The 56233-nt window shown below is 71.6% G+C and carries 56 protein-coding genes (1 of these 56 cut by a window edge); 24 read left to right on the top strand and 32 right to left on the bottom strand.

All coding sequences use genetic code 11. The features are described 5' to 3' along the window. Positions 1 to 245: the 5' end (the start) of a M18 family aminopeptidase gene (locus tag RR3_RS05910; RefSeq protein ID WP_010593846.1), read on the bottom strand. Its footprint begins 1054 nt before the window's first position; the window shows 245 of its 1299 coding nt (coding positions 1-245); it begins with the start codon at positions 243 to 245; its stop codon lies off the left edge, out of view. Between the two features lie 120 nt (positions 246 to 365). Here RR3_RS05910 and RR3_RS05905 point away from each other — a divergent pair, with 120 nt between their 5' ends. After that, complete coding sequence (locus tag RR3_RS05905; RefSeq protein ID WP_228287179.1) at positions 366 to 1463, top strand: ATP-binding protein; 1098 nt, start codon at positions 366 to 368, stop codon at positions 1461 to 1463. A 46-nt stretch (positions 1464 to 1509) separates the two neighbouring features. Here the strand turns inward: RR3_RS05905 and RR3_RS05900 are convergent, their stop codons facing one another. From RR3_RS05900 to RR3_RS05885, 4 genes are all read right to left on the bottom strand, one after another. After that, a complete protein-coding gene (locus RR3_RS05900) occupies positions 1510 to 1860 on the bottom strand; it encodes a VOC family protein (protein WP_017680640.1) in 351 nt (116 codons plus the stop codon). 60 nt (positions 1861 to 1920) lie between these two features. Beyond that, the gene (locus RR3_RS05895) at positions 1921 to 2286 is read right to left on the bottom strand and encodes a hypothetical protein (RefSeq protein ID WP_010593842.1); all 366 of its coding nucleotides are present in this window, start codon (positions 2284 to 2286) and stop codon (positions 1921 to 1923) included. Positions 2287 to 2633: 347 nt separating this feature from the next. After that, positions 2634 to 4703 carry a copper-translocating P-type ATPase gene (locus tag RR3_RS05890; RefSeq protein WP_017680639.1) on the bottom strand — a complete coding sequence of 690 codons (2070 nt, stop codon included), beginning with the start codon at positions 4701 to 4703 and terminating at the stop codon, positions 2634 to 2636. A gap of 107 nt (positions 4704 to 4810) precedes the next feature. After that, complete coding sequence (locus RR3_RS05885) at positions 4811 to 5392, bottom strand: DUF305 domain-containing protein (protein ID WP_010593840.1); 582 nt, start codon at positions 5390 to 5392, stop codon at positions 4811 to 4813. Positions 5393 to 5566: 174 nt separating this feature from the next. Here RR3_RS05885 and RR3_RS05880 point away from each other — a divergent pair, with 174 nt between their 5' ends. Genes RR3_RS05880 through RR3_RS05870 form a run of 3 tightly spaced genes read left to right on the top strand, consistent with a single transcriptional unit; the run spans position 5567 to position 7733 of the window. After that, complete coding sequence (locus RR3_RS05880; protein WP_010593839.1) at positions 5567 to 5806, top strand: SHOCT domain-containing protein; 240 nt, start codon at positions 5567 to 5569, stop codon at positions 5804 to 5806. After that, entirely contained in the window at positions 5803 to 6615 is an 813-nt protein-coding gene (locus RR3_RS05875) for a response regulator (RefSeq protein ID WP_017680638.1), read from the top strand. Before RR3_RS05880 ends, RR3_RS05875 begins: the two co-directional genes overlap by 4 nt. After that, positions 6612 to 7733, top strand: a complete 1122-nt coding sequence (locus tag RR3_RS05870; RefSeq protein WP_010593837.1) for a sensor histidine kinase — start codon at positions 6612 to 6614, stop codon at positions 7731 to 7733. The genes RR3_RS05875 and RR3_RS05870 overlap by 4 nt, the downstream gene beginning before the upstream one ends. Here RR3_RS05870 and purQ read toward each other — a convergent pair. From purQ to RR3_RS05855, 3 genes are all read right to left on the bottom strand, one after another. After that, positions 7700 to 8377: a phosphoribosylformylglycinamidine synthase subunit PurQ gene (gene purQ, locus RR3_RS05865; protein WP_003936545.1), complete on the bottom strand. Its 678-nt coding sequence runs from the start codon at positions 8375 to 8377 to the stop codon at positions 7700 to 7702. The genes RR3_RS05870 and purQ overlap by 34 nt on opposite strands. Continuing rightward, on the bottom strand, positions 8374 to 8619 hold the full coding sequence (purS, locus tag RR3_RS05860; protein ID WP_003936546.1) for a phosphoribosylformylglycinamidine synthase subunit PurS: 246 nt from the start codon (positions 8617 to 8619) through the stop codon (positions 8374 to 8376). The genes purQ and purS overlap by 4 nt, the downstream gene beginning before the upstream one ends. Positions 8620 to 8733: 114 nt before the next feature. Beyond that, positions 8734 to 11115, bottom strand: a complete 2382-nt coding sequence (locus RR3_RS05855; RefSeq protein WP_017680637.1) for a response regulator — start codon at positions 11113 to 11115, stop codon at positions 8734 to 8736. A 181-nt stretch (positions 11116 to 11296) separates the two neighbouring features. On the opposite strand from RR3_RS05855, the gene RR3_RS05850 reads away from it, so the two are divergent. From RR3_RS05850 to RR3_RS05840, 3 genes are all read left to right on the top strand, one after another. Beyond that, positions 11297 to 11605, top strand: coding sequence for a heavy-metal-associated domain-containing protein (locus RR3_RS05850; protein WP_017680636.1), 309 nt, complete (start codon positions 11297 to 11299; stop codon positions 11603 to 11605). Between the two features lie 67 nt (positions 11606 to 11672). Beyond that, positions 11673 to 13913, top strand: coding sequence for a heavy metal translocating P-type ATPase (locus RR3_RS05845; protein WP_017680635.1), 2241 nt, complete (start codon positions 11673 to 11675; stop codon positions 13911 to 13913). Positions 13914 to 13998: 85 nt separating this feature from the next. Then, on the top strand, positions 13999 to 14715 hold the full coding sequence (locus RR3_RS05840) for a hypothetical protein (protein ID WP_010593832.1): 717 nt from the start codon (positions 13999 to 14001) through the stop codon (positions 14713 to 14715). Positions 14716 to 14845: 130 nt separating this feature from the next. Here RR3_RS05840 and RR3_RS05835 read toward each other — a convergent pair whose 3' ends face one another. Next, positions 14846 to 16324 carry a carboxylesterase/lipase family protein gene (locus tag RR3_RS05835; RefSeq protein ID WP_017680634.1) on the bottom strand — a complete coding sequence of 493 codons (1479 nt, stop codon included), beginning with the start codon at positions 16322 to 16324 and terminating at the stop codon, positions 14846 to 14848. Positions 16325 to 16476: 152 nt separating this feature from the next. Here RR3_RS05835 and RR3_RS05830 point away from each other — a divergent pair, with 152 nt between their 5' ends. Beyond that, complete coding sequence (locus RR3_RS05830; protein ID WP_010593830.1) at positions 16477 to 17013, top strand: flavodoxin family protein; 537 nt, start codon at positions 16477 to 16479, stop codon at positions 17011 to 17013. A 102-nt stretch (positions 17014 to 17115) separates the two neighbouring features. Further along, positions 17116 to 17760 (top strand): MBL fold metallo-hydrolase, encoded by a 645-nt coding sequence (locus RR3_RS05825; RefSeq protein ID WP_064065869.1) that lies wholly within the window; start codon positions 17116 to 17118, stop codon positions 17758 to 17760. A gap of 54 nt (positions 17761 to 17814) precedes the next feature. Here RR3_RS05825 and RR3_RS05820 read toward each other — a convergent pair whose 3' ends face one another. From RR3_RS05820 to RR3_RS05765, 12 genes are all read right to left on the bottom strand, one after another. Continuing rightward, positions 17815 to 19458: an FAD-binding dehydrogenase gene (locus tag RR3_RS05820; RefSeq protein ID WP_017680633.1), complete on the bottom strand. Its 1644-nt coding sequence runs from the start codon at positions 19456 to 19458 to the stop codon at positions 17815 to 17817. A gap of 48 nt (positions 19459 to 19506) precedes the next feature. Beyond that, entirely contained in the window at positions 19507 to 20211 is a 705-nt protein-coding gene (locus RR3_RS05815) for a DUF2334 domain-containing protein (RefSeq protein WP_010593827.1), read from the bottom strand. Between the two features lie 30 nt (positions 20212 to 20241). Further along, the gene (bluB, locus tag RR3_RS05810) at positions 20242 to 20895 is read right to left on the bottom strand and encodes a 5,6-dimethylbenzimidazole synthase (RefSeq protein WP_010593826.1); all 654 of its coding nucleotides are present in this window, start codon (positions 20893 to 20895) and stop codon (positions 20242 to 20244) included. A gap of 5 nt (positions 20896 to 20900) precedes the next feature. After that, positions 20901 to 21395: a glutathione peroxidase gene (locus RR3_RS05805; RefSeq protein WP_010593825.1), complete on the bottom strand. Its 495-nt coding sequence runs from the start codon at positions 21393 to 21395 to the stop codon at positions 20901 to 20903. Positions 21396 to 21464: 69 nt separating this feature from the next. Then, positions 21465 to 22301 (bottom strand): hypothetical protein, encoded by an 837-nt coding sequence (locus RR3_RS05800; protein WP_010593824.1) that lies wholly within the window; start codon positions 22299 to 22301, stop codon positions 21465 to 21467. A gap of 45 nt (positions 22302 to 22346) precedes the next feature. Continuing rightward, complete coding sequence (locus RR3_RS05795; RefSeq protein WP_010593823.1) at positions 22347 to 22679, bottom strand: cupredoxin domain-containing protein; 333 nt, start codon at positions 22677 to 22679, stop codon at positions 22347 to 22349. After that, on the bottom strand, positions 22676 to 23020 hold the full coding sequence (locus tag RR3_RS05790) for a cupredoxin domain-containing protein (protein ID WP_010593822.1): 345 nt from the start codon (positions 23018 to 23020) through the stop codon (positions 22676 to 22678). Before RR3_RS05790 ends, RR3_RS05795 begins: the two co-directional genes overlap by 4 nt. Before the next feature lie 11 nt (positions 23021 to 23031). Continuing rightward, positions 23032 to 24642, bottom strand: coding sequence for a multicopper oxidase family protein (locus RR3_RS05785; RefSeq protein WP_064065870.1), 1611 nt, complete (start codon positions 24640 to 24642; stop codon positions 23032 to 23034). Next, entirely contained in the window at positions 24639 to 25952 is a 1314-nt protein-coding gene (locus tag RR3_RS05780) for a hypothetical protein (protein WP_064065871.1), read from the bottom strand. The genes RR3_RS05785 and RR3_RS05780 overlap by 4 nt, the downstream gene beginning before the upstream one ends. Next, a complete protein-coding gene (locus RR3_RS05775) occupies positions 25949 to 26611 on the bottom strand; it encodes a methylamine dehydrogenase light chain (RefSeq protein WP_010593819.1) in 663 nt (220 codons plus the stop codon). Before RR3_RS05775 ends, RR3_RS05780 begins: the two co-directional genes overlap by 4 nt. 36 nt (positions 26612 to 26647) lie before the next feature. Beyond that, complete coding sequence (locus RR3_RS05770; RefSeq protein ID WP_010593818.1) at positions 26648 to 27262, bottom strand: redoxin domain-containing protein; 615 nt, start codon at positions 27260 to 27262, stop codon at positions 26648 to 26650. Between the two features lie 41 nt (positions 27263 to 27303). Next, complete coding sequence (locus RR3_RS05765) at positions 27304 to 27894, bottom strand: MauE/DoxX family redox-associated membrane protein (protein WP_029539987.1); 591 nt, start codon at positions 27892 to 27894, stop codon at positions 27304 to 27306. Positions 27895 to 28330: 436 nt separating this feature from the next. Between RR3_RS05765 and RR3_RS05760 the strand changes: the two genes are divergently transcribed. Together RR3_RS05760 and RR3_RS05755 are read left to right on the top strand one after the other, a co-directional pair. Then, the gene (locus RR3_RS05760; protein WP_082061334.1) at positions 28331 to 29794 is read left to right on the top strand and encodes an APC family permease; all 1464 of its coding nucleotides are present in this window, start codon (positions 28331 to 28333) and stop codon (positions 29792 to 29794) included. Continuing rightward, complete coding sequence (locus tag RR3_RS05755) at positions 29791 to 30552, top strand: IclR family transcriptional regulator (RefSeq protein WP_017680627.1); 762 nt, start codon at positions 29791 to 29793, stop codon at positions 30550 to 30552. Before RR3_RS05760 ends, RR3_RS05755 begins: the two co-directional genes overlap by 4 nt. Positions 30553 to 30665: 113 nt before the next feature. Here the strand turns inward: RR3_RS05755 and RR3_RS05750 are convergent, their stop codons facing one another. Beyond that, positions 30666 to 31931, bottom strand: a complete 1266-nt coding sequence (locus RR3_RS05750; RefSeq protein ID WP_017680626.1) for a serine hydrolase domain-containing protein — start codon at positions 31929 to 31931, stop codon at positions 30666 to 30668. A gap of 34 nt (positions 31932 to 31965) precedes the next feature. Then, positions 31966 to 33033 carry a helix-turn-helix transcriptional regulator gene (locus tag RR3_RS05745; protein ID WP_064066465.1) on the bottom strand — a complete coding sequence of 356 codons (1068 nt, stop codon included), beginning with the start codon at positions 33031 to 33033 and terminating at the stop codon, positions 31966 to 31968. Between the two features lie 87 nt (positions 33034 to 33120). On the opposite strand from RR3_RS05745, the gene RR3_RS05740 reads away from it, so the two are divergent. Together RR3_RS05740 and RR3_RS05735 are read left to right on the top strand one after the other, a co-directional pair. Beyond that, entirely contained in the window at positions 33121 to 33582 is a 462-nt protein-coding gene (locus RR3_RS05740) for a cupin domain-containing protein (protein ID WP_040274003.1), read from the top strand. Continuing rightward, complete coding sequence (locus RR3_RS05735; protein ID WP_017680623.1) at positions 33579 to 33983, top strand: DUF1304 domain-containing protein; 405 nt, start codon at positions 33579 to 33581, stop codon at positions 33981 to 33983. The genes RR3_RS05740 and RR3_RS05735 overlap by 4 nt, the downstream gene beginning before the upstream one ends. A 6-nt stretch (positions 33984 to 33989) precedes the next feature. Here RR3_RS05735 and RR3_RS05730 read toward each other — a convergent pair whose 3' ends face one another. From RR3_RS05730 to RR3_RS05715, 4 genes are read right to left on the bottom strand one after another with little or no spacing between them, the layout of a single operon-like run. Beyond that, on the bottom strand, positions 33990 to 34754 hold the full coding sequence (locus tag RR3_RS05730; protein ID WP_234420164.1) for a (2Fe-2S)-binding protein: 765 nt from the start codon (positions 34752 to 34754) through the stop codon (positions 33990 to 33992). Next, positions 34747 to 35529 (bottom strand): ABC transporter ATP-binding protein, encoded by a 783-nt coding sequence (locus RR3_RS05725; RefSeq protein ID WP_026137726.1) that lies wholly within the window; start codon positions 35527 to 35529, stop codon positions 34747 to 34749. Before RR3_RS05725 ends, RR3_RS05730 begins: the two co-directional genes overlap by 8 nt. Then, on the bottom strand, positions 35526 to 36635 hold the full coding sequence (locus RR3_RS05720) for a FecCD family ABC transporter permease (RefSeq protein WP_064066464.1): 1110 nt from the start codon (positions 36633 to 36635) through the stop codon (positions 35526 to 35528). The genes RR3_RS05725 and RR3_RS05720 overlap by 4 nt, the downstream gene beginning before the upstream one ends. Further along, positions 36632 to 37639: an ABC transporter substrate-binding protein gene (locus tag RR3_RS05715; protein WP_017680619.1), complete on the bottom strand. Its 1008-nt coding sequence runs from the start codon at positions 37637 to 37639 to the stop codon at positions 36632 to 36634. Before RR3_RS05715 ends, RR3_RS05720 begins: the two co-directional genes overlap by 4 nt. Positions 37640 to 38303: 664 nt before the next feature. Here RR3_RS05715 and RR3_RS05710 point away from each other — a divergent pair. Beyond that, positions 38304 to 38552, top strand: a complete 249-nt coding sequence (locus tag RR3_RS05710) for a hypothetical protein (protein ID WP_017680618.1) — start codon at positions 38304 to 38306, stop codon at positions 38550 to 38552. A gap of 18 nt (positions 38553 to 38570) precedes the next feature. Here RR3_RS05710 and RR3_RS05705 read toward each other — a convergent pair whose 3' ends face one another. After that, the gene (locus RR3_RS05705) at positions 38571 to 38906 is read right to left on the bottom strand and encodes a hypothetical protein (RefSeq protein WP_225222236.1); all 336 of its coding nucleotides are present in this window, start codon (positions 38904 to 38906) and stop codon (positions 38571 to 38573) included. Positions 38907 to 39031: 125 nt separating this feature from the next. Further along, positions 39032 to 40009, bottom strand: a complete 978-nt coding sequence (locus tag RR3_RS05700) for an LLM class F420-dependent oxidoreductase (protein WP_017680617.1) — start codon at positions 40007 to 40009, stop codon at positions 39032 to 39034. 326 nt (positions 40010 to 40335) lie between these two features. Between RR3_RS05700 and RR3_RS05695 the strand changes: the two genes are divergently transcribed. Next, positions 40336 to 40929, top strand: a complete 594-nt coding sequence (locus RR3_RS05695) for a maleylpyruvate isomerase family mycothiol-dependent enzyme (protein WP_010593803.1) — start codon at positions 40336 to 40338, stop codon at positions 40927 to 40929. A 163-nt stretch (positions 40930 to 41092) separates the two neighbouring features. Then, positions 41093 to 42370: a MalY/PatB family protein gene (locus RR3_RS05690; RefSeq protein ID WP_017680616.1), complete on the top strand. Its 1278-nt coding sequence runs from the start codon at positions 41093 to 41095 to the stop codon at positions 42368 to 42370. Here the strand turns inward: RR3_RS05690 and RR3_RS05685 are convergent. Next, entirely contained in the window at positions 42341 to 44482 is a 2142-nt protein-coding gene (locus RR3_RS05685) for an NAD(+) synthase (RefSeq protein ID WP_010593801.1), read from the bottom strand. The genes RR3_RS05690 and RR3_RS05685 overlap by 30 nt on opposite strands. 190 nt (positions 44483 to 44672) lie before the next feature. Here RR3_RS05685 and RR3_RS05680 point away from each other — a divergent pair, with 190 nt between their 5' ends. Further along, on the top strand, positions 44673 to 45377 hold the full coding sequence (locus RR3_RS05680; RefSeq protein ID WP_225222235.1) for a GAF and ANTAR domain-containing protein: 705 nt from the start codon (positions 44673 to 44675) through the stop codon (positions 45375 to 45377). 5 nt (positions 45378 to 45382) lie between these two features. Here the strand turns inward: RR3_RS05680 and RR3_RS05675 are convergent, their stop codons facing one another. Then, a complete protein-coding gene (locus tag RR3_RS05675; protein ID WP_026137725.1) occupies positions 45383 to 46129 on the bottom strand; it encodes a Mut7-C RNAse domain-containing protein in 747 nt (248 codons plus the stop codon). Between the two features lie 307 nt (positions 46130 to 46436). On the opposite strand from RR3_RS05675, the gene RR3_RS05670 reads away from it, so the two are divergent. The 5 genes from RR3_RS05670 to RR3_RS05650 all read left to right on the top strand — a co-directional run bounded on the left by RR3_RS05670 (position 46437) and on the right by RR3_RS05650 (position 52272). Next, complete coding sequence (locus tag RR3_RS05670; RefSeq protein WP_017680613.1) at positions 46437 to 47759, top strand: nitroreductase/quinone reductase family protein; 1323 nt, start codon at positions 46437 to 46439, stop codon at positions 47757 to 47759. 193 nt (positions 47760 to 47952) lie between these two features. Next, positions 47953 to 48516, top strand: a complete 564-nt coding sequence (gene ahpC / locus RR3_RS05665) for an alkyl hydroperoxide reductase subunit C (RefSeq protein WP_003936729.1) — start codon at positions 47953 to 47955, stop codon at positions 48514 to 48516. Positions 48517 to 48649: 133 nt separating this feature from the next. Continuing rightward, positions 48650 to 50242 (top strand): alkyl hydroperoxide reductase subunit F, encoded by a 1593-nt coding sequence (gene ahpF, locus RR3_RS05660; RefSeq protein WP_010593796.1) that lies wholly within the window; start codon positions 48650 to 48652, stop codon positions 50240 to 50242. A 10-nt stretch (positions 50243 to 50252) separates the two neighbouring features. Beyond that, entirely contained in the window at positions 50253 to 51170 is a 918-nt protein-coding gene (locus RR3_RS05655) for a LysR substrate-binding domain-containing protein (RefSeq protein WP_010593795.1), read from the top strand. Between the two features lie 58 nt (positions 51171 to 51228). Next, positions 51229 to 52272, top strand: coding sequence for a nucleoside hydrolase (locus RR3_RS05650; protein WP_064066463.1), 1044 nt, complete (start codon positions 51229 to 51231; stop codon positions 52270 to 52272). Positions 52273 to 52371: 99 nt separating this feature from the next. Here the strand turns inward: RR3_RS05650 and RR3_RS05645 are convergent, their stop codons facing one another. Next, positions 52372 to 53772, bottom strand: coding sequence for a cation:dicarboxylate symporter family transporter (locus tag RR3_RS05645; RefSeq protein ID WP_026137724.1), 1401 nt, complete (start codon positions 53770 to 53772; stop codon positions 52372 to 52374). A gap of 191 nt (positions 53773 to 53963) precedes the next feature. Between RR3_RS05645 and RR3_RS05640 the strand changes: the two genes are divergently transcribed. Further along, positions 53964 to 55520, top strand: coding sequence for a sensor histidine kinase (locus RR3_RS05640; RefSeq protein ID WP_064066467.1), 1557 nt, complete (start codon positions 53964 to 53966; stop codon positions 55518 to 55520). Then, a complete protein-coding gene (locus tag RR3_RS05635; RefSeq protein WP_017680607.1) occupies positions 55517 to 56206 on the top strand; it encodes a response regulator in 690 nt (229 codons plus the stop codon). Before RR3_RS05640 ends, RR3_RS05635 begins: the two co-directional genes overlap by 4 nt. The last annotated feature ends 27 nt before the right edge of the window (positions 56207 to 56233 follow it).

The raw sequence follows: 56233 nt of genomic DNA, 5'->3' as shown, positions 1-56233 counted from the left end.
CCCACGATCCGGAACGGGCGGGCGGGGTCGCCGTCGGCGCCTTCGGTGCTCCACGCGATCAGCGAACCGCCCCGCAGCAGGTAGTAGCGGCCGGGCTCGCTCGGCCACACCTCGGTCTCGGTGAGCTGCGTGAAGCCCGCGTCGGCGAGAGCGGCGGCGACGGTTGCGCACACGTGGAACGGCGACGGCGACAGATCCACGAAGTTGCACAGGCCCTGGGCGTCGGCGGCGGTGGTCGTAGGCATGGGTGCATCCTCGCACCGCCCGCACCGCTATACACCGCTAAAAGCACCAAAAGAACTAAAAGGAGCTAAAAATCCGGCTACGCTGGCCGGGTGCGGAACCCGTTCAGACCGTCGTTCGGGGTGACGCCGCCCCTGCTCGTGGGGCGCGGCGACCTGGTGGAGGACTTCGGCGCCTCGCTCGACGACGGTCCGGGCGCGCCCGGACGCGCCACCCTCTACACCGGTGCACGCGGGGTCGGGAAGACCGTGATGCTCAACCAGGCCGAGGAGCAGGCCCGCCGCCGGGGCTGGCTGGTGATCTCCGAGACCGCCACCCCCGGGCTCGTCGACCGGCTCACCCGCGAGCACCTGCCCCGGCTGCTGCACGAGCATCGCGACCCACCGGCCCGGCGCCGGCTGACCGGCGGGTCCGTCGCCGGGGTCTCGGTGAGCTGGACCGACGTCGCGGAGGGCCGGCCCGAGGCCGGCTTGCGCCGGCAGCTCGAGGAGCTGACCGGCATCCTGGCCGGCCACGGCACCGGGCTGCTGATCAGCGTCGACGAGATGCACCGCCGGCGCAGTGGCGACCTGCGCGAGCTCGGCGCCGTCGTCCAGCACGCGTTCCGGGAGGAGCGGGAGCTGGCGTTCGTCGGCGCCGGCCTCCCGGCCGCGGTGAGCGACCTGCTGAGCGACGACGTCGTCACGTTCCTGCGCCGCGCCGACCGGCACGTCCTCGGCCCCGTGTCCCTCGACGACGTCGCCGAGGCGATCCGCGTCCCCGTCGAGGAGTCGGGACGTTCGATCGCGGACGAGCAGTGCCGCACGGCCGCGGCCGCCACCGGCGGATATCCCTTCCTGATCCAGCTGGTGGGCCACAACGTGTGGCGCCGCCGTCCGGACCGGGAACACATCACCGCCGAGGATGTCGCCGACGGCATCGCGGCCGCCCGCCGGCGGATCGGCTCGCTCGTGCTCGAGCCGAGCCTGGCCGATCTGTCGCAGATCGACCGCAGCTTCCTCGTCGCCATGGCGGTCGACGACGGTCCCAGCCGGATCGGCGACGTCGCACGACGCCTCGGAGTGAACGGCACCTACGCCAGCCAGTACCGGCTCCGGTTGATCAACGCCGAACTCGTCGAACCCGCCGGCTACGGCCGGCTCGACTTCACCATGCCCTACCTGCGCGAGTACCTGCGCGAGCATGCCGCCTCGATGGGCGTGCCGCCCCGAGAAGGGTGAGACGTCAACGCTCTTCCGGAGAACCTCGACGCTCTTCCGACAGACCTCAGGGGGTGCTCGCCACGCAGAACTGGTTGCCGTCCGGGTCGGCGAGCGTCACCCACCGGAACCCGCCCATGTCCTGGCGGTGCACCTCGCTCGCACCCGCCTCGACGAGCCGGCTCACCTCGGCGTCGAGGTCGGGCGCCACCAGGTCCAGGTGGATCCGGTTCTTGCCCGGCATCGGATCCGGAACCTTCTGGAACCCGAGTTTCTGTGGAGTGCCGGGCATTCCGACGACGAAGAACCAGCCCTCGTTGTCCTGTTCGATCCGGCCGCCGGTCTGTTCGGCCCACCACGTGGCGAGCGGACCGGGGTCGGCGCTGTCGAAGGTGATCATGCCGATGTTCAGTGCCATGGCCGGGACGGTAACGGACGGGGCCGACAACGTTGCGCCGCAACGGCACCGGGTACGCCGTCAGCAGGCGGCGCGAACGAGTTGGGTGATGCGGTCCACCTGCTGATCGGTGGGGGCGACCGCACCGTTGGTGGACAGTTCGGCGACGTTGTCGCGGATCTCCTCGTCGCTCGCACCGTCGTCGATCAACGGACAGGTTTCGGTGACGATCGCCTCGATGGAGGCATCGTCCCTGCCGTCGGCCAGGTTCGGGTATCCCGTCCGGAACGTCGCGACGAACGTCCCCAGCTTCGCCGCGTCGACGGCACGTTCGACGACGCTGGAGGCGACGCTGCCGGCCGGGCGGGTCGTGCTCGCCGGCGCCGACGTCTCGTCGTCGGATCCACAGGAGGTGAGGAGGAAGAGGGCGGCGACCGCCGCCACCACAGCAGTCCGAGTCTTCATGGTTCGAGCGTGACACGCCGGGACGTTCCCGTGCCCCGGAAAGGCGGAATTCGCGGCGGACCGCTGCGCTCGGGCACGTTCCGCCCCGGCGGCCGGACAGCCCCGAGGCCGGACAGCCCCGGGGAAAGATGCGTAATGCTACTCGAGACACGGACCGCGACATGCGGCATAGTGGTGCCCGGCACGGCCGATCGGGGGATTCGGCAGTGCCGGCCGGAGCCGGTTGGGGGCCGCTCCGGACCGGAGAAGAAGGGGCCCCGCCGCCGATCGGGACGGCGACGGGGTCCCTTTCTCGTCATGTTCTCTCGCCACGCCGGACGACGATCGGGTCAGCTCCCGGCTGCGATCTTCGCCGGATCCAGCTCCAACCGGCGCAGCAACTGCGCGTTGAGCGCCACGACGATCGTGGACACCGACATGAGCACCGCGGCGACCGCGGGCGGCAGCACCACCCCGGCGAAGGCCAGCACACCGGCCGCGAGCGGCACCGCGACGATATTGTACCCGGTGGCCCAGACCAGGTTCTGCCACATCTTGCGGAAACTCGCCTGCGACAGGGCGATCACCGACAGCACGGCACGCGGGTCGTCGGCGGCCAGGACCACCCCGGCCGACTCGACGGCGACGTCGGTGCCCGCGCCGATGGCGATGCCGACGTCGGCGCGGGCCAGGGCCGGCGCGTCGTTGACGCCGTCGCCGACCATCGCGACGCGGTGCCCGCGGGCCTGCAGCTCGGCGACCTTCGCGTCCTTGTGTTCGGGCAGCACGTTCGCGAACACCTCGTCGATACCGAGGTCGGCGGCGACGGCGTCGGCCACCTGGAGCGCGTCCCCGGTGATCATGGCGACCTTCACTCCGCGTGCGTGCAGGGCGTCGATCGCCTGCCGCGACTCCTCGCGCACCGCGTCCTCGAGCGCGACGGCCCCGAGCACAGCACCGTCGCGCACGACGTGCAGCACCGACGCCCCGCGCGCGATCCAGGGTCCGGTCGCGGCCTCGACGTCGGCGGGAACGTGCGCCCCCAGGTCCGCGAGGACGGCCGGACCTCCGACGAACACGGTGGCCCCGTCCACCACGGCTCGCACCCCGCGTCCGGGCAGGGACCGGAAGTCCTTCGCCGGCACCGCGGCCCGGCCTCCGGCGGCGGCAACGACGGCGCGGGCGACGGGGTGCTCGCTGTCGGATTCGACGGCGGCCGCCAGGGCCAGCAGGTCGTCCTCGGTGGTGCCGGCGGTGGCGACGACGTCGGTGACGACGTGCCGGCCCTGGGTGAGGGTCCCGGTCTTGTCGAACAGGACGACGTCCACGCCGCGCATCCGCTCGAGCGACAGCCGGTCCTTGACGAGTACGCCGGCGCGGGCGGCGCGCTCGGTCGAGATCGCGATGACGAGCGGAATGGCCAGGCCCAGCGCGTGCGGGCACGCGATGACCAGGACCGTGACGGTACGGACGACGGCCTCGTCGAGGTTGCCGAGCAGCGTCCACACGGCGAAGGTGAGGACACCGGCGAGGGTGGCGAAGTAGAAGAGGAAGGCGGCGGCCCGGTCCGCGAGCGCCTGGGCTCGGGAGGACGAGGCCTGCGCGTCGGCGACCATGCGCTGGATGCCGGCGAGCGCGGTGTCCTCCCCCACCGCGGTGATGCGCACGCGCAGTGCACTGTCGGTGGCGATCGTGCCGGCGACGACGGTGTCGCCGACGGCGCGGGGCACGGCGCGGGACTCACCGGTGATCATCGACTCGTCCACCTCGGCGCGGCCGTCGACGACCGTCCCGTCGGCCGGGACGCGCGCACCGGCCCGCACCAGGGCGACATCGCCGACGGTGAGGTCGCCGAGCGGGACCGGCACCACGCCGTCCGCGGTCACCTTCTCGGCCGTGTCGGGCAGCATCGCGGCCAGGGCGTCCAGCGCGCGCGACGCCGAGCCCAGCGCCCGCATCTCGAGCCAGTGCCCGAGCAGCATGATCACGATCAGCAGCGCCAGTTCCCACCAGAAGTCGAGGTCGAACCCGCCCAGCCCGAGCGTGGTCACCCAGGACGCCGCGAACGCGACGCTGATGGCCATGGCGATGAGCAGCATCATTCCGGGCCGGCGGTCGCGCAGCTCGTTCCACCCGCCGACGAGGAAAGGGCTGCCGCCGTAGACGAAGACGACCGTGCCCAGGACGGGCGAGACCCATCCGGCCCACGCGGCGTCAGGCAGCGGGTAGCCGAGCAGGTCGGCGAACATGGCGCTGAAGACCACGATCGGAACCGCGAGGACCAGGCTCACCCAGAATCTGCGCCGGAAGATCTCACCGTGCGGCCCGTGACCGGCGTGCCGGTCCCGGCTGCGCCCGGTGTCGTTCCCTCCGGGTGGCGCGGTGTGGGCCCCGTGTCCGTGGTGTGCGAGCTGTGTCATGGCTTTCGCCTCGATCCGTTTCCGTTTCCGTGGACCCTTCCATTGATACCCCCAGGGGGTATCAATGGAAGGGTTGGGGCGGTCACGATTCGGTCACGGCGGTGGAACTATTGCTCGAGCATGGCGCGCATCTCGTCGATCTCCGCCTGCTGTGTCGCGATGATCGACTCGGCGAGTTGCCGCGCCTCCGGGTTCACTCCCTCGGCCAGCTCGGTCTGCGACATCTCGATCGCACCCTCGTGATGGGCGATCATCATGGTCAGCCACATGCGGTCGAAGTCCATGCCGCGGGCCCCCATCATGGAATCCCACTCGTCGTCGGACATCATTCCCGGCATGCCGCCGGGCATCCCCATGCCGCCGTGCCCCATCCCGTCCTCGTCCGGTGCCTCCTGCCCCCACTCCGCGAGCAGCGACTCCATCTGCTCCATCTCGGGTTCCTGGGCGGCCTCGATGCGGGCGGCGAGGTCGATCAGTTGCGGATCCTCGCTGCGCTCGGGCACGGCCTGGGCCATCTGCACGGCCTGCGCGTGATGGGGGTACATCTCCTGCAGGAACTCGACGTCCGCGTCGGCGAACTGCGCCTGCGCGGCCGGAGCCGAGGTCTGGGACGTGCCCGGGGCCGACGTCCCTGCCTGTTGCTGCGGCTCGTCGCTGCCGCACGCCGCGATCACCACAGCCAGCGGCACCGCTGCCGCCGCCGCTACTACTCTCTTGTTCCACAACATGATTCGAACGTACTCGTCGTATCGGCCGGGTCCGGTGCCGCAGGCCCTGGCCCGGCCGGTCCTTCATCGAAACTTCATCGTCCGCAGGGCCCGCCCACATGCGGCGGCGCGCACACTCGTCACAGGAGGTGCGCGATGATGGGTTGGTACGGCGGCGCGGGCTGGGCCGCGGCCCTCGCGATGGGTGTGTTCTGGCTGTTGCTCGCCGGGGTGGTGGTGTGGGCGGTGATCCGGGCCGCGGCACCACCGGATTCCGGCGACGATGCCCGCCGGATCCTGGATCGGCGGCTCGCCTCCGGCGAGATCGACCTCGAGACCTACCGGACCCTGCGCGACGAACTGGACGCGCGGTCTCCGCGACGGATGCGGCGATGACCCGCATGCCCGGCACGCGAGGCACCCCCTCGGTCGCCGGGCAGAGCCATCCGGTCGCGCACCCGCTCCGCGACGAGGAACGGGCGGCCGTGAGCGCTGGGTACCCTGGCCGCGTGCACACCCCCGGCCCGCGCATCCTCGTAGTCGACGACGAAGCAGCCCTGGCGAAGGTGGTGGCCAGCTATCTCGAACGGGAGGGCTTCGAGGTCGCACTCGCCCACGACGGGCCGACGGCCGTCGCGCTCGCCCGGCGAACGGATCCGGTGCTCGTCGTGCTCGACCTGATGCTCCCGGGTTTCGACGGGATCGAGGTGTGCCGGCAACTGCGGACGTTCTCCGACGCGTACGTGCTCATGCTCACCGCCCGGGGCGACGAGGTGGACAAGGTCATCGGCCTGTCGGTGGGAGCCGACGACTACGTCGTGAAGCCTTTCGGGCCGAGGGAACTCGTCGCCCGGGTACGGGCGATGCTGCGCCGGCCCCGCAGCGGCACCGCGTCGGAGGCACCGCGCCGCATCGGCGGGCTCGTCGTCGATCCGGTGTCGCGCACCGTCTCGGTCGACGACGCACCCGTCGCGCTGACACGCACGGAATTCGATGTGCTGCTGGCACTTTCGGATCGACCGTCGGCGGCGCTGTCACGGCGGCAGATCATCGACGAGGTGTGGGGGCCGAACTGGTTCGGCGACGAGCACATCGTCGACGTCCACATCCGTGCGCTGCGCCGCAAGCTCGGCGACGACGCCGCCGCCCCCCGCTTCGTCCGTACGGTGCGCGGAGTCGGGTACGCGATGGAGGCCACGGGGTGAACCGGCTGGGACTGCGGGGGCGGCTGCTGATCGCGCAGTTGCTCGTGCTGCTCGTCGGGGCGGCGACACTCACCGTGGTCGCGACGCTGGTGGCCGCCCCGCTGTTCCACTACCACCTGGCCCACGCGGGTGTGGAGAACGCGCAGGTGCGCCTGCACACCGAGGAGGCGTTCGCGCAGGCCGGGGCGGTCGCGCTCGCCGCCGGGGCGGCCGTCGCGCTCGGGGCCGCCGCGATCACGTCCGTCGTCCTGATGCGCCGCATCACCGCGCCGGTGAGCCGGCTGGTCGAGGCCACGGGCCATGTCGCCCGCGGCCGCTACGACGTGCCGATCACCCGGTCCGGCGACGCGGACTTCGCCCGGCTCGAGAACGCCTTCGCCGACATGGCGGGCCGTCTCTACACCACCGAACTCTCCCGACGCCGGCTCCTCGACGATCTCGCTCACGAACTGCGCACCCCCGTCGCGACGCTCGAGGCCTACCTCGAAGGCATCGAAGACGACGTACTGCCCGCCGACGCCACCTCGTGGCAGGTGATGCACGATCAGCTCGACCGATTGCGGCGTCTCGTGTCGGACCTGTCCGACCTCTCCGCCGCGGACGAGCACGCGCTCGACCTGCACCCCGAGGAGGGCGACCTCGCCGCGACGGTGGCGGCGTCGGTGTCGGCCGCGACCCCGCGGTTCGCCGACAAGCAGGTGGGACTCGAGGCGGAACCGCCCGAGGTGCTGCCGCCGGTCCGGTTCGATCCGCAGCGGGTCGCACAGATCCTGACGAACCTGCTCGAGAACGCCCTACGGCACACGCCGGCCGGGGGCCGGGTGGTCGTCACGTGCGAGCGCACGGACCGGGCGACCGTCCTGGTGCGGGTGCGCGACACGGGCGACGGCATACCCGCGGATCAGCTCGACGCGGTGTTCGAGCGGTTCCACCGGGTCGATCCGGCCCGCAGCCCCGGCGGCAGCGGCCTGGGCCTGACCATTGCGCGCAGCCTCGCCCGCGCCCACGGCGGCGACCTCACGGCCGCGAGCGACGGGCCCGGGCGGGGCGCCCGCTTCGACCTGACCCTGCCTACGAACGGGTGTCAGGCGGAGACGACCGCGTCGAGAACGCTGTAGAACATGCCGAGCCCGTCGTCGCTGGGGCCCGTGAGCGCTTCGGTGGCGTGCTCGGGGTGCGGCATCAGACCGACGACGCGTCCGTTCGCCGACGAGATGCCCGCGATGCCGCGCTGGGAGCCGTTCGGGTTGTCGCCGGCGTAGCGGAACACCACGCGGCCCTCGCCCTCCAGTTCGTCCAGCACCTTCTCCGAAGCCTGGAACCGGCCCTCACCCGACTTGAGGGGCACCAGGATCTCGGCACCGGCCTCGTAACGGGTGGTCCACGCGGTGTCGTTCGACTCCACCTTCAGCCACTGATCGCGGCAGATGAAGTGCAGGCCCTCGTTGCGGGTGAGGGCACCCGGCAGCAGACCGGCCTCGCACAGCACCTGGAAGCCGTTGCAGATGCCGAGCACCGGCATACCGCCCCGAGCGGCCTCGACGACCTTGCCCATGACGGGGGCGAAGCGCGCGATGGCGCCGCAGCGCAGGTAGTCGCCGTAGGAGAAGCCACCGGGCACGATCACCGCGTCGACTCCCCTCAGGTCGGCGTCGCCGTGCCAGAGGCTGACGGCCTCACCGCCGGCGAGTTCGACGGCGCGGGCCGCATCGATGTCGTCGAGCGTGCCCGGGAAGGTGATGACCCCGACGCGTGCACTCATGCGTCACCGTCGATCCGGCGCACGGTCCAGTCCTCGATGACCGTGTTGGCCAGCAGCGCCTCGGCGATCTTCTCGACCTCGGCGTCGCCGACGCTGCCGTCGACCTCGAGCTCGAAGCGCTTTCCCTGACGGACGTCGGACACGCCCGCGAAGCCCAGTCGCGACAGCGCCCCGACAATGGCCTGGCCCTGCGGATCGAGAATCTCGGCCTTGGGCATGACTTCGACGACGACACGAGCCACGTGCTGCTCCTCGGTAGTAGTGCTGGCGCCCGGGGACGGACACCGGACGCCCCGCAGTTTACCGGCCGACCCCGGGTGACCCGGAATCGGCAGGGCCGCACGCGGGCAGGTCCGTCACGGCTGCGGAGGCGGCTGCTCGGTGAGCGACGCCGTGAAGTTCTCGACGATCTCGGCCGCGAGCGTACGGACCTTCACGTTCGTCGCCTGGGACATCGCCGACAGCTGCGCGAATGCGGTGTCCGCGTCGACCCGGTGCGCTGCCATGAGCAGGCCGACGGCGCGGCTCGTGACACTCCGGGTATCCAAAGCGATCCGGAGCGAGGCGGCCTCGTGCGCACTCGCGGCGAGCAGCTCCTCCCGTAGCCGCGACATCTCCAGGTGCACCCGGACCCGCGCCGTGAGCTCGCTGGGATGAAACGGCTTGACGACGTAGTCGTCGGCACCGGCTCGCAGTCCCTCGACGGCGGACTCCGATCCGGCCCGGGCCGTGAGCAGGATCACCGGAAGCCGCGCCAGCCGTTCGTCGTCGCGCACGTCCTGCAGGAGCGACAACCCGCTCCGCCCCGGCAGCATGACGTCGGTGAGGAGCAGGTCGGGAAGCTCGGCCCGGATCCGCTCGAGCGCGGACTCGGCGTCGGCCGTGGCGTCGACGTGCCAGCCCTGGGCCGTGAGCAGACCGAGAAGGTGATCACGCATGTCCGCGTTGTCCTCGACGAGGAGGATGCACGGTTGTCCCTCGCGCGGGCCGGCTGCGGGCACCGCGACGGGCCGCCACGCCTCGACCTCTCCCAGGTACGCCGCGCCCGCCGAAGCCACGACGTCGTCCGCGGCGCCGGGCGCCGGCTGGGAGCTCGGCACCGCGGGCACCGTCACCGTGAACACCGTCCCGTGCGGGGCGACGTCGTCGACGGACACCGAACCACCCAGGGCGGCGACGAACTGCGCGACGAGGGACAGTCCGATGCCCGACCCCTCGCGGCTGCGGCCGGACCGGTCGCCGATCTGGTAGAAGCGGTCGAAGATCTTGCCGCGCTCGGCCTCCGCGATGCCCGTGCCCGTGTCGGCGACGCGCAGCACGAGGTTCGCCCCGTCACCCCGCAGGGTCACCGAGACCGATCCCGTCTGGGTGAACTTGATCGCGTTGGACAACAGGTTCAGCACGATGTGTGTCCACATCGTGCGGTCGATGGCCACGTACCGGCTCGGCACATCGTCGACGTCGACCTCGAGGGCGAGCCCCGCACGGTCCGCCGCGTCCCGGAACAGCTCGGCTCCGTCGCGCGTCACCGCGACGATGTCGGTGGGCTCGCTGTGCGCGGCGAGCCGGCCGGCGTCGCCCCGGGCGACGTCGAGGAGCATGTCGACGAGCCGCTGCAGACGCAGTGCGGCCCGCCGCGCCGCGGCCACGGCGGCGACCTGAGCAGGAGGCAACGCGGCGGTGTGCTCGTCGAGCAGGGTCTGCAGCGGGCCGAGGAGCAGGGTCAGCGGGGTGCGGAACTCGTGGCTGACGTTCTCGAAGAACCGGCTCTTGGCGGCGTCGAGCTCGGCGAGCTCGGCCGCTCGCCGGCGTTCGGCCTCGTAGGCCTGCGCATCGGACAGCGCCGTGGACACGCGGACCGCGACCATGTCCAGGAACACCCGGTACTGCTCGTCGAGCTCGCGGAACCGGCTCGTTCCGAGGACGAGTGCACCGGCCGGGCCGCCCCCGGAGACCGGGAGGGGCAGGACCACCGCGGTGTCGCGGTCGGGACCGAGGTCCGCGACGGCCTCGGCCTTGCCGGACCCGGCCACCCGTGCGATCACTTCCGACAGGTCCGACACGACGCCGGGGGCGGCGCCGAACTCGGCCACCGTCACCATCACCCCCTCGCAGCACAGGTGGGCACTGCCGAACGGCAGATCGTCCTCGTGACCGCCGAGCAGACCGAGCGCGGCCCGGCAGGCGTCGTGGGCGGTGGCCGTCTCCGTCATCGCGAGCTGGCCGAGTTCCCGCAGGACGGCGGCCCGGCGCTCGGCGAGCACCTGCTCGGTGACGTCGGTGGTGGCGACGAAGATGCCGGCGACCGTGCCGTCGGCGGCGCGGACGGGGCTGTAGGAGAACGTCCAGTACGTCTCTTCCGTGTAGCCGAAGCGGTGCATGAACAGTTGCATCCGCTCCGACAGGGTCGGCTCCCCACGCTGCGCCTGGGTGACGAGAGCCCCGATGACGTCCCAGATCTCTTCCCAGCACTCGGCGGCTCGCTGGGCCGCCGCCGCCGGGAACTTCTCCCCGAGCAGGGGCCGGAAGGCATCGTTGAAGATCTGCACCAGCTCCGGCCCCCAGCACAGCAGCATGGGCACCCGGGACGGGACGACGGTCCGCACGGCCGCCGTGAGTTCGGGGGGCCAGGTGTCGATCGGTCCCAGCTGGGTCGCCGCCCAGTCGGCGTCGCGGTGGACGGTCGCGGTGGGGTCCGGCCCCGGGAACAGGGTGCGGGCCGAAGTCTCGTCGTCCACCTCGGTGCCTCACATCGTGCGTCGTTCCTGTCGGAGCTTCTCAGGATAGAGCGGGCCCACCCGAGCCTCCGCCCGGGCGGTACGCACGATTCCGGGAGTCTCGGGGAAAGGACCGTCCCGGACTGGCGGAGTTATACCCCTAGGGGGTATAAAGGAAGCACACGACCAGAGGAGGATCGCGATGACCCGGCTCCTGCCCCTGACCGACACGGCCGGCGGCTGCCGCTGCGCCGACCACCCGACCGGACCGAGCAGTGAGGATCCCCGAATGAACACCCAGGCCTTCCCCGTCGTCGGCATGACCTGCGGCCACTGCGCCGGGGCCGTCACCGAGGAACTGCGCGCCCTGCCCGGCGTCGAGGACGTCCACGTCGAACTCGTCGCGGGCGGCGTCTCCACCGTCACCGTGACCAGCATCGACGGCCTCGACGACGACGCCGTCGCCACCGCGCTGGACGAGGCCGGCGACTACCACCTCGCCCCGCAGTGAACTGCGACGACACTGCGACGACCCAGCGACCCACCGACGACCCGTCGACTCGAGAAGGGACCCGTCCATGACCACGGACGAGATGGTGCACGAGGTAGAACTCTCGATCGGCGGCATGACCTGCGCTTCCTGCGCGGCCCGCATCGAGAAGAAGCTCAATCGGATGGACGGGGTGACCGCCACCGTGAACTATGCGACCGAGAAGGCCAAGGTCGCCTACGCGGACGGGGTCGCCCCCGACGACCTCGTCGCGACGGTCGAGGCGACCGGCTACACCGCCGCCCTGCCCGCGCCGCCTCGGGACGAGGAGACCACCGAGGCCACCCCCGAACCGGACGAGGCTGCGGCCTGGCGGCAGCGCCTGACCGTCTCCGCAGTTCTCACCGTGCCGGTGGTACTGCTGTCGATGATCCCGGCCCTGCAGTTCGACAACTGGCAGTGGCTCACCCTGACGCTCGCCTCCCCCGTCGTCGTGTGGGGGGCGCTGCCCTTCCACCGCGCCGCCTGGACCAACGCCCGGCACGGCGCCGCCACGATGGACACCCTCATCTCCGTCGGCGTCACGGCCGCCTACCTGTGGTCGCTGTGGGCACTGTTCTTCACGCACGCCGGCATGACCGGCATGCGCATGTCGTTCGATCTGCTGCCCACCGGCGACTCCGAGCCGCACATCTACCTCGAGGTCGCCGCCGCCGTCACCACCTTCATCCTCGCGGGACGCTACTTCGAGGCCCGCGCCAAGAGGCAGTCGGGCGCGGCGCTGCGGGCACTGCTCGACATGGGCGCCAAGGACGTCGCGGTGCTACGCGACGGTGACCTCGAAACCCGGATCCCGATCGGCCGACTCGCCGTCGGCGACCGGTTCGTCGTGCGGCCGGGCGAGAAGATCGCCACCGACGGCGTCGTCGTCTCGGGCACGTCGGCGGTCGACGCGTCGATGCTCACCGGCGAACCCGTGCCGGTCGAGGTCGCGCCCGGCGACCAGGTCGTCGGCGCCACCGTCAACGCCGGGGGCCGCCTCGTCGTCCGCGCGACCCGCGTCGGCGCCGACACCCAGCTCGCCCAGATGGCACGCCTGGTGACCGAGGCGCAGAACGGCAAGGCCGAGGTGCAACGGCTCGCCGACCGGGTGTCGGCGGTGTTCGTCCCCATCGTCATCGGACTGTCGCTGCTCACCCTCGCCGCATGGCTGCTCACCGGCAACTCGGTGACAGCGGCGTTCACCGCGGCCGTCGCGGTGCTGATCATCGCGTGCCCCTGCGCGCTGGGTCTCGCGACCCCGACCGCGCTGCTCGTCGGCACCGGTCGCGGCGCCCAGCTCGGCATCCTCATCAAGGGACCGCAGATCCTCGAATCGACCCGCCGCGTCGACACCGTCGTGCTCGACAAGACGGGCACCGTCACCACCGGCCGCATGGCCGTCGCGGCCGTGCACACCGCCGACGGTGAGGACGACGGCGAGGCACTGCGCCTGGCCGGGGCACTCGAGCACGCTTCCGAGCACCCCATCGCGCGCGCCGTCGCCGAGCGGGCCTCGGCCACCGGCGCTCTCCCGACCGTGGAGAACTTCGAGAACCACGGTGGCCGAGGAGTTTCCGGTGTCGTCGACGGTCACGCCGTGCTCGCGGGCCGACGGTCGTGGCTGCGCGACGAGTGGTCGCTGACCGCCCCCGAATCGCTGCGGCGCAGCGCCGACGACGCCGAGGCCGAGGGCCGCACACCGGTGTGGATCGCCTGGGACGGACGCATCCGGGCCGTCGTCGTCGTCTCCGACACGATCAAGGACACCTCCGCCGCGGCGATCGCGGAGCTGCGCGAACTCGGTCTGCGTCCCGTACTGCTCACCGGCGACAACCGCAGTGCCGCCGAGACCGTCGCAGCGCAGGTCGGCATCGACGAGGTGATCGCCGAGGTCCTGCCCGCCGACAAGGTCGACGTGGTTGCGAGGCTGCAGAACGAGGGCCGGGTCGTCGCCATGATCGGCGACGGCGTCAACGACGCGGCCGCCCTCGCCCAGGCCGACCTCGGGCTCGCGATGGGCACCGGCACCGACGTCGCGATCGAGGCCTCCGACCTGACCCTCGTGCGCGGCGACCTGCGGGCCGCGCCCGACGCGATCCGGCTCGCCCGCGCGACGCTGCGCACCATCAAGGGCAACCTGTTCTGGGCGTTCGCCTACAACGTCGCGGCCCTCCCGCTCGCGGCGCTCGGGCTGCTCAACCCGCTGATCGCGGGGGCGGCGATGGCGTTCAGTTCGGTGTTCGTGGTGAGCAACAGCCTGCGGCTGCGGCGGTTCAGCCCGCGCTGAGCCGGCCCGGGCGAGGCCGACGCGGTGCTGCCGGGAGTCGTCGATTCCCCGGCGGCGCCGCGTCGCGCTGTGTCACGCTCGACGCATGCAGTCCGAGCCGGACCCGCTGCTGCTCACGGTGCGCAACCTCGCCCGCTTCCACCGCGAGCACGAGAAGTTCTATTCCGAATCGCCCTATCACGACGTGATCCGGCTCCAGCGCAGCTCCCGTGCCCTGAAGGCCCTCGCCGAGCGGTGGTCGGTGGTCGCACCGGCCGACGACACGTCGCCGAGCCCGTTCGCCGGGGCACCCGACCTCAACGACGACCGCGCCACCGAGACGCTCGGCATCCTGTTCATGGAGGGCGGCGGCGAACCGGCGGAGATCACCCGGCTGAAGACCGACCTGCGCGCACTCGCCGAGGCGAGCCGGACGACCGGGCAGTGGCTCGCGTCCGCCATGGCGACGGCCTGGGACATGCTCGAGGCACTGCTCACATACCCGGAGCTGGCGGACCTGCTCGCCGAACGGCACCGGATCGTCTCCCACGACTGGCAGTGCGCGTCGACGACCGAACTCGTCGCCCGCCACCTCGACCGGGCGGTCGCGATCCTCGAGCGGGTGGACTTCGCTCCCACCGCACTGCGGGCGGACCTCGCCGCCGACCGTATTGCCCCGCGCTACCTCTTCTCGGCCGCGGAGATGCTCGACCACGCCTCGGATCTCGCCGCCCACAGCGCCGTGCTCACACACGAGAACGAGCGTCGCTGGCGGATCTTCCACGAGCGTGTCGAGCAGCTCGTCGCCGGCACCGACCGGTAGGGGCACTCGGCGGTCGGCACCCGGAAACGGGGGCGGGCGGCCGAATGTCACATCGCGTCGATCGATCGACGCGATGTGACATTCGGCCACGGGCGGCGGGACGCACCGTCGTCCGGATCCGGCCGGGGCGTCACCCGATCCAGCACGCCAGCTCGTCGGACCGCGGGTCCACCACCACCGGATCGCCCTCGCCCCCGAACACCCGGACCGGTCGCGAGGCACCGACCGGTGCCCACCCGGGATCTCCGGTGGTCGCGAATTGCACCCAGGCGCGGTGCATCTCGTCGGCGAGCGACTGCGGGGGCCGGTCTCCGGTGAGCCGGTGGGCGACGTCGAGACGGTCGAAGACGAACGCGATCTCGAGCGCATGGCACGCCCGCAGGTCCTGAACCGGGCTCGGCCACGCGAACTCGTACAACCGGGCCGTTCCACCGCCGCGGACGATCGCGTCCGCGAGGGCGACGGTGCCCGACCGGAACGCGTAGTCGGTGAGGATCGCGGCGAGCACGTCCCCGGGACTGGCCCCGGGACGGTGACCGGCGTACAGATCGGCGATCGCGGGATCGATCCCGTACCGGTGCAGGACGAACGGAAGGGTGTCACCGGTGATCACCGCGGCGATGCCGGTCGGCACCAGGAAGAACCGGAACTCGTCGGTGGTCGTTCCGGCCAGCACCGGCACATCCGTGCCTGCCCCCGCGGCGAGCGCGTCGATCGGCAGCGACGGAAGCACCTCACCGTCGATCGTGGGGAACAGGCTCATCACCCCCAGTCCGCGCTGCACCACCGACTCACCCCACCGGGCCGGATCCGGATTCTGTGCCAGTTCGAGACCGAGATCGTCCTGCGCGGACTGCAGGCGGCCGGGGTCGAGGGCACCGAATGCCGCGGCGGTGGCCGGCACCCCCAGGTTGCCGGCGAGGACGGCCGTCACCCGGCGCGCGTCCTCGACGTCCGCGGCCGCGGTGGCATTGCCGCTCTGCACGACGGCGCGGTGGAACAGGCCCGTCGCGGCGGGCGAGGCGAGCAACGCGGCCACGCTCATGCCGCCGGCCGACTCGCCGAACACCGTCACGTTGCCGGGGTCGCCGCCGAACGCCCGGATGTTGTCCTGCACCCAGCGCAGCGCGGCGATCTGGTCGAGCAGGCCTCGGTTGTCCGGCGCGCCGTCGAGCGAAAGGAACCCGGGGACTCCGAGCCGGTAGTTGACCGACACCAGCACCACCCCGTCGCGCGCGAAGGCACGCCCGTCGTAGCTCTCGATCCGGTTCGAGCCGCGGGTGAATGCGCCGCCGTGGATCCACACCATCACCGGCAGTGCCGAGGCACCCGGGTCCGGGGTCCACACCGACAGGTTCAGGCATTCGTCGCCGGGCTCGATGACGTTGCCGAGCAACGCGGCCGCGGGCGCGGCGTACGGCGACTGCGGACAGGTGGGGCCGGGTACGGTGGCGTCACGCGCCCCCTCCCACCGGGGTACCGGTGCCGGAGCGGCGAACCTCGCCGGTCCCACCGGGGCCGCCGCGTACGGGATGCCCAGAAACGCCCACACCCCGTCGACGACCGTCCCCCGGACCGCGCCCGCTCCGGTCTGCACCGTATCCGTCATGTCCCGTTCCTCTCCTCGCGGCTCCTCACAACGCCACCCACCCGAGCGAATGTATCGCTGATCTCCGCAGGAAAGGCCCGTTCGCTCGGTCCGACGGCTCCTATGCTGAGTGGGACGGTCATCGACTTTCCGCCCAGCCGAGGAGGCGCGGCATGCGAGCACTGGTGGTGTACGAATCGATGTTCGGGAACACCCGTCACGTGGCGGAAGCCGTCGCGCGCGGGCTGGGATCCGCGGTACGCACGGTTCCCGTCACCCAGGCACACGAGGAGAACCTGTCCGACTACGACCTCGTGGTGGTCGGCGGCCCCACACATGCGCACGGCATGAGCCGCGAGTCGACGCGCCACGGCGCGGCCGAGCAGGCCGAGAAACCCGACAGCGGACTGACGCTCGAACCCGACGCCGAGAGCGAGGGCGTCCGCGAGTGGCTCGATTCGCTGCCGTCCGGCGGCGGCAGGGCCGCAGCGTTCGACACACGCATCGACCTGGCGGCCGTGCTCACCGGCCGCGCGGGCAAGGGCATCGCCAAGAAGCTGCGCAAGCACGGGTTCGAGCTCGTCGCCGATCCGGAGAGCTTCCTCGTCGACAAGCAGTCGGCACTCGAGCCCGGCGAGGAGGAACGCGCCGAGCAGTGGGGCCGGTCGCTCGCACAGCAGGCGGCGAGCGGATCCGAAGAAGTGCGCTGACCCGCCCGTGGGCCGAGCGGATGTCCCGCTCGTCTCCGTGGGCCGACACGACGATACCTCCGCTCGGCGCACAGCCGCGCCCGACGGTCCATACTCGGGTCTATGCGACTGACCCACTTCGGACATTCCTGCCTGCTCGTGGAACACCTCGGCGCGACGATCCTGTTCGACCCGGGCAACTTCTCGCACGGCTTCGAGGGCATCACGGGGCTCGACGCCATCCTGGTCACCCATCAGCACCCGGACCACGCCGACCCGGCGCGGCTGCCGGCGCTGGTGGAGGCCAACCCGGGGGCCGCCCTGTACGCGGACCCGCAAACCGCCGCTCAGCTGGGCGGCGGCTGGCAGGCCGTGCACCCGGGCGACGCATTCACCGTCGGCGACGTGCGGGTGCGCGGCACGGGCGGCCGGCACGCCGTCATCCACCCGGAACTGCCGGTCATCGACAACACCGCCTACCTGCTCGGTGACGACGAGAACCCGGCGCGTCTGCTGCATCCGGGCGACTCGCTGTACATCCCGCACGAGAGGGTCGACGTGCTCGCGCTGCCCGCCGCGGCGCCGTGGTTGAAGATCTGGGAGTCGGTGGACTACCTGCGCGCGGTCAACCCGCGGGTGGCCGTCCCGATTCACCAAGGCATCCTCGCAGACCAGGCCACCGGCATCTTCTACGGCCGTTACTCCGAGATGGCCCAGGAGGGCACCGAGTTCCGGGTCCTGCCCGCCGAGGACTCGGTCGAGGCGTAGCCGCCGGTGCGTCCTTTGGGCTGCGGTAGCCGCCCAAAGGACGCACCGGCCGCGTCAGCGGCCGGCGGCGCGGCCGGCGGCGCGGCCGGAGAAGATGCAGCCGCCGAGGAAGGTGCCCTCGAGCGAGCGGTAGCCGTGTACCCCGCCGCCGCCGAACCCGGCGACCTCCCCCGCCGCGAACAAGCCCTCGAACACCGAGCCGCCGGTCGTCAGTACCCGGCCCGACAGGTCGGTCTCGAGCCCGCCCAACGTCTTGCGGGTGAGCAGGTGCAGCTTGACCGCGATCAGCGGACCGGCCTTCGGGTCGAGCAACCGGTGCGGGGCGGCGATGCGGGTGATCCGGTCCGGCACGTAGGCGCGGGCCGCGCGCATCGCCGCGACCTGCAGATCCTTGGTGTACTTGTTCGCGATCTCGCGGTCCCGGGCCTCGACGACCTGCCTGACCGCCGCATAGTCCAGGGGCGCGTCCGGGGTGATCTCGTTCATCCCTGCCACCAGGTCGGCGAGGGTGTCGCGGACGACGAAGTCGACGCCGCGCTGCTTGAACGCCTCCACCGGTGCCGGCGCGCCGGGCTTGACCCGCTGCAGCACCTTGCGGATGTCGCGGCCGGTCAGGTCCGGATTCTGTTCCTGGCCGGAGAGCGCGAACTCCTTCTCGATGATCTTCTGGTCGAGCACGAACCACGTGTGGTCGTGCCCGCTGCGCACGATGTGCTCGAGGGTGCCGAGGGTGTCGAAGCCCGGAAACAGCGGGACCGGCAGTCGCTTTCCGGTCGCGTCGAGCCACAGCGACGACGGGCCGGGCAGGATGCGGATGCCGTGGTTGGGCCAGACGGGGTCGTAGTTCGTGATGCCCTCGGTGTAGTGCCACATCCGGTCGCGGTTGACGATGCGCCCGCCGGCGCGCTCGGTGATCTCGAGCATCCGCCCGTCGACGTGTGCCGGCACGCCGGTGAGCATGTGCTTCGGCGGGTCTCCCAGCCGCTTCGGCCAGTTCTTCTTCACCAGGTCGTAGTTGCCGCCGATGCCACCCGAGGTGACGATCACCGCGCCGGCCGAGAATTCGAACTCGCCGGTCGCCACGCGCGACGACGCCACACCCCGCGCCGCCGACGACGGTTCGAGCACGGTTCCGCGCACCCCGGTGACGGCGCCGCCGGTGACGACGAGGTCGTCGACGCGGTGCCGGTTCCGCAGGATCACCCGGCCACGGTCGACGCCGTCGAGCACCGTGCGGGCGAAGATCTCGACGAGTCGCGGTCCGGTTCCCCACGTGATGTGGAACCGGGGCACCGAGTTGCCGTGACCGCCGGCGTCGTAGCCGCCGCGTTCGGCCCAGCCGACCATGGGAAACAGCTTCAGCCCGCGTTCCTTCAGCCACGCGTGCTTCTCGCCGGCCGCGAACTCGACGTAGGCCTGCGCCCAGCGGCGCGGCCAGTAGTCCTCGTCCTCCCGGTCGAACGCGGCACTGCCCATCCAGTCCTGCAGGGCCAGGTCGTACGAGTCGCGGATGCCGAGCCGGCGCTGTTCGGGGGAGTCCACGAAGAACAGCCCGCCGAACGACCAGAAGGCCTGTCCCCCGAGGTTGTGCGAGTTCTCCTGGTCGACCAGCACGACGGTGCGCCCGGCGTCGAGGAGTTCGGCTGTGGCGACGAGCCCGGCCAGACCGGCGCCCACCACGATCACGTCTGCGTCCATGCCCGCCAACCTACTGCAGGGTAGGTTCGCGTGGGCGGATCTCCGGGGTCAGGCCGCGCCGAGTGTGCGTGCGCGCGGCGGCCAGCGGTAGACCGAGGGCTGCGCCTCGAGGTGCAGGGCGAGGTCGACCGCGTCGAGCATCGCCTGCCGCGGTCCGGGACGGTCGAGCTGCTTGCCGGAGATGGACAGCCGCAGCAGCCCCCCGCGACGGGCGACCCGGCCGGCGCCGATCACCATCGCCCGGCACCACCACGGTTCGGCCTTGGCGCCCTCCCCGATGCCGAACACCCGCGCGTGGGTGACGGTGTCGCGGTGAAGGTCGTGGATCCCGGCGACGCCGGCCATCAGCCGGAACCCGGTGGCGGGCAGCGCCGCGACGGCCCCCGGCGAGGCGAGCCAGCGCGGCGGTGCGAACAACCGGGTCCGCAGTCCCGTCTCCTCGAGCACCCGGTCGGCGGCGAGCAGCCGCAGCCGCGCCTCGTGTTCGGGCAGGACCGCGAACTCGGCGCGCCGCCGCTTCGTCGCGGCCTGGTCGTAGCCGTGCAGCACGATGGCGTCGCCGCCCTCGCGACGCTCGAGCAGCCACTCCTGGGTGTGCGGGTCGCGTGCGAGCCGGTAGTGGTCCTTCATGCGCGGCGCGACCAGCAGCGACAGCGGCACGCCGCGAGCGTCCATCTCCCGGGCGAAGGCGTCCACCGCCGGGCGGGTCTCGTCCCTGATGCCCGACACCGACACGATCAGCTGGCCGCTCATGGGCTCCACGGTGCCAGGGCCGGGTGAACGTCAGGCGTCGCGCACCTGAAGGGTTTCGGCATGCACGGCGTCGGCGAGGGGCCGGCCGGTCCGCCATCCGAACCGCTCGAGGTCGGGCACGTCCTGCAATCGGGTCACGGGACCGACGCACAGCCACGCGATCGGCCGCACCGGGGGCCGGGCTCCGACGAAGTCGGCGAGGAACGCCTCGTCGTAGAACGACACCCAGCCGACGCCGAGTCCTTCGACGGTTGCCGCGAGCCACAGGTTCTGGATCGACAGCACCGCCGAGAACACGCCCACGTCGTCGACCGTGTGCCGGCCGAGGATGTGCCGCCCTCCGCGCGACGGGTCGTAGGTGACCACGATCCCGGTGCCCGACTCGACGATGCCTTCGACCTTGATGGGATCGAACGTGCGCCGCCGGTCCTCCGGCAGCGAGTCCGCGAACGCGCGACGGCATCCGGCGACGTGGTCGGCGAACTCGGCGAGCCGCTGCGGGTCGCGGACCACGACGAAGTCCCACGGCTGGGTGTTGCCGACGCTGGGTGCCGCGTGCGCCGCCCCCAGCACCCGCCACAGGACCTGCTCGTCGACGCGCTCACCGGTGAACTCCGCGCGGACGTCGCGGCGGGCACGGATCACGTCGTACAGCGCCGCCCGCGCATCGATGGTGTCGGTCATCGCGCTCAGCGGGGCAACGCGGCTTCGAGGGCGGCGATCACTTCGGGGGCGTCGGGCTCGGTGCGGGGCCGGAACCGGGCGACGACGTTCCCGTCGGGTGCGACGAGGAACTTCTCGAAGTTCCACTGCACGTCGCCGGCCTCGCCGTTCGCGTCGGGGTGCCGGGTGAGTTCGGTGTAGAGGGGGTGCCGGCTCTCGCCGTTGACGTCGATCTTCTCCCACAGCGGGAACGTGACGCCGTAGTTGGTGGAGCAGAAGGTCTGGATCTCCTCGGCGGTCCCCGGCTCCTGGCCCATGAACTGGTTGCACGGCACGCCGACGACGGTCAGGCCCCGGTCCGCGTACTCGACGGCGAGCTTCTCGAGCGCCGTGTACTGCGGAGTCAGGCCGCACTTGGAGGCGACGTTGACCACGAGGACCGCGCGACCGTCGAACTCGGCGAGGGAGGTCGGCACCCCGCCGAGGGTGTTGATGCCGATGTTCTGCAGAGAAGTCGTCATGCCGCCCGACGTTAGTCGCGACGGCCCCGGGCGCGGTAGTGCGCCCCGGGGCCGCCGCGGGCAGGCACGTCAGAGTGCGGCGACGACCGCGAATGCGCCGAGGGCGACGAGCGCCGCGCCGGTCAGCGTCTGCACCCGGCGGTCGACCACGCACATCGCCGACAGGAAGCCCGGCATCGACCCGCCCCCGCGGGTGTGCACGATCGCCAGCAGGCTCGGCAGGCACCGGCCGAGCGAGACGAGCGTGAACAGCGCGGCACCGAGGACGGGTGAGCCGGCCGCGGCGACGCCGAGCACCAGCAGGTAGTACGCGCTCGACCGGATGAAGATCACGAAACCCGGCCCGATGAGGGCGCCGAAGAGCAGCGAGACCTTCCACGGTGCCATCGACCGGCGCAGGTGCCGCGGCAGCTGCCTGCGGCGCATCGGCGTCGGCAGCGTCACCAGGCCCAGCTCGTGCAGGCCGTAGGCGAACGCGACGGCACCCCACGCGAGGAGCGCCCACGTCACCGGGACCGCCCCGGCGACGAGCGCACCGAGCGCCCCGACGAGCGCGCCGGTCGGGGCACCGGTCGCGATCGAGCCGAGGGCGTGCCAGCCGAGCCGGCGCACCGGGGTCGACGAACCCGGACGGTCGGGCTGCTTCGGGGCGGCGACGACGCCGGCGACCGACATGCCGCACGTCGACCAGTTCGCGGCCAGGGCGGTGACGGCTCCGGCACCCACGACCGCGGCGGTCGTCGCTGCGGGCCCGGACGGGGTGAGCAGCGCCGCCGCCCCGGCACCGGCGACGCCGGCTGCGGCGATCAGCGCCGCACGGGTGTGCGACGGCACGGCCTTCTGCAGGGTGGGACGGATGTCCGGCACGTCCGTCGTCAGCGGCTCGTGCGCGAGAACTGCGGTCATGACTTCCTCCAGGGGATCGGTGTTTTCCGGATACGGACGGCTGGTTCAGGATTCGGTGACGGTGACGGTGACGGTGCCGGTCATGTACCGGTGGACCGAGCAGGTGTACGGGTAGGTGCCCGGTTCGTCGAAGGTGCGGGAGTACGTACCCTCCGCGGTGATCCCGCTGTCGAACGACCCCTCCGATACGACCTGGTGCAGCACCCCGCCGTCCTCGAACCGCCATTCGACGGTGCCGCCGGCCGGCACGGTCACGTCGGGCGGCGCGAAGTGGACGTTGCGGACGACCACCACCGCGTCCGGGGGGCGATCGGACGGGCCGCAGGCCGCGACGAGCGGAAACAGCAGGGCCGCAGCCCACCCCGGCTGCCGGCTCATTCCCGGACGATCACGGTGCCGACCATCATCGGGTGCGGCGTGCAGTGATACGTGAAGGTGCCGGATTCGTCGAAGGTGTAGGAATACGTTCCCTCGGTGAGGAGCTCGCTCTTCAGCCGGCCCTCGAGAGGGCCCTCCCCCACCACGTCGTGCGGCAGTCCGCCGTCGTCGAAGCGCCACTCGACGGTCTGGCCCTTCTCGATCGTCACCGACTCCGGGTTGTAGGCCATGTTCTTCACCTCCACGACGACGGTGGGCTCGGCCGAACCTCCGGCGGTGCCGCAGGCGGACAGGCTCACCGCGGTCAGCAGGCCGGCGAGCAGGACGGCGGACTTTCGCATGACGATTCCTCTCATCGGATGTACCGCAGATTCGCGGTCATACCGGCTTCGAAGTGGTAGGCGTTGTGGCAGTGGAACATCCATTCACCCGGATTGTCGGCGTCGAATTCGATCGCGAGTTCGGTACCGGGCAGCACGTTGACGGTGTCGCGGCGCAGTCCGCCGTAGGCGCCCACCGCGAAGGTGTGCCCGTGCGTGTGCATCGGGTGCCACATCGTCGACGAGTTCTTCATCGTGATCCGCACGCGCTCACCCTGTTTCATGACCAGGCGGCCGGCGTCGGTCCCGGCCATGCCCCACACGTAGCGGCCCCCGGCCTGGATCAGCTCGATCCGGTAGTCCCGATCGGGTTCGCGTGGATCGAGCCGCACGGCCTCGACGGGCCGCAACGCGCTCTCCGCGACGAGCCGGCCGCCGAGTTCGGGGATCGCGCCGCCCACGTCGGCGTCGGCCATCGGCACCGCGTCCGGGGTGCGCAGCACCGTCGAGGCATATCCTGGCCGCCCTTCGACCTTCGCGACGATCGGCCACACGCCCGACTTCACGGTGACGAGGACGTCGTAGCGTTGCGCCATTCCGACGACGATCGTGTCGGCGACGGTGGGCTGCACGTCGAAGCCGTCCGCCGCGACGATCGTGAGTTCGTGCCCGGCCACCGCGAACCGGTACGGGGTCTCGGCCGCCGCGTTGACGATCCGCAGCCGCACGCGCTGCCCCGCCGCGGCGACGACCGGGGTGGGATCGTTCGGGGACCGGCCGTTGATCAGGTGCAGCGGGTACGCGATGTGCTGGGTCATCCCGCCGAGCGCCGCGGAGTCGCCGTGCCCGGCACTCACCAGCTGCCGGGCGACGTCCAGGTCCCCGGCGGGCTGCGCCCCGGGTGCCGCACCACCGCCGTGCCCGCCGTGCCCACCGGAGATCGCGGGGTTGAGCGCGGTGAGCACCGCGTCGGGTGTGGTGCCGAGACCGTCGAGCCAGTCGTCGAGGACCAGCACGGCGTCGGCGTCGGCGCCGGTGCGGTCGTCGGGGTCCTCGACGATCAGGGCGCCGAACAGCCCGCGATCGGCCTGCAGGCCGCTGTGCGAGTGGTACCAGTGGGTGCCGGGGTCCGGGACGACGAAGCTGTAGTCGAACGTCGTGCCGGGCGCGATCGCCGCCTGGGTGACGGGCGCGGCACCGTCCATGTCGTTGCGGATCCGGATGCCGTGCCAGTGGACGGTGGTGTCGGCATGCAGGTCGTTGCGCACCGCGGCGTCGAGCCGGTCACCCCTGCGGACCCGCAGTTCCGGGGCGACGGCCCGGCCCCCGTACGTCCAGGTGTCGACGAGATGCCCACCCAGGTCGACGGTGGCGACGCCGGCGGCCAGCGCGAACGACGCCACGGTGCCGTTCCAGCCGCGGGCGGCCTCGGCGGCGGCGACCTCCGGGTCGGCCGGGGAAATGTAGTCGAGATCGGCCGCCGCCCCGTTCTCCGCGCCGGCGCCGGCCGGTTGCGTACCGGACGATGCGGTGGCGCAGCCGGCGGCGCCGAACCCGAGCGCGCTCATCCCCAGCGCCCCGGCCCCGAGGGAGCCGAGGGCCAGGAACCTGCGCCGGCCCAACACGGCGCCGGGTGGTCTCATCCGATCACCTCGGGGGTGAGCAGATCGGTGAAATCCTCGACGTTGCCGCTGATCTCCACCGAGGAGACCTGCTGCCCGGTCGCGGCGTCGAACCCGACGATGCGCTGCGCCGCCTCGCCCTGCCCCTCCGGGTTGCCGCCGAGCACGTAGAACGTGGCGCCGTCCACGGAGAACGCCATGCTCGCGATGTCGGTCAGTCCCAGGTCCGGCAGGCTCAGCGACCGGATCGGCGCGAGGTTCGCGGCGTCGGACAGCACGATGCGGGCCAGGTCGCCGCCGCGGGCGGAACTGGGATGGATCGGTGAGTCGGTGTAGGCGATCGCGATCCGGGTGCCGGTGTTGTCGATGACGTCGCTCGCGAACCGGCCCTCGGGCCGGCCGGCGTTGCCGATCGGCGTCACCGAGTCCTGCGGCAGGCCGTTCGAGAAGTCGAAGACGTACACGTCGCCGTTCTCCCCGACCAGCAGGGCCTTGCGTGCCTCGGCGGCCCACCCGACCTTCCGCGCGCTGACGAAGTCGTCCGGCAGCACCTTCGCCCGGGCGGTCTCGGCGGGCACGCCGTCGTCGCCGACGGAGATCCGGACGAGCTCACCGGTCTCCTCGCACACGCTGTAGATCTCGTGGTCCACGGTCCAGGTGAACGGTCCGCAGCCGACGAGCTGCACGGCTCCGCTCTGCTGCCTCGTCTCGAGGTCCACGACGCGGACGCCGTAGAGGCCGTCGTCCCAGGTGACGAAGTACCGCCCGTCGGAGGTGACCGCGTTGGAACCGGGCCGCGAGTGCACACGCGCGACGTCGGGCAGCAGCGCCTCGGCGGGCTCGAGCAGGTTTCCGGAGTAGGTGCTGACGGTGAAGTCGGCGGCGCCCCGCGATCCGCGGGGACGCCACACTTCGGCGGCGAGAACGGCCGGGTCGGACGGGGTCTCGCCGACGAAGCCGTGGATCACCGGGTCCCAGATGCCGGGCCCGACGACGATGCGGCTGCCGGCGACACCCGTCTTCGGGTCGAGGACGTTGACACCGAGCTCCAGCTTCCCGAATCCGCCTGCCACGGCGACGAGTTCGTCGCGCCCGATGGGCTCGATCTCGGAGACGTGCAGCGGTTCGGGGATGGTGTCGCCGATCTCCTGGTCGTCGTGCCCGAGGGCGATGCCCTCCCCCGGGGTGGTGAATTCGACGGTGGGATAGGTGACGTCGCCGGCGGTGCTCGGGTCGTCGCCGGACGAGCCGCAGCCGGCGAGGGTGACGAGCAGCGCGAGGGGCACGGCGGCCGCGGCGGGACGCACGAGGCGACGGGAACGCAATGTCATGATCCGGCACCGACCTTCGGACGCTCGGCGGGACGGGCCTGGCAGTCCTCGCCGATGATGGGGGCCATGGTGCAGGTGTACGACTGGGATTCGTCGGAGACGCACCAGATGATCTCCTGGTCGTAACTGCCCGAGACCGGGTTGTACATCACGGCCTGCATGTCCGGCTCGCCGCAGAACGCGTTGGAGCACGACGGGGCCCCGCAGCAGTCGTAGTAGGCGATGAGGTAGGTCTTGCCGGTGTCGGGGTTCGTGCAGCACCCGACCCAGAATTCGGCACCCGGTTTGCTGCCCGGCGCGCACGTGGTCACTCCGCCGCCGTTGCAGGCCGCGCAGGAGGTGCCGTCCATGTTGCACCAGCGCCAGTACTCGCACTCGGCCGGATCCTTGCCGTCGTAGACGGGCACGAGCGGTTCCGGGCCGGGATCGGGTGCGGGCTCCTGCGCGAACGCGGTGCGGGTCACCGGAAGCGAGCTGATGAGCGCCACTCCCGACACACCCATCGTCCAGCGGCCGAGACGGCTGATCATCGAGCGGCGCGACACCTGCTCCGACATCCGGCGTCCGGTCCGGCTCATGAACGAGCCGCCCTTGCCGGCCATCCAGGCGGCCTGTTCCTCGACGGTCTCCTTGTCGACCGGGTACCGGTTCTCGTACATCTCTTCCAACGCATCTCTCCGTTCGTCCGGGGGGATTCAGGCGCTCGCGGCGGCGCGGGCCTTGGCCTGTTCGTGCAGGTGCTGCAGCGACGGGGTGCCGGTCTCGAGGGCGTTGAGCAGGCTCTCGACCTGGGCCATGTGGTTGCACAGGCCCTTGGCGCGGATCTTGCCGTGCTCGTCGAGGATCACCCCGTAGGGCGTGGTGCCGACCTGGTAGGCGATGCCGACGTCGCGGCCGTCGACGTAGCTCAGTTCGGTGCCGATGTTGCTGCCGGCGAGGAACTGCCGGTGCTCCTCGGGTGTGCCGTCGGAGACGATCACGACGTCGAAGTCCCTCTCCGCCTTGGCCATCGCGCGGACGCCGGGCAGCAGACTCTTGCAGGTGGAGCAGGTGGGCGCCGTGAACAGCAGCAGCTGCGGCCGGTCCCGGTGCCCGCCGATGCCGACGGTGCGTCCGACGTGGTCGGTGAGGCCACGGAAGGACGGACCCGCCTGCTCGATCTTCGGGCCGGTGTCCATCATGCGGGCCCCGAGGGGTCCGAGCCGGACCTGCACCCGGCCGATCTCGCGGGCCAGCGCGAGCACCATCAGGAACAGCACGGCGACCGCCGCCGTCAGCACGGTGACCGCAACGAGAAGAATGGTGTCCATCTATCGGTCCTGTCTCGGAAAGGGTTTCGGGAGAGGGGTTCTCAGGCGCCGTAGCGCGACACGGTGGCGACGGCACGCAGTTCGGCGGACGCGGGGGTCAGGTGTTCGTCGACGGGCCGGCGCCCGACGTGGACCACGGCGCGCAACTGGGCTGCCGCGAGGGCGGCGGTGAGGACGAGCGCCGCGAGTGCGAGCGCTGCCGCCTGCTCGAGCACGCCGATGCCCGGGGGCCCGGTGAGGGCCAGCACGATCGACACGACGGCGAACCCGCCGGCCCGCACCGAGTGGAACCAGCCGATACGCGGCGCCGCATCGTGGTCGCCGAACGCGAAGCAGCCGCAGTCGAGCTCGCGCCGGCCGCGGGCGAGGTTCACGGTGAGGCCGACGAAGAAGCCGAGGAACAGCACCGCTGCGGCGGCCGCGGCGGTGCGGCCGGCGACGCCGAACACCAGCAGGGCACCCACGACGATCTCGGCGGCGGGCAGCACCCGCGCGACCACCCGCTCGACCCCGGACGGCAGCAGCCGGTAACCGCGGACAACGCGCAGCAGCCCCTCGTGATCGCCGGCCTTCGGCACCCCCGCGAGCAACAACGTCCCGCCGACGAGCGCCGCTACCACCGCCCACATCATGGTCGTCCCCTTCGCAGTCGAATGATCGTGCCGCTCAATCGTGCGCACCGGATGCGTCGCGAACGGGTCGTCGGGGAAACGTCCGGGGGCACCGCGAGTGGAACCCGGCGTCGCGGTGCGCCTCATGCGAACGCTGCAGGTGGGCGCGGTTTCTCGACCTTTCGGAGGACCTGTTCGCCGGGCACCCGGGCCGTGGGGTGGCGCGGGCCACAGCGCTGTCCCGGGCGGATTCCCACTTGCCGTCCACATGTCGTTCGCGGAGGAAACCGTCGCGTAACACCGCGGCGCTACGTTGTCCCTCGCCCTGAGGCGGTTCACCGCCCGGGTGCCGGCACCGCCGGCCGCACGGACGCACAGACGGGACACGACGATCGTGACAACCGCACTCCGGGCCGCGATTGCCCGCTCACGGGATGCCGGAACTCGCCGGGATCCGGTGTACTCGCCGCTGCGTGCCCTCGGCCGCCGGCAGCTCACCCCCGTCGACCTGCTCGGCCAGTCCCTGTCGACGATCGCGCCGGCCACCGGGATGGTGTTCATCGCGCTGTGGATGGTGACTCACCGCCCGGGCGTGGGCGGCCTGCTCGCGATCGCGGGGACCACCGCCGTGGTGGCGTCGGTGGCGCTGTGCATCACGCAGTTCACGCGGCGGCTCGCCGCGGCCGGCTCGCTCTACAGCTTCGTGTTCCAGGGCCTGAGTGCCCGCGCGACCCTCACCACGGGCGCGGCCCTGCTGGTGGGCTATCTCGGCATCTCGATCTCGGTGATGTCGCAGGCCGCGCAGAGCCTGCTCCGCATCGCCGACCTGCTCGGTGTGCACGTGTCCGGTGCCGCGCCGTGGTCGGTCACGATCGGTCTCGTGGCGCTCGCCGTCGCGGTGATCACCGTGCGTGGGGTGCGGTTCGCGACGCGCGCGATCCTGCTGGTCGAGACGTGTTCGCTCGTGCTCGTCGTGGCGCTCATGGTGGGCACCCCGGCCGGGGCGGGCCCGGCCACCACCGAACTGCCGGACGCCCCGCTGAGCATCATGCCGTTCCTCGCGATGCTCACCGTGCTGTCGATGGCCGGCTTCGAGAGCGCCGCGTTCTTCGGCCCGGAAGCCAAGCGGCCGTTGGTGACCGTCACGCGCACCGTGCTGATCTCTCCCGTCGTCGTCGGTGTGCTGTTCGTGTTCGCTGCCTGGGCCGCGTTGTCCGGTCACGCCGCCGTCGTCGTCGGCGCGTACTTCGACGGCACGGCGTCCGGCGCGAGTGTCGGCGTGGTGCTCGCCGTGCAGGCGGGTATGACGTGCTCGTGGCTGGCGTCGACCCTGGGCTGCGCGCAAGCCGGTTCGCGGTTGCTGTATTCGATGGGCGTCGAGCGGGTGCTGCCGAGCACCCTCGCCCGGGTCCACGACCGGTTCCGCACCCCGCATGTGAGCGTGCTCGCCTTCACGGCCGCGAGTCTCACCGGTGCATGCCTGTATGCGTCCCTCGCGGAGGCGGATTCGGGGTCGTTCGACGGTGTCGTCGAGATCGGCCTCGTCGTGGCCTACACACTGGTGGCCGTCGCGTCGTGGCGGTTCCTGCACCGCATCGGCGAGCACACCGTGGTGACGCGGGCGGCCGCGGTGTTCGTCTCGGTCCTGGGGATCGGTCTGCTCGGCTACATCGCCGTCGACGGCACCGCGCACGGCGTGTGGATCGTGCCCGCGGCGCTCGCGGCGGTCGCGGTGTCCGGCACGGTGTGGCAGTACGTCCTGCGGCGGGTCCGGCCGGGCAGCCTGGCGACGATCGGGGCGTTCGACTCGGTCGAGACCGGGGACATCCTCCCCGGGGCGGGGACTCTCGTGATCGGTGCGGACGGGCGGCCGCGCATACTTCCGGACGTCCCGCACTCCCGCGACGGGGACCCGGCTTGACGGCGCACGTGTCCGTGCACGCGGACGACTCGCACTTCAGCGGGCAGCAGCCGGGCGCGGTGCAGAAGGCACTGGGAATGCTCGAGGCGGTCGCGCAGCTCGGCCCCGGCACGTCCGCGAAGGAGATCGCCAGGTTCGCGGGGGTGCCGCCGACCACCGCGTACCGCATGCTCAACCTGCTCGTGGCCGACGGGTTCCTCGTCCGTGTGCCGGACCTGTCCGGCTTCGCGCTGGGCCGTCGCACCGCGGAGCTGGCGCGGGCGGCCGTCGAGACGAGCCCGTCGCCGACGCTGCACGACGCCGTGGAGGAGCTGCGGACCCGCACCCGCTTCGGGGTGCACGTCGCGTCGTTCGCGGCCGGGCGGCTGCGGTTCGTGGACAAGGATCCCGACCACGAGATCGTCGCCGTCGGTGCGCTGGCGAAGAACCTGCATGCCAACGCCCTCGGCAAGCTGATGCTCGCGCACCATCCGCACGTGCGTCCCGATCCGCGGCTGCGTCGCCTGACCGACCACACGATCTGCGACCCCGGCGTTCTCGCCGAGGAACTGCGCGCCGTCGCTGTCGCGGGTTACGCGTACGAGGGTGAGGAGTGCCGGATCGGGCGGGCCGCGCTGGCGGCGCCGATCCGGGACCGGTCGGCGTTCGTCGTCGGCGGCCTCTACCTGCAGGGGTCGGCGTCGCGGGTCACCCCGGACGACGCGGCGCTCGTCCGGTTCCTCGTCGACGGCTCGGCACGGCTGTCGGGGCTGCTCTGACGGGGAATGTCACCGGGTGGGTAGGGGCGGGAATGTCACCGGGTGGGTAGGGGCGGGAATGTCACCGGGCGGGCATGGGCGGGAATGTCACCGGGCGGGCATGGGCGGGAATGTCACCGGGCGGGCCGCGACGGGGGCGCGTCGTCCGGGGCGAGCTGCGCACCGATCCGCCGGAAGAGCGTGTCGGCCTCGTTCGAGTACGCGCCGGCGTCGTCGAACGCCGCCGGCGCGTAGGTGACGGCGACGGCGACGGCGATCTTCTGCGACGGCAGGTATGCCTCGACCGCGGCGTACCCACCGAACAGCGGGTTCTGCATCAGCCAGTTGCCGGTGATCACCACCCCGAGTCCGTAGGTGTAGCCCTCGGACTGCGGGAAGCACGTGGGACAACCGGGAAGCGCGGTGGTGCGGCCGCGCAGGTCGGTCGACACCATCGCCCGGTACGACTCCGGTGAGAGCAGCGCGCCGGTGCCGACGGCGACCGCGGTGTCGTGCAGGTCGTGGATGTCGGTGGTCTGGACGGCCCCGTGGGTGATCGTCCAGGAGGGATTCCAGAACGTGGATTCCTCGTAGAAGGGGGTCGCGACGGGGATCCCGAGCGCCTGCCGGCGTTCCGAGCTGAACGCATGCAGCACCGGTTCCGGGATCGCCGGCGTCTGCGACGGCGTCGTGCCGTCCAGTCCGAGCGGGTCGAGCACCTTCTCCTGCAGCAGTTCCGCCACCGGCCGGCCGGTGATCCGTTCGAGGGCCATGCCGAGGATCACGTAGTTGGTGTGCGCGTAGTTCCAGTTGGTGCCGGGCTCGTAGAAGAGGGGCTGGGACGTGCCGAAGGCGAGAAGTTCCTCGGGTGTCCAGTTCCGGAACGGGTCCCGGTAGATCGCGTCCGACAGTTCGGGATTCTGCACGTAGTCGGCGTAGCCGGAGGTCATCTGGGCGAGCTGGCCGAGGGTGACCCGGTCCGAATGCGGGATGTCGGGCAGCCACGTCGAGACCGTGTCGTCGAGGCGGACCGTCCCCTCGTCGACGAGTTGCAGCAGCAGCGTGGCGACGTAGGAGATGGCCACGGCGCCGTTGCGGAAGTGCATGTCGGTCGTCGCCGGCACGCCGGTGGTGGATTCGCCGTAGGCGCGGGTGAGGATCTCCCTGCCGTCGACGGTGACGCGCACGATCGCCGCCTTCAGATGCGACTCCGCCATGGTGTCGCGCACGATCCGGTCCACGGCCTCGGCCTGCGCGGGGTCGGCCGACGAGGAGGTCGCCGACGCGGCCGCGTTGTCCGCCGATCCGGGCGGGCCGGGTGCCGCGTCGTCCGTGGCCGTGCAGGCGACCAGGAGCCCGAGGGCGCACAGCACGGGCAGTATCCGCCGGGTCAGGGGCATACCTGATCTTGGCAGATGCGCTCGACCGGTGTGATCACTCCGGCGCGGCGACGGCGGCTCGGCGCAGGTCCCGTCCGGACCGCAGGAGGGCGGTGAGTTCGGCCCGGCTGCGCACGCCGGTCTTCGTGTAGATCGCCTTGAGGTGATCGTGGACGGTGTTCGGGGTGATGCCGCGACGGGCCGCGATCTCGGCGGTCGAGTACCCGGCCATCGCCTCGAGGCACACGTCCCGTTCCCGGGCCGTGAGGGCGTAGGCGGCGAGCAGCAACTCGGCGAGTTCGCCACCGGCCGCGGGCTCGAGCGTGACCACGGTCTGCGGTTCGTCACCCCCGAGCAGCGCGGTGGCCCGCAGCAGGATCCAGCCGCCGGTGGTGTCGCGGATCCGCGTTCGGAACACACCCGAACCGCTCGCACGCGCCCCGAACGCGGCGGCGCGCACCATGACGGCCAGCCGTCCCGGTGCGATCTCGTCGAATCGTTCCTCCCAGTCGCGGGCGGCTGCCGTGAGTGCGAGGGGCTTGCCTCCGGCCCCGGTCAGGACCACCGCCGGACCCGGGTCGCCCCGGCCCGAGGGGGCGGTGGCGCACACGGCGGCGCGGGTCGCGACCGCCACCGCCGGCGCCACCTGCGTGAGGAACTCGACCTCGGCATCGGTGAAGTCCACCCCGGATCGAACGAATCCTGCTGCTCCCCAGCACAATTCACCGCTCCGGAAGATCACGCGCAGTTCGTTCTCCACTCCGAGCGGACGCCACACCTCGGCGTGGCGAAGACAGTGGGCCACCTCGTCCGAGGGCAGATCCGATCCCCGGGTCGCCGTGCGGCCGCTGCGGAACAACTCGGCGAAGGTGCCGGGATCGTGCCCGCGGTACTCGCTCTCGGCGAGCAGCGGCTCGTACTCCGGCGGAATCCGGTCGGGGCCGCTGGTCATGGAGCCGATCGTCAGGGACCGGGGATCGATCATCGCCCAGCACGTCAGGTCGCTGCGCACCGTTCGGCCCACGAGTTCGATGGCACGCTCGTGCACCTGGGTCACGTCGGCGCCGGCGGCGGCGAGCGCCACCACCTCCCGGCCCACCTTCTCCGCCCGGATCTCGAGCATGATCCCAGTATGCGCCGGTGGCGGGCTACCACCCATCCCCGTTTCCGGGGATGGGCCACCGGCCGGGCGGTTCCTAACGTGACAGGCATGACCGAGAACACCGAACTCTGCAGGATGGGCGAGGGCCGCCGTCTCACCCTGCCCGACGCCACCGTCACGGCCCTGTCCACCGGCGCACACGCCGGCGGAGCGTACGAACTCTTCCTCGTCGAGGCGCCGCGCACCGAGCCGCCACCGCTGCACGCCGAACCGTGGGCCAAGTCGTATCACGTGCTGAGCGGCCGGATCCTGGTCCGTGCGGCAGCGACCGGCCACGAGCTCGCGGCCGGGGACACGATCACCCTCGCGCCGGGAACGGTGAACTCCTTCACCGTCCTGACCGACGCCGCGACCTTCCTGCTGATCGCCGCCGGGACCTCGATGGGCGGCTTCTTCGGTGCGGTCGACGCCCTCGGGCGCGAGCGTCCACCGGACGAGACGGGTCGGGCTCTCCGAGAGGTCGCCGACCGGTACGGGGTCGCGCTCGCAACGGAGGCGGGTGCGCCGTGATCACCCTCGCCCAGCTCGCCGCGTCCCTCGCCGCGGCAGTGCATCTGCTCGCGTTCGTGTGGGAGACGCTGCTGTTCCGGCGGCCGTCGATCCACGAGGACCTGTTCCGCATTCCCTCCGGCGACGTCGCGGCGGTGCGGATGTGGGCGTTCAACGTCGGCTTCTACAACCTGTTCCTCGGCGCCGGGGCGCTGATGGGGGTGGCCCTGTGGCGGGCGGGCGAGGACACGGTCGGACGCGCGCTCGTGCTCTACACGTGTTCGTTCATGCTGCTCGCCGGGATCGCCCTGTTCGTCTCGGACCGCCTGGCCATGAGCCGGCCCCGCGGCGCCGGGCTCGGGGGTGCCGCGGCGCAGTGCACGCCACCGGCGATCGCGCTGATCGCGCTCGCGGCGGCCTGATCCGCGTCACGTCCGTGCGGCGACGTACCGCCGCAACGCCGCGTCGCGGTCGGCCGGTGCCCGGCGCGGACAGCTCGTGCACTTGTCGCTGCCGGTCGCGCGGTAGATCAGACAGCAGGAGCTGCGGCGCACGAAGCGCCGTCCCGATTCCGGCGATCCCGGCGCCGCCGTCCCGCTCCCGCCCGGTCCGACGTCGACGAAACGCGGTGGGAGCAGGGGCGGTACGGACAGCACGGCGGCAAGAGCGCATCCGTCCTCGGTGCGGTGGGCGGCACGCCCGGCGTCGAGGGCGCGGTTGGCGATCGAGTCGGACGCGACGGCCCACAGCGCCCGCTCCGAGGCACCCGACACCCCCGCGAGCGGTACGACGATCGCCGACAGCGCCGGCCCGAGAGCACGCGCGAAGGCATCGGCCCCGGTCAGCAGGTGTGAGGACCGTACCGCGCCGAGGTAGCCGTCCGGTCGCAGCGTGCAGCGCCACCGGGCCGGGTCCGGATCGGGGGCGCAGCCGGTGGCCAGGAGCATCGCGACGGGTCCGGCCACGAGTGTCGAACTCGCCGAGTACCACCAGAGCGTGCCGGCGACCCGGGGGTCGGGGCAGTCCCATCTGCGTCCGGTGTCGCGGACCCGTTCGGCCAGCCACTGCGGATCGGTCGAGAGCCTGCCCGGAAGGACGACGGGCCCGAGGTCGACGGTGTGCGCGAAGTCGCCGAGCAGGGACCGGGCCGCGGCATAGGCACGCGCCACGGCACCGGAGTGGCGGTCAGGCATCGACCGGCCCCCGGACGTCGAGGGTGCGCCGGCCGTCGCCGTCCACACCGACCCGGCCGCGGACGCCGAAGACCTCCGCCAGCAGCGCGGGTTGCAGGACGTCCTCCGGAGTTCCCTCGGCGACCACCGACCCGTGGTTCAGCACCGCCATCCGGTCGCAGTACTCGGTCGCCAGCCGCAGGTCGTGCAGCGTCACCAGGACGGCGAGCCCGTCCGCGGCGAGGCCGCGCAGCAACTCCAGCACGGTCAGCTGGTGACGCAGGTCCAGGTGATTGGTCGGCTCGTCGAGCAGCAGCACCCGGGGCTGCTGGGCCAGGGCCCGGGCGATGGAGACACGCTGACGCTCTCCCCCGGACAGGGCGAGCACGTCGCGGTCGGCGAGGTGCAGCAGCCCGAGCCGGCCGAGCACGTCCTCGACCACCGCCCGGTCGTCGTCGCCGAACGGTTCGAGCCAGCCGCGGCGGGCGGTGCGCCCGAGCTGCACCGATTCGCGGACGGTCGTCCCGCCGAGCGCGACCGGTTCCTGGACGCCGACCCCGACGAGGCGGGCGAGGGAGCGGCGCGTGACGTCGGTGACGTCCCGGTCGTCGACGGTGATCGTGCCGGCCCCGACCGGCACCGCGCGGTAACAGGCGCGCAGCAGGGTCGTCTTGCCGCTGCCGTTGGGTCCGACGAGGGCGAGTACCCGGCCCGCCGCCACGTCGAGGTCCACCCCGTCGAGAACGATGCGTTCGCCCAGCCGGGCACGGACCCCGGTGGCGCGCAGGCAGGTCACCACTCCCGCCCGTAGCTGCGCCACAGCATGACGAGGAAGGCCGGTGCCCCGAGCAGTCCGGTGACGACCCCCACCGGCAGTTCGGTCGAGCTGCTGACCGAGCGGGCGACGACGTCGGCCAGGACCAGCGCGAGCGCCCCGGCCACCGCCGCCACGGGTATCGACCGGACGCTGTTGCGGCCGACGAGGTGACCGGCGACGTGCGGGATCAGCAGTCCGATGAAACCGACGGTCCCCGAGACCGCCACTGCCGCGGCGGTGAGCAGCGAGACCGCGAGCAGGATCAGGATGCGGAACCGCCGCACGTCCATTCCCAGCGCGGTCGCCCCGTCGTCGCCGACGAGCAGCAGGTTCAGCTGCCGGCCGCACAGCAGGACGCCGCCGCCGACGACGAGCAGGACCAGCGCGGGCACGGCCAGCACGGACCAGGTCGCATCCCCGAATCCTCCTGCCAGCCAGCGCATCACGGTGCCGAGCTGGTGGTCGTCACCGAGGACCAGCAGGGTGAAGGTGGTCGCCGCGGAGAACACCATCGACATCGCCACGCCGACGAGGACGATCGCGGTGACGGCGTGGGCGCGCACACTGACCGCGATCGCGCCGGCGAGCGGGACCAGGGCTCCCAGGAAGGCCGCGAACGGCAGGGTGAAGGCTCCGAGGGCGCCGCCGCCGACACCCAGGACCGTCACCAGCACCACCCCGAACCCGGCGCCGGAGGACACGCCCAGCAGATAGGGGTCGGCCAGCGGATTGCGGGTCACCGCCTGCGCCACCACCCCGGCGATCGCGAGCGCGGCACCGACGACGGCCGCCGTCAGCGCTCGGGGCAGGCGGGAGTCGACGACGATCGCTTCCCGCGCCGCGGTCCACCACGGCATGAAGGCTCCCGGGGCGAGGCGGTGCGCGACGATCGCCCACACGTCGCCGAAGGGGATGTTCACCGTGCCCAGCGATACGGCGCCCGCCAGCGCCAGCACGAGCGCGGCGAGCAGCGGCGGCAGGATCAGCCACAGCGAACGATGGTGCGCGCCCCCGGCGCCTGCCCGGACCGCCGGGGCCGGGGCGTGCGGCGACGACGGGCCGGTCAGGGTGCCGGCGGCGGTCACGGCGCGTCCGGGAATGCGGCCGGGTGCAGTCCGCGGGCGATCGTCTCGACCGAATCGACCATGCGCGAACTTTCGAAGAAGTCGTCGAGCGGCACGACGACGAATCGGTCGTTGCGCACGGCGGGTGTGGTGGCCACGATCGGCTGGTTCTTCAGATAGGCGATCTTGTCCTGCGCGCTGGTCGCACCGTAGTCCAGAACGACGATCGCCTCGGGTGCGCGCTCACCGACGATCTCCCAGCCGGTGGTGAAGTACGGCTTCGGGCCTTCGGCGGTGATGTTGTCGGCGCCGGCGTAGCCGGCGATGAGGTTGCCGATGCCCACGCCACCGACCGAGAGCGGTTCGGCCTCGCCGGAGTCGTAGAAGAAGGTGCGCACGGGTGCGACGGCAGCCTGCGCCAGCCGGGCACGTACCGCGTCGAGTTCCGCGGTGATCGACCGGGTCAGATCCGCGGCCTGCTCCTCGACACCGAGAAGAGCGCCGAGCTGGGCGAAGTCGTTCTCCAGCAGGGCGATATCGGAGAAGCCGGCACCGCAGTACTCGGAGAACAGGAACGTGTGGATCCCCGCCTGCTCGAGCGCGTCCCGCCCCCGACCGGTCTTGTCGTCGAATGCGCTGCGCATCCCGCCGACGACCAGGTCCGGTTCGAGGTCGCGGATCTGCTCGTATGTCGGGTACTCGGCGGCCAGCGACGGGATCGCCCGGAACTGCTCGGCCGTCTCCGGGAGCGGGTCGTCCTTCTCGCCGTAGCCCATGCCGACGATGCGGTCCCCCACGCCCATCTGGATCAGGGTTTCGGTGACGTGGTCGTTCATCGACACGATCCGCTGCGGGGGCGCGTCGTAGGTGGCGGTGCGTCCGCAATTGGTGATCGAGACCGGTTCGGCGAAGGCTGCCGCGGACGGGCCGGCGCCGATGTCGGCGCCGCGCGAACAACCGGCCGCGGTGGCGACGGCGAGGACGGCGAGAACCGCGGTGGCGGGACGGCGGAAGTCGACGGGCATGGGACCTCGTGCTCTGCTCAGGTGGCACGGGGCAGACTCCGGCACGGCAGCGGCCCCGGACAGAGGTCACCGACTACCCTGCTGGACTCCATCTCGTAGACCACGACGAAATACCGGAGTCGCGCACGTCCATGCAGGCGATCGGGCTCACCGTCGGGTGGACGGTCTACCGTTGCGGGTCAGCGCCGGACTCGGACCGGACTTTCCCTGCATGGGCGTCAGCAACGCTGCGGTCATTATGCATGTCGACGGCCGGCACGTATCGCAGGGTCGGTCCCGAATGCGCGGGTCCTCGGAACGGCGGCCGGGCGCCGTCCGCGCCGCGTGCTCGAAATTCACCCCTGCTTTCACCCCGTTCGCGACGCTCGCTCCGGCACCGCGGCAAGCTCCGATGCGTTCCACCCGATGGAGGCTGTCGGACAGGCCGCACTCTCGTGCAGCCGGAGCCGTCGCCGCCGGCCCCTCCCCGGAGGGGAACGCGCCGGAACGTCGAGTGGGGATGCGGACCGGCGGGGCCGGTCACCGCGCAGGGGGCGGTGGCCGGCGTCCGGGCGCGGGCAGGCCGACTCTACGAAACCCAGAGTTCAAAATGCGGCCATCTGCCGGAGACCCGGCGCCGCGACACTGGAGGCACAAAGTGTCAACGACGGACGGGGAGACACTGATGTCCGAGAACTTCGCCCACCGACCCGACCCCCACTTCGCTCTGCCGCCCGCGGCGGTGCGCCACCCGGTACGCCTCGACGACCCCGCCCCGGCCCGCCCGGCGCCCGGCCTGCGTCCGCGGTTGGGCACCGTGCTCGGTACGGTCGTCTCCGCGGGGGCCGTCGCCACGATGGTCACCGGCTTCGTCGCGGTCGGTGCCGCCGCCACCGTCTCCGGCGTGATCTCGGCGGTGCGGCTCGGTCCCTGACCGTTCCGGCGAACTTCCTCAGTTGCCGAACTGCACGCTGTCGACGACGACGTCGGACCCGAACAGTTCGCGGGCACGGGCCAGGGCCGCGTGGCGCACCTCCGGTTCCGACAGCCTGATGGGCAGCGCCAGGGTCAGCAGCGAGGAACGACCGCCGGACCCGGGCCGGGTCCTGACCCGGCACACCCAGTCCACCGTTCCGCCCTCCCGGCGCGACGCCAGCTCGGTACGCGCGACGTCGCGGGCGGAACACGGCAGGGCAGGGTCGGTCGTGCGTTCGAGCTCGGCCACGAAATCCTCGAGACGCTCGGTGCGCCACTGACGCAGTCCGGCCACGCGCGGTTCGACGTACATCTCGACACCCTTCGACGCCGGACGACCGTCGGTTTGCGCCTGCCGGAGCACACCGCTGACGAGGCCTGCGGCGTCAGTGAGAACTGACTTCTACCGAGACCATCGCGGCGCGCGGCTCCCGCGTTTCACGAGCCCGGCAGCAGACTGCGCAGCGCCGGCAGCAACTCCTGTTCGGCCCACCGGATGAACGGTTCCTGCCGGTCACCGCCGATCTGGACGAGGGCGACCTCGGTGAACCCCGCCTCGACGAACGGCCGGATCTTGTCGACGTACTCGTCGATGTCGTCGCCGCACGGAAGTTGCGCCCCGACCTGTTCGGGCGTCACGAACTGGGTCGCGGCCGCGAACGAGGACGGCGCGGGCAGATCCGGGTTGACCTTCCAGCCGAGGCCGAACCAGCGGAACTGCTCGTGTGCCCGTCGCACAGCCGCGTCGCGGTCGGTGTCGTAGGAGACGGCGATCTGCCCGACCCGCGGTTTGCCCGCTCCCCCCGCCTCGTCGAACATCCGGGTCAGGTCCGGCTCGGGTTCGGTGGCGACCATCAGGTCGGCCTTCTCCCCGGCGAGGGAGCACGACCGCGCGCCGGAGACGGCGATCCCGATCGGCACCCGGTCCTCGGGCAGGTCGTACAGGTGCGCGGACTCGACGTCGAAGTAGTCGCCGCGGAAGTTCACGTTCCCGCCGTCGAACAGTGCCGAGATGATCTCCACGGCCTCGGCCAGCATCTCGTGCCGGGTGCCGACGGCGGGCCAGCCCTTGCCGACGACGTGCTCGTTGAGGTTCTCCCCCGCGCCCAGTCCGAGGCGGAAGCGGCCCCCGGACAGGATCTGCATCGTCGCCGCCTTCTGCGCCACCACCGCCGGGTGGTACCGCAGGATCGGGCACGTCACGTAGGTCATGAGCGGGATCCGCTCGGTGGCCTGCGCCGCGGCACCGAGGACGGACCACGCGTATCCGGAATGTCCCTGTTCCTCCAGCCACGGGTTGTAGTGGTCGCTGATCACCGAGAAATCGAAGCCGGCCTGCTCCGCCATCTGCACGTCGCGGACGAGGTGGTCGGGCCGGGACTGTTCGCAGAGCATGGTGTAGCCGAAGTCGGTCACTGTTCGTTTCCTCCCGTGGTCGGTGTCGGGCGCCGCGCCGGGGCCGGCGATCCGTCCCTGTCGAATACCCACCGGTCGTCTCGGTACACGACAGTCGGGCAGGAGCCGTGGCCGCGGCTCCACCGTCCCCCGATGAGTTCGTCCCGTCCGCGGAGTCTCAACTCTCGCATCACCGTCATCGCCGGCGCGGGTGCTTCGACTGCGGAAGGTTCGGAATATCGATGACACGCGCCCGCCGAGGCGCTCGTCCGAGCCCCGCGCCGGCTTCCTCGTCTCGCGTTGCGAGCTCGAGGATCACCTTGCCCACCGCGTGAAAGGGACCTGCTGTGAACCTGCAATCCGGGGTCGCGCCGACCTACGACGGCCTGGCCGACCTGCTCGCCTCCGTCCCCGCGGAGACCTGGGACGCGCCCTCGCTCTGCGAGAAATGGCAGGTGCGCCACGTGGTCGCGCACGCAACGATGCCGGCGCGGCTCACACCCGAACAGTTCGGAGCCGAGATGGCGGCGGCGGGCGGCGACTTCACCGTGCTGTCCGACACCGTGGCCGCCCGCGACGCGTTCCTTCCGGTCTCCGAACACCTGGCCCATCTCCGGTCGCCGCTGCTGCACGCGTGGCAGCCGCCGGGTGGCGGCGCGGCCGGCGCGCTCAGCCATGCAGTGATCCACTCCCTCGACGTCACGGTCGCGCTCGAGCGGCCGACGGTTGCCCCGGCCGAGGCCGTGGTAGCCGTCCTCGACCAGCTCACCGCCGCGAACGGCGCAGTGTTCGGGGTCGACCTGACCGAGGTCCGGCTCGAAGCCGACGACGCCGACTGGAGCTGGGGCAGCGGCGAGGTGGTGCGGACCGACAGCGGCCGCCTGGTGGCACTGCTGAGCGGCCGCACCCTGCCCGACGGCCGCACACTGCGCCGTGACTGACCGACCGGCCGACTCGAAGGCACCCGGGTCGCCGTCTCCCACAGCAGGGTGACGGAGCATCGGCCCCGGGTCGGATTTCGGGTTCGCCTCCGCCCGATCCGCGCCGCGGGCACACTCACTGCATGGACCGTTCGGCCACCCGACGAGGAACGACGCCGACCGGATGCGGATCGCCGCACCGGAGACGACCTCGACCCGGGGATCCCCGTTGACCGGAGCGTCACCCGCGCCGGAAGCCCGGCAACCCGGATTCGACGACCTCGAGATCGGTGATCTCGTCCGTCGCACCGGCGTCAAGTGGGCACGTGCCGTCCGCGCGGGCGCCCTGCCGGCCTGGGTCGCCGACATGGACTTCCCGATCGCCCCCGCGATCCGGGACGCGCTGTGCGACGCGGCCCGGTCGGGAGAGCTCGGCTACCCCGACTGGGCCGGCGGCACCCCGCTGCGCGCGGAGTTCGCCCGGCGGATGCAGTCCCGCTACGGATGGACGATCGACCCCGCCGACGTGCGGGAGCAGACCGATCTCATCCAGGCGCTGCAGCTGATCCTGCATGTGCACACCGAGCGCGGCGACGGTGTCGTCATCCAGACCCCGAACTACCCGCCCTTCCTGGCCACGATCGCGACCATGGGCCGCAGGACCGTCGAATTCCCGTTCGTCGACACCCCGGAGGGGTGGCGGCTCGACTTCGACGCGCTCCGGGCCTCGCTCGTCGCCGAACGCCCGAAAGTGCTCGTCCTGGTCGACCCGCACAACCCGACGGGACGGGTCCACACCCGTCCCGAACTCACCCGCATCGCCGAACTTGCCGCCGAGTTCGACCTGCTCGTCGTCAGCGACGAGATCCATGCGGAGCTGATCTACGCGCCCCACCGGCACATCCCGTTCGCGTCGATCGGTGCGGACGCGGCGGCGCGGACGATCACCCTCACCTCGGCCGGCAAGGCATTCAACATCGCCGGCCTGCGCTGTGCCGTCGCGCACTACGGGTCGAAGCAGTTGCTTGCCGTGCGGGACCGAGAACCGCCCGACCTGTACGGCACCGTCTCGACCCCTGCCGTGCTCGGCACCCTGGCCGCATGGCGACACGGCCAGGACTGGCAGGAGGCCCTGCTCCGCGTGCTCGACCGCAACCGCCGGCGGGTCGACACGGTCCTGCGTGAGCACCTGCCGGAAGCCCGCCACCATCGGCCGGAGGGCACCTACCTCAGCTGGGTCGATGTCTCGGCTCTGGCCGTCGACGATCCGGTCCGCCGGATCCGGGACCTCGGCCGGGTGCTGGTCGACGGCGGCCGACCCTTCGGACGTTCGGCAGAAGCGTTCGTGCGCATCAACTTCGCCACGTCGGGGGCCGTCCTCGAGCACATCCTCGACGGTGTCTCGGCGGCGCTGCGCGGCCGGCGAGCCGACTCACCGCTGACCGATCTCCTCGGCACCTGAGCAGTCCCGGTCGCGCGGCACCTCCCGCTCGAGTTCGTCGAGCCAGATGCGCGCGGACGCATCCGAGGGCGCGCGCCAGTCCCCGCGCGGTGAGAGCGAGCCACCGGCAGCCACTTTCGGACCGTTCGGCATCGCGGACCGCTTGAACTGACTGAAGGCGAAGAACCGCTGGACGAACACGCCCAGCCACCGCCGGATCTCGGGCAGGTCGTACGCGCGGCGGGCATGCTCGGGATGGCCGGCCGGCCAGTCCCCGGCACCGGTCTCGTGCCAGGCCTGCCACGCCAGGTAGGCGATCTTCGACGGCCGGAACCCGAAGCGCAGCACCTGGAACAGGAAGAAGTCGTGCAGGTCGTACGGACCGATCGCGGCCTGGGTGCTCTGCGGTGTCTCCCCCTCCCCGACCGGGACCAGCTCGGGACTGATCTCGGTACCCAGGACGGCCTCGAGAACGGTGCCGACCTCGGCGTGGAACTGCCCGGACGAGACGACCCAGCGGATCAGATGCTGGATCAACGTCTTCGGCACCCCGGCGTTGACGTTGTAGTGCGACATCTGGTCCCCGACGCCGTACGTCGACCAGCCCAGTGCGATCTCCGACAGGTCCCCCGTCCCGAGCACCAGCCCACCGCGCTGGTTCGCGGCCCGGAACAGGTAGTCGGTGCGCAGCCCGGCCTGGATGTTCTCGAACGTGATGTCGTAGACCCGCTCCCCGCGCGCGAACGGGTGACCCAGGTCCTCGAGCATCACGCGGGCGGCACGGGTGATGTCGATTTCCTCGAGCGTCACCCCGAGCGCGCGGCACAGCCGGCGGGCGTTCTCCCGGGTCCGGTCGCTCGTCGCGAACCCCGGGAGGGTGAAGGCGAGCACGTCCTCACGCGGACGGCCGAGCCGGTCCATCGCCTTGACCGCCACGATGAGCGCGTGGGTGGAATCGAGTCCGCCCGACACCCCGATGACGACCTTCGGCCCGCCCGCCGTCGGACCACTCAGCGCACGCAGGCGCTGTTCGAGCCCCGCGACCTGGATGTTGTAGGCCTCGTAACAGTCGTGCTCGAGGCGGGCCGGGTCGGCGGGCACGAAGGGGTAGCGCTCGACCCGGCGTCGCAGGCCGATGTCGGTGAGCGGGGGTGCGAGGGTGAACGTGATGCGGCGGAACGCGTCGAGACGGGCGGCGTGACGACGCCGGTTGTCGTCGAAGGTGCCCATGCGGGTGCGCTCGTTGCGCAGCAGCTCGAGGTCGACGTCGGCCACCGCGTGCTGTTCGCCGCGCGGGAACCGCTCGGTCTCGGCGAGCAGCATCCCGTTCTCGTACACCATTGCCTGCCCGTCCCAGGACAAATCGGTGGTGGACTCCCCCGCTCCCGCCGCGCAGTACACGTAGGCGGCCAGGCACCGCGACGACGCCGAACGAGCCAGCAGATGCCGGTCCTCGGCGCGGCCGACGGTGATCGGACTGCCCGACAGGTTCGCCAGCACCGTGGCGCCGGCCAGAGCGGCCTCCGCGCTGGGTGGGATCGGCACCCACATGTCCTCGCAGATCTCCACGTGCAGCACCAGACCGGGAACATCCGTGGCCTCGAACAGCAGGTCGGGACCGAACGGAACCTCGTGACCGGCGAGGCGAACCGTGCCGCGCACGTCGTCGCCCGGTGCGAGCTGCCGGCGCTCGTAGAACTCCCGATACGTCGGCAGATACGACTTGGGTGCGACCCCCAGGATCCGCCCGCGGTGCACGACCGCCACCACGTTGTAGATCCGGTGCCGGGGCCGCAACGGCAGCCCCACCAGCAGGACGGGCAGGAGGCCCGCCGAGCCGGCGACGACCTCCGCCAGTGCCCGCTCGGCCGCCTCCAGCACCGTGTCCTGCATCGACAGGTCCTCGATCGAGTACCCGGTCAGTGTCAGCTCGGGAAACACCGCGAGCCCGACCCCGTCGTCGTGGCAGACCCGTGCGGCCCGCAGCACCGTCGCCGCGTTGGCCGCCGGGTCGACGATCGCCGTCGGCGTCGCGCAGGCCGCGACCCGCAGGAAGCCGTGGCGGTAGCTGGACCGGAACTCGGCTCTCGCCTCGGTGTCGGGGACGTCCCGAGGGCCGGCTTCCTCGTTCATCGCACAGCCTCCTTGCTCGCGCCCGCGGCGCCCGGATCGCGTGATCGAATCCTAGGGATCCGGCCGCTCGGCGCCACCCGGGGCCGTGGAGCGGTCCGGATCCGGACTTTCGCGGCATCATCTCGGCGTTCCGGGGAACACTTGCAGTACGGAAGAATCGGGATACGTCCGCGCGGCCCAGGGGGTGGTGATGGCCTACCGGCACGAGGAGTTCGTCGCTGCGCTGTCGAAGTTCGCGCAGCGCCTGCTGACCCCGTACGAGGTCGACGCCGCTCTCGACGCAGTCGTGGGCAAGGTGACCTCCGTGCTCGAACTGACAGGAGCGGGAGTGACTCTGCACGTCGACGGCCGGCTCCGGTTCGTCACCGCCGCCGGCGAACAGGTCGACGCGATGGAGCGGTGCCAGGAACGATTCGACGCCGGACCGTGCGCGCACGCCTTCACCCACGGCGAGACCATCGCCGTCGCCGATGTCCGCGGCCGCGACGACCTGTGGCCGGAATTCGCCGCCGAGGCGCGGCGGCTCGGGATCGCCGCCGTCGCCGGTGTCCCGATGCAACTCGGCGAGGTCAAGGTCGGCGCCCTGGACCTCTACTGCCGCGAACCCCGGGAATGGGCCGACGACGAGCTCGCCGCCGCGCAGGTGTTCGCCGACATGGCCACCGGCTACATCGTCAACTCCGACAAGATGCGCCAGCAGGAACAACTCTCGGCGCAGCTGCAGACCGCGCTCGACACCCGCATCGTCGTCGAGCAGGCCAAGGGCATCACCGCGCAGGCCCGCGGCGTCACCCCGGCTGCGGCATTCGAGCTGATCCGCTCCTACGCGCGCCGCCGTCAGGCGCCGGTGCGCGCCGTCGCCCAGGCGATCGTCGAGGTCGGTCTGCGCGTCTGAGCGCGTCAGAGCTCCGCATCGATCTCCCGCACGAGGGCGACCAGATTCCGGTGGTGCGAGCCCGCCCAGTAGATCCGGCCGCAGTCCGTGCAGCGGGAGAATTCGTCGTAGAAGCGGCGGGTGAGCGGCTCGAGCTGATCGAGCACCTCCTCCTTGGACACGGCGACGAGCCTGCCGTTGCAGCGCAGGCATCGGGTGAACGGAGCGAACCGTGCCCCGAGATCGAGCCGGCGCACGACCTCGACGATCTGTTCGAGCGGACGGTCGGCGTGCACGAACAGCCCGTGGGTGATCTCCCGGCGCTCGAGCAGTCCCCGGTCGCGGGTCAGCAGGATCCGCTGATGGGCACTCCCGATCCGCGCCAGTTCCGCGTCGTCCATGTCCGACGTCCAGATCACGTCGAACCCGAGCAGCCGGAGCAGGCGTGCGAGCCGGCCCAGGTTCACGTCGACCACGAACCGGGGCTCCCGCAGCGGAACCGGGCGCAGCCGGGTGATCGGTTCGATGTCGAGCGCCTCGAACAACGGATAGACCGCGATGCGGGCACCCGGCCGCGGGCGGTACGCGAAGTCCACCGGCTCCCCGTCGACCACGATCAGATCGATCTCCGTGTGCGGGATGCCCATCGCCTCGACGACGTCCTTGACCGTCTGGTGGCTCCGGAACGGCCGTCGCACCGCGACGCCCCGCGACTCGGGCGCGACGAAGTCGTTCAACTCGGCGTACGCCCGGACCTCGACATGGCCGGTCATCGAACGATGGTCGCGCGGAGCGGGCATCGGCACAACCTCCCGGAGGCGCGCGGTCAACGCGGAACGTGGCCCCGCGTCGCAGGCATGCGCCGGACGACGTGGATCGAAGTCGAGCAGGGCTGAATACACTGACCGGAGATCGGTTCACTGCGCTGCCGGACAGAGAACCGGAGAGGGGTTCGGATCGCCCACCCTTCGGCGGGGCGATCCTGGCACTGCGGGCCGCCCGGGCTCGCGACCGGCTCGCGGCGTGGCAGCACGCCACCCGGCTCCGCCTGCCTGACGATCACCACCGCAGGAGTACCCGATGACCTCTCGCACCGGACCGCACCGGATCGCCCCCGGCGTCCACCTCCTCCGGGCCGGGCGGACTGCCGCCGCCCCCAACGTCTACCTGCTCGGGTCGGCAGCGAGGTGGGTGCTGGTGGACGCGGCCTGGTCCGGCAGCGCCGAGATCGTCACCGCGGCAGCAGAGTCGTTGTTCGGCCGGGGCACGAAACCGGCGGCGATCGTGCTGACCCACATCCATCCGGACCACTGCGGGGCGGCCGGGGCGCTGGCCCGGACCTGGCGGGTGCCGGTGTACGTGCACCCCGCCGAGCTGCCGATGGCGGCGGGCCGCTACCTGCCGGAGTTCACGATGCCGCTGGACCGGTGGGTGGTGGCCCCACTGATGCGACTGCTGCCCCGGCGAACTCGGGCACGGATCGAGCACGCAGGCGACATCACCGACGTCGTGCGCCCGCTGGAGCCGGGCGGCGCGGTGCCGGGGCTGCCGGACTGGCAATGGGTGCACACCCCCGGGCACACCCCTGGGCACGTGGCCTACCTGCGGCGCAGCGACGGCGTGCTGATCACCGGGGACGCCACCGTGACCGTGGACCTGAACTCGGTCACCGGGGTGCTGACGGGCCGGCAGCGGCTGGCCGGGCCACCCCGGTACACCACCTGGAGCCGGCCGGCGGCAGTGCGGTCCGTCGCTGCCCTGGCGGCGCTGCAGCCGCAGATGCTCGCCCCCGGGCACGGGCTGCCGCTGACGACCGGGACGGCCGGGGCGCTGCACCACCTGGCCCGGCAACTCGACCGCCCCCGGACCGGTCGGTTGCGCAGGCTCCGGAGCGCCGTGGCCGCGCCCCGTTACGGCGGAGCGGGCCGGTATCGGCCCCCACCGCCGGTGTACGCGCGGCTGCAGTGGCTCGGCCACGCACTGACCCGGCTGCGGCTCAGCCCGCGGAATGTCGTGACGCTGGAGGTCCCCGGCCGTCGCTCCGGTGTCGTGCGCCGGACCAATCTGCTGCTGCTGGACCACGACGGCGAGCAGTACCTGCTGTCGCTGGCCGGCCAGTCCCAGTGGGCCCGCAACGTGCGGGCTGCCGCCGGGCGCGCACTGCTGGTCCGCGGTCGCCGACGTCGGGCGGTCACCCTGGTCGAGGTACCGGTCCCCGGCCGCGCCGACATCCTCCGCGCCTACCTGCTGCGGGGCGGACGGGAACCCGGCCACCGGAAGATCGCTCGGGAGGCGGACATGTACTTCGGCCTGGCCGGTGCACCCACCCGGGCGGAACTCGCGGCCGTGGCCTCGCGCTACCCGGTGTTCCGCGTCACCGACACCGCCTCGCAGCAGTCGTGATATCGGTCACGTCTCGACGCGCGTGCCCCTGCGCCTGGACGGCGGTTCGGTCGCCCAACTGGGGTTTCGCCGCGCCGATCGGATCGATAGATGCAGACTATCAATCGAATGCAGTCGATCGATTGGCCCTGCCTATCGAAACTCGTTAGTGTTTGAAAGGTCAGAATCCCTATCGACCGAACAGAGGTTCAACGTGGCCCTGATCAACAAGCAGATCAAGCCCTTCTCCGCGACCGCCTACCAGGAGGGTGGTTTCATCTCCGTCTCCGACGAGGACATCAAGGGCAAGTGGGCGATCTTCTTCTTCTACCCGGCCGACTTCACCTTCGTCTGCCCGACGGAGCTCGGTGACCTTGCCGACCACTACGAGGAGCTGCAGAAGCTCGGCGTCGAGGTCTTCTCGGTCTCCACCGACACCCACTTCACGCACAAGGCGTGGCACGACTCCTCCGAGACCATCGGCAAGATCAAGTACGCCATGATCGGCGACCCGACCCTGCAGATCAGCACCGACTTCGAGGTGCTGCGCGAGAACGAGGGCCTGGCCGACCGCGGCACCTTCCTCGTCGACCCCGACGGCATCGTCCAGTTCATGGAGGTCACCGCCGAGGGCATCGGCCGCAACGCCGCCGAGCTCGTCCGCAAGGTCAAGGCCGCTCAGTACGTCCGGTCGCACCCGGGCGAGGTCTGCCCGGCCAAGTGGGAAGAGGGCGCCGAGACCCTCGCCCCGTCGCTGGACCTCGTCGGCAAGATCTGACACCTCCGGATCCGACCTTCCTGCGGCGCGGGGCCCGGCCCACATCGGGCCCCGCGCTCCCGGAGCGCCGAGCCACCCGGCGCCGTGCCGAATTCCGATCACCGTTCCCCACCCGTCGATGGAGTAGATACCCATGCTCGAAGCCTCGCTCGCCGGCCAACTGAAGTCCCTCCTCGAGCGGCTGACCCTGCCGATCGAGCTCGTGTCCTCCCTCGACGACGGACCCAAGTCCGCCGAACTCGCCGCCCTTCTCGACGAGATCGCGGCGATGTCGGACAAGATCACCCACGAGCGCCGCGACGACGACGCACGACGCCCCTCGTTCGCCATCCACCGGGTCGGCACCGATATCGAGGTCCGCTTCGCCGGCATCCCGCTCGGTCACGAGTTCACCTCCCTCGCACTCGCTCTCCTCCAGGTCGGCGGTTACCCGTCGAAGGAGCCGGAGGAACTGCAGCAGCAGGTCCGCGACCTGGACGGCGAACTGCACTTCGAGACCTACTTCTCGCTCTCCTGCCAGAACTGCCCGGACGTCGTGCAGGCGCTGAACCTGATGTGCGTACTCAATCCGCGCATCACGCACGTCGCCATCGACGGCGCCCTGTTCCAGGACGAGGTCGACGGACGCCAGGTGATGGCCGTACCGACGGTGTATCTCAACGGGGAACTGTTCGACTCGGGCCGCATGAGCCTCGAGCAGATCGTCGGCAAGCTCGACACCGGCGCCGCAGACCGCGCGGCCGCCGCGATCGCCGAGAAGGACCCGTTCGACGTACTCGTCGTCGGCGGCGGACCGGCCGGCGCCGCAGCCTCGATCTACGCCGCCCGCAAGGGAATTCGCACCGGACTCGCTGCCGAGCGCTTCGGCGGCCAGGTGCTCGACACGATGGCGATCGAGAACTTCGTCTCCGTGCCCTACACCGAAGGTCCCCAGCTCGGCGCCGCGCTCGAGAATCACGTCCGTCAGTACGACGTCGACGTCATGAACCTGCAGCGGGCCGCGAAGCTCGTGCCGGCGACCGTCGAGGGTGGCCTCGTCGAGGTCGAACTGGACAGCGGCGCCTCCCTCCTCGCCCGTACCGTGATCCTGTCCACCGGCGCGCGGTGGCGCTCGATGAACGTGCCCGGCGAGACCGAGTACCGCAACAAGGGCGTGACCTACTGCCCGCACTGCGACGGACCGCTGTTCAAGGGCAAGCGCGTCGCCGTGATCGGCGGCGGCAACTCCGGTGTGGAGGCCGCCATCGACCTCGCCGGCGTCGTCGCGCACGTCACGCTCATCGAATTCGACTCGGTGCTGCGCGCCGACGAGGTGCTGCAGCGCAAGCTGCGCAGCCTGCCGAACGTGGACATCGTCGTCAGCGCACTGACCACCGAGGTCCTCGGCGACGGCACCAAGGTCACCGGCCTGACCTATCAGGACCGCACCACCGAGACGTCGCACACGCTCGAGCTCGAGGGCGTCTTCGTCCAGATCGGTCTGCTGCCCAACACCGAGTGGCTCGCCGGGACGGTCGAGCTGTCGCCGCGCGGCGAGATCGTGATCGACGACCGTGGCCAGACCTCGGTGCCGGGTGTGTTCGCGGCCGGTGACTGCACCACGGTGCCGTACAAGCAGATCGTCATCGCCGCCGGTGCCGGCGCGACCGCGGCGCTCGGCGCGTTCGACCACCTCATCCGCACCAGCGCCCCGGCCGAGGACTCGGTCGCCGCGACCGTCCGGTAGTTCGTCCGTCGTGAACCTGCGTGATCTCGAGTACCTGGCCGCGGTGGCGCACCATCGCCACTTCGGCCGGGCGGCGGAGGCCTGCTTCGTCAGTCAGCCCACGCTGTCGACCCAGCTCCGCAAGCTCGAACAGGAACTCGGCGTCGAACTCGTCGAGCGGAGCCCGCGTCAGATCACCCTGACCGGCGCGGGCACGCAGATCGTGGAGCGGGCCCGGATCATTCTGAGCGAGACCGCGAACATCCGCGAGATCGCCCGGCAGTTCTCCGACCCGGAGTCGGGCACGCTCCGCATCGGCCTGTTCCCGACCCTCGCCCCGTACCTGCTCCCGCACGTCGTGCCGTCGGTACGGGCGAGGTTTCCCGATCTCGAACTGCTGTTGATCGAGGAGAAGACCGAGGACCTGCTCGAACGGCTCCGCCGCGGCGACCTCGACGTCTGCGTGCTCGCACTGCCGATCGACGACGACCACCTGCACCAGGAGTACCTGTTCTCCGAGGACTTCGTGCTCGCCGTCCCGGCCTCCCATCCGCTGGCCGGCACACCCGAACCTGCCCCCGTGTCGGTGATCGCGGACGAGAGCCTGCTGCTGCTCGAGGACGGTCACTGCCTGCGGGACCAGGCCCTCGAGGTGTGCCGGCTGACCGGAGCCGCCGAACGCAACGGCTTCCGGGCGACGAGCCTCGAGACCCTGCGGCAGATGGTGATCGCCGGGGTGGGGGTGACCCTGCTGCCGCGCCTGGCCGTCACCACCCCGGTCGCCCAGCCCCCGGAGATCCGGCTGCTGCGGTTCGCCGAGCCCGTCCCGCGTCGCCACATCGGCATGTTCTGGCGCAAGACCAGCGGCTTCCGCGACTTCCTGCCGCAGCTTGCCGAGATGTTCCGCCGGCTCCCCGAGGGTCTGGTCGACCCGACACCACCCTCCTGAGCGGGAGTCCGCGGCACCGGCCGTGCCGGGCCGCGGGCACGTGCTGCAGGATGGGCGGGTGCCCGAACCCATCCGCCTCGTCGCCGACGTCGACACCGGCATCGACGATGCTCTCGCCCTGCTCTACCTGCTGGCGAGTCCGGAAGCGGAGATCGCCGCGGTGCTCTCCACCGCCGGGAACGTGCCCGTCCCGCAGGTGACCGCGAACAACCTGGCGTGGCTGCAGGTGTGCGGCAGACCGGACATCGAGGTCGCCGTCGGATCGGAGGCCCCACTCGTCGCGCCGCTGATGACCACCGAGGACACGCACGGTCCGCGCGGCGTCGGTTACGCCGACCTGCCCGCCCCCGGTCACGGCCCGTCGGGCCGCAGCGCCGCCGAGGCGTGGGTGGAGCTGACCCGCGCCCACCCCGGCGAACTCGTCGGCCTCGTCACCGGTCCGCTCACCAACCTGGCGCTGGCCGTCCGGCTCGATCCGCAACTCCCCCACCGGCTGCGCCGCCTGGTCGTGATGGGCGGGGCGTTCAACTACCCGGGCAACACCACACCCACCTCGGAATGGAACATCGCGGTGGATCCGGAGGCCGCGAAGGCGGTGTTCGACGCATTCTCCGCCGTGGCACCCGACCGCCGGCCGATCGTGTGCTCCCTCGACACCACCGAGTCGATCGCGATGCGGCCCGATCACCTGCGACGTCTGGCCGAGGCCGCGGGAAGCGTCCCGGCCGAGCTCCTCTCGCCGGACGATCCGCGCGGTCTGCGCTCGCGGGCGTCCAACCCGATCGTGCGGCACCTGTCCGATGCGCTGCGCTTCTACATGGAGTTCCACCGCGACCAGGGTCAGGGCTTCCTGGCCCACGTCCACGATCCGTTCGCGGCGGCGGTCGCCCTCGGAACGGTGCCCTTCACCACCCGCCCGGCGACCGTCGACGTCGAACTCGACGGCCGGCTCACCCGCGGCACCACCGTCGCCGACTGGTCCGGCATGTGGGGCCGGCCGCCGAACGCCGAGATCGTCGTCGCCACGGACCCGCAGGTCTTCTTCGATCACCTCGTCGAACGGGTCGGCGCCCACGTCGCGGCCCGGTTCCGTCCGGCCTGACCCGCACTCGCGCGTGCGTGTGGCCGAATGTCACACCGGTTCGATCTGATCGACCCGGTGTGACATTCGGCCACAGTGGATTCCGCGAGCGGTACCGCGTCAGGCGCGCGCCAGGACCTTCGCCTCCTCGACCACGACGGCAGGTTTCGCGTCGGCCGGGCCGTGGCCGTCGTCGACCATCGTCTCCTCGTCGAACGGGATACGGCCGGCGAGGACGTCGCGGACGCGACCGCGGTCGACGGTTCCGGTCCACGTTCCCACCAGCAGGGTGGCGACGGCGTTGCCGGAGAAGTTGGTGACCGCGCGCGCCTCGGACATGAACCGGTCGATGCCGACGATGAGGCCGACGCCGTCGAGCAGCTCCGGACGGTGGCTCTGCAGGCCGCCGGCGAGCGTGGCCAGGCCCGCCCCGCTCACCCCGGCCGCGCCCTTCGACGCGACGATCATGAACACCAGCAGGGAGAGCTGCTCGGCCAGCGACAGCGGCGAACCGAGCGCGTCGGCGATGAACAGCGAGGCCATCGTCAGGTAGATGGCGGTGCCGTCCAGGTTGAACGAGTAGCCGGTGGGCACGACGACACCGACGGTCGTGCGCTCGACCCCGACATGCTCCATCTTCGCGATGAGCCGCGGCAGCGCGGACTCGGACGAGGACGTCGCGAAGATCAGCAGGTACTCGCGGGCCAGGTACTTGACCAGCTTGAAGATCGACACCCCGGCCACCATCCGCAGCAGGGAGCCGAGCACACCGAACACGAACAGCACGCACGTGAGGTAGAACCCGATCATCAGGGTGCCGAGCTGGACGACCGCGCCGAGACCGGTCTGCCCGACCACGTTGGCGATGGCGCCGAAGGCACCGATCGGAGCGAGCCACAGGATCATCGACAGGATCTTGAACACGAGCTTCTGCACGTAGCCGATGCCGCGCAGGACCGGCTCGCCGGACTTGCCGAGTGCCTGCAGCGCGAAGCCGACCAGCAGCGCGACGAACAGGGTCTGCAGCACACTACCCTCGGTCAGCGCCGACAGCAGCGACGTGGGGATGATCGACGCGACGAAGTCCATGGTCCCGCCCGCGGCATGGGCTTTGTCGGCCAGCGCGGCGCCGGCGCCGGCGGCCTCCGGGGACAGGTTGAGGCCGCTGCCCGGATCGAGCAGGTTGCCCACCCCCAGGCCGATGCCCAGCGCGACGGTGGACATGCCGAGGAAGTACACCATCGCCAGGCCGCCGACCTTGCCGACGCTGGCAGCGGCCCGCACCGAGCCGATGCCGAGGACGATCGTGCAGAAGATGACCGGGCTGATCATCATCTTGATGAGGTCGACGAACATCGTGCCGAGGACGCCGAACGACTTGCCGACGTCCGGGGCGAGCCAGCCGACGAGGACGCCGGCCACCACTGCCACGATGACACCGACGTAGAGCCAGTGCGTGCGGTCTCTGCGCTGGGCCGGTGGCGTGGCGCCGGGTGCCCGGGAGTCTGGTGACGTGCTCATGGCGGATCCTCTCGGATGGGCGGTTCGGGGGCTTCGTGATCGCGGTCACGTTCCTGATAGAAATGGTGGTGTCGCAGCCTCACCCGGTGAAGGTTGCGTTCATTTCGTTCAGGTGATGTCGCGCTCACGAGGCGGACCCACCGGCATCCGGAAGGAGTACGCCCGTGCCGCCGACCGCGCACCGGCCGTCGATGAGCGTGGCGCGTCAGCTGCTGGTGCTGCAGCTGGCGGTGCTCGCCCTGGTCATCGCCGCAGGCACCGTCCTCGTCGGGATCGACGAACGCCGCGACAGCGACGACGCCACCCGCCGCACCGTCCTCGGCATCGCCGAGGCTCTCGCGGGCTCCGATTCGACGGCCGCGGCGTTGCGGACGCCGGATCCGACGGCGGTGCTGCAGCCGCGCACCGAACGGATCCGCGAGGCGACCGGTACCGATTTCATCGTCGTGATGGCGCCGGACCGCACCCGGTACACCCACACCGATCCCGCCATGATCGGTCTGCCGTTCAGCGGCAACATCGACGCTGCGCTCGACGGCACGGCGTTCACCGAGACCTACGCCGGTTCGCTCGGCCCGTCCATCCGGGCCGTGGCGCCGATCCTCGACGGCGGGCAGGTCGTCGGTCTCGTCTCCGTCGGCGTCACCCACGCGCGGGTCGCCGACCAGTTCGCCCGCGGGCTGCCCGCCCTACTCGGTCTGTCGGCCGCGGCCCTGGCCGTCGCCGCGGCCGGCGCCGTGCTCGTCAGCCGGCGCCTGCGCCGCCAGACCCTCGGACTCGCGCCGGACGAACTGCGCCGGCTCTACGAGCACCACGACGCGGTCCTCCACGCGATCGGGGAGGGCCTGATCGTGATCGGCACCGACGACCCCGCCCGCGTGGAGGTCGTCAACGACGAGGCGCGGCGCCTCCTCGGTCTCGGCGACGGCCCGGTCACGACGGACGATCTGCCCGAGGCGCTGCGGGTGGCCGGCCCGGACGCGGACGCCCGCGGTGACGTACTTCTCACCGAGGACCGCGTCCTGGTCGTCGACCGCAGCCCGGTGCAGTGGGAGGGCCGGCGGATCGCCACGGTGACGACGTTGCGGGATCGCACCGAGCTACGTACGGTGCTGGGCGAACTGGACTCGGTCCGCGGTTTCGCCGACGCGCTGCGCGCACAGGCACACGAGTCGGCGAACCGGCTGCACACCATCGTCACGATGGTCGAACTGGGACGTCCCGAGGAGGCGGTCGCGTTCGCGACGGAGGAACTGCGCCTGTCGCAGCAGCTCATCGACCGGCTCACCGCGTCGGTGCAGGAACCCGCACTCGTCGCCCTGCTGCTGGGGAAGATCAACGACGCCGCCGAACGCGGCGTCGAACTGACCGTCACCGACGACACCGCGCTGGGCCCGACCCCCCTCGGCACCCGCGACCTGGTGACACTCGTCGGCAATCTGGTGGACAACGCCATCGACGCCGCCCGGGCCGTCGACGAACCGTGGGTGGAAGTGACGATACGACAGGATGATTCGAACATGATCGTCGAAGTGGCGGACAGCGGACCGGGGATGTCGCCGGAAACCCTCGCCCGCGCCATGACGCGGGGCTACTCCACGAAGGCAGACCACCACGGCCTGGGGCTGGCCCTCGTCGCGCAGGTGGTGACGCGGCACCGCGGCACCCTGCGTACCGAGCCGTCGCTGGGGTCGATGGTCGTCGCCGAGATCCCCCTGCAGGCCGAGCACGCAGGCGGCGCACCGTGATTCGCGTCCTCGTCGTGGAGGACGAGCCTCGCATCGCCGACGCCCACCGCGCGTACGTCGATCGACTGCCGCAGTTCACGGTCGTCGCCGTCGCCGGCACCGGCCGGAACGCGCTGCGTGCCGTCGCGGAGGCCGCGAAGGCCGGTGAGCCGGTGGATCTGGTGCTGCTGGACATCGGGCTGCCCGACATGAGCGGCCTCGACGTCGCGGCGGCGCTGAGCGGGATCCGGCCGAGCCCGGACATCATCGCCGTGACCTCCGCGCGCGACCTCGAGGTCGTTCGCACCGCCGTCGCCCGGGGTATCGTGCTCTACCTGCTCAAGCCCTTCACCTTCGCCGCCCTGAGCGACAAGCTCGACCACTACCTGGCCTACCGCGAGGCGCTCGGCGCGTCCGGCGCGGCCGCCGGCCAGCACGACATCGACCGGGCGATGGCGGCGCTGCGGACCTCCGATCCGCGTGCGTCGTCCCCGAAGGGCGTCGCGCCCCACACTCTCGATGCGGTCGCCCGGTGTCTGCGGGAGGCGTCGGGCCCGCTGACGGCCGCCGAGGTGGGCAGCGCAGTGGGCGTGTCGCGGGTGACGGCGTGGCGGTACCTCGAACGCCTGGCCGACGACGGCGTCGCCGCCCGGCACACCGAGTACGGTCGCGCCGGCCGTCCGCAGATCCGCTACGCCCCGCGCTGAACGAGGGGCCGCCCCGGGGAGCCGCCC

The sequence above is a fragment of the Rhodococcus ruber NBRC 15591 genome, assembly GCF_001894945.1.
Classification (GTDB): domain Bacteria; phylum Actinomycetota; class Actinomycetes; order Mycobacteriales; family Mycobacteriaceae; genus Rhodococcus; species Rhodococcus ruber.
This window is presented reverse-complemented; position numbering and strand designations above follow the sequence as displayed.

What these genes read in the sequence shown, in the direction of transcription:
- RR3_RS05890 (WP_017680639.1), bottom strand. Translation starts at nt 4,703, where the DNA reads ATGACACAGCTCGCACACCACGGACACGGGGCCCACACCGCGCCACCC.
- ahpF (WP_010593796.1), top strand. Translation starts at nt 48,650, where the DNA reads ATGCTCGAAGCCTCGCTCGCCGGCCAACTGAAGTCCCTCCTCGAGCGG.
- RR3_RS05880 (WP_010593839.1), top strand. Translation starts at nt 5,567, where the DNA reads ATGATGGGTTGGTACGGCGGCGCGGGCTGGGCCGCGGCCCTCGCGATG.
- RR3_RS05715 (WP_017680619.1), bottom strand. Translation starts at nt 37,639, where the DNA reads ATGCCCGTCGACTTCCGCCGTCCCGCCACCGCGGTTCTCGCCGTCCTC.
- RR3_RS05830 (WP_010593830.1), top strand. Translation starts at nt 16,477, where the DNA reads ATGCGAGCACTGGTGGTGTACGAATCGATGTTCGGGAACACCCGTCAC.
- RR3_RS05800 (WP_010593824.1), bottom strand. Translation starts at nt 22,301, where the DNA reads ATGACCGCAGTTCTCGCGCACGAGCCGCTGACGACGGACGTGCCGGAC.
- RR3_RS05690 (WP_017680616.1), top strand. Translation starts at nt 41,093, where the DNA reads ATGCGGATCGCCGCACCGGAGACGACCTCGACCCGGGGATCCCCGTTG.
- RR3_RS05775 (WP_010593819.1), bottom strand. Translation starts at nt 26,611, where the DNA reads ATGTACGAGAACCGGTACCCGGTCGACAAGGAGACCGTCGAGGAACAG.
- RR3_RS05795 (WP_010593823.1), bottom strand. Translation starts at nt 22,679, where the DNA reads ATGAGCCGGCAGCCGGGGTGGGCTGCGGCCCTGCTGTTTCCGCTCGTC.
- RR3_RS05645 (WP_026137724.1), bottom strand. Translation starts at nt 53,772, where the DNA reads ATGAGCACGTCACCAGACTCCCGGGCACCCGGCGCCACGCCACCGGCC.
- RR3_RS05680 (WP_225222235.1), top strand. Translation starts at nt 44,673, where the DNA reads ATGGCCTACCGGCACGAGGAGTTCGTCGCTGCGCTGTCGAAGTTCGCG.
- RR3_RS05845 (WP_017680635.1), top strand. Translation starts at nt 11,673, where the DNA reads ATGACCACGGACGAGATGGTGCACGAGGTAGAACTCTCGATCGGCGGC.
- RR3_RS05770 (WP_010593818.1), bottom strand. Translation starts at nt 27,262, where the DNA reads ATGGACACCATTCTTCTCGTTGCGGTCACCGTGCTGACGGCGGCGGTC.
- bluB (WP_010593826.1), bottom strand. Translation starts at nt 20,895, where the DNA reads ATGACCGACACCATCGATGCGCGGGCGGCGCTGTACGACGTGATCCGT.
- RR3_RS05900 (WP_017680640.1), bottom strand. Translation starts at nt 1,860, where the DNA reads ATGGCACTGAACATCGGCATGATCACCTTCGACAGCGCCGACCCCGGT.
- RR3_RS05780 (WP_064065871.1), bottom strand. Translation starts at nt 25,952, where the DNA reads ATGACATTGCGTTCCCGTCGCCTCGTGCGTCCCGCCGCGGCCGCCGTG.
- RR3_RS05835 (WP_017680634.1), bottom strand. Translation starts at nt 16,324, where the DNA reads ATGACGGATACGGTGCAGACCGGAGCGGGCGCGGTCCGGGGGACGGTC.
- RR3_RS05850 (WP_017680636.1), top strand. Translation starts at nt 11,297, where the DNA reads ATGACCCGGCTCCTGCCCCTGACCGACACGGCCGGCGGCTGCCGCTGC.
- RR3_RS05675 (WP_026137725.1), bottom strand. Translation starts at nt 46,129, where the DNA reads ATGACCGGCCATGTCGAGGTCCGGGCGTACGCCGAGTTGAACGACTTC.
- RR3_RS05840 (WP_010593832.1), top strand. Translation starts at nt 13,999, where the DNA reads ATGCAGTCCGAGCCGGACCCGCTGCTGCTCACGGTGCGCAACCTCGCC.
- RR3_RS05765 (WP_029539987.1), bottom strand. Translation starts at nt 27,894, where the DNA reads ATGATGTGGGCGGTGGTAGCGGCGCTCGTCGGCGGGACGTTGTTGCTC.
- RR3_RS05705 (WP_225222236.1), bottom strand. Translation starts at nt 38,906, where the DNA reads ATGTACGTCGAACCGCGCGTGGCCGGACTGCGTCAGTGGCGCACCGAG.
- purQ (WP_003936545.1), bottom strand. Translation starts at nt 8,377, where the DNA reads ATGAGTGCACGCGTCGGGGTCATCACCTTCCCGGGCACGCTCGACGAC.
- RR3_RS05740 (WP_040274003.1), top strand. Translation starts at nt 33,121, where the DNA reads ATGACCGAGAACACCGAACTCTGCAGGATGGGCGAGGGCCGCCGTCTC.
- RR3_RS05805 (WP_010593825.1), bottom strand. Translation starts at nt 21,395, where the DNA reads ATGACGACTTCTCTGCAGAACATCGGCATCAACACCCTCGGCGGGGTG.
- RR3_RS05750 (WP_017680626.1), bottom strand. Translation starts at nt 31,931, where the DNA reads ATGCCCCTGACCCGGCGGATACTGCCCGTGCTGTGCGCCCTCGGGCTC.
- RR3_RS05815 (WP_010593827.1), bottom strand. Translation starts at nt 20,211, where the DNA reads ATGAGCGGCCAGCTGATCGTGTCGGTGTCGGGCATCAGGGACGAGACC.
- RR3_RS05820 (WP_017680633.1), bottom strand. Translation starts at nt 19,458, where the DNA reads ATGGACGCAGACGTGATCGTGGTGGGCGCCGGTCTGGCCGGGCTCGTC.
- RR3_RS05730 (WP_234420164.1), bottom strand. Translation starts at nt 34,754, where the DNA reads ATGCCTGACCGCCACTCCGGTGCCGTGGCGCGTGCCTATGCCGCGGCC.
- RR3_RS05710 (WP_017680618.1), top strand. Translation starts at nt 38,304, where the DNA reads ATGTCCGAGAACTTCGCCCACCGACCCGACCCCCACTTCGCTCTGCCG.
- RR3_RS05685 (WP_010593801.1), bottom strand. Translation starts at nt 44,482, where the DNA reads ATGAACGAGGAAGCCGGCCCTCGGGACGTCCCCGACACCGAGGCGAGA.
- RR3_RS05785 (WP_064065870.1), bottom strand. Translation starts at nt 24,642, where the DNA reads ATGAGACCACCCGGCGCCGTGTTGGGCCGGCGCAGGTTCCTGGCCCTC.
- RR3_RS05745 (WP_064066465.1), bottom strand. Translation starts at nt 33,033, where the DNA reads ATGCTCGAGATCCGGGCGGAGAAGGTGGGCCGGGAGGTGGTGGCGCTC.
- RR3_RS05670 (WP_017680613.1), top strand. Translation starts at nt 46,437, where the DNA reads ATGACCTCTCGCACCGGACCGCACCGGATCGCCCCCGGCGTCCACCTC.
- RR3_RS05640 (WP_064066467.1), top strand. Translation starts at nt 53,964, where the DNA reads ATGAGCGTGGCGCGTCAGCTGCTGGTGCTGCAGCTGGCGGTGCTCGCC.
- RR3_RS05790 (WP_010593822.1), bottom strand. Translation starts at nt 23,020, where the DNA reads ATGCGAAAGTCCGCCGTCCTGCTCGCCGGCCTGCTGACCGCGGTGAGC.
- RR3_RS05875 (WP_017680638.1), top strand. Translation starts at nt 5,803, where the DNA reads ATGACCCGCATGCCCGGCACGCGAGGCACCCCCTCGGTCGCCGGGCAG.
- RR3_RS05825 (WP_064065869.1), top strand. Translation starts at nt 17,116, where the DNA reads ATGCGACTGACCCACTTCGGACATTCCTGCCTGCTCGTGGAACACCTC.